The following is a 57144-nucleotide window of genomic DNA, read 5'->3' as shown; positions in this document are numbered from 1 at the left end:
GCGTCAGCCGTATCGAGCGAGGCAAACGCATACTGCTGAGCATCGCCTTGCACGCGCCCTGGCGCTGACCCGTCGTCAGGCGGCACGCAAGAGCCTTGAGGCAAGGCGGGTAATGACACAGATAACGGGTAGCGCCTGGTGACAAAAAACGCCAGTCAGCAATTGCTGACTGGCGTTTTTTGTCACCTGAATCCAGGCCAGTAACGACGTGCTCGACAATGAGCTGCCTCGGCTATTCCATCCGGTCCAGCCCGACGCGATAACGGGCAAAGCCCATCTCGTCCTGATCCACCAGCGTCATCGGGTAAACGGCCTGAGCATCAATGAACTGCTGCGCATCCTCGCCGGGGGCGGTGGTGAAGCGAATATCCAGCGGGGTGTCAGTGTCGATCGCGGCCAGCCGCCAGTTATGATCCGCCGCGGGGTCCACTGCGCCCTGCTGCTGCGTCTGGCGCGAGATGTACTGGGCCAGAATGCTGCGATTTTCATCCGGTGACGCGAAGGCGACATGTGACTCACCGGTGCCGGGGAAGTCCTCACCGTAGGCGCGGTAGTTGTTGGTCGCGAGCAGGAAGACATCGTCGTCCTTGACCGGCTCGCCCTGGTGGGTGAGGCCCTGGATACGGTGGGCATCGGCGTCGATCAGCGCGCAATTGCCGTCGTAACGCGCCGGCTGCGTGACATCCACCCTGTACTCGACGCCATCGATCACGTCGAAGTTGTAGCTGCGGAAACCTTCCCAGTTGATCAAGGGCTGGGGCGTGGCGAGCTCCGGATCAATGCGATGGAACTGGCCGGCGCTGCACTCGAGCCATTCCCGCACTTCCTTGCCGGTGACCTTGAGCGCCACCAGCGTATTCGGATAGAGATAGAGATCGGCGGCATTGCGGAAGCTCAGCTCGCCGGCCTCCATCTCGGTGAACTGAGTCGGGTCATTATGACGGCCACCGACCTTGAATGGCGCGGCCGCCGAGAGAATCGGCAAGCCTTCCAGGTCCGGGTCGCCTTCGACGAAGCGTTTGACGTAATCGGCCTGAGCGCGATTGACGATCTGGATCGTCGGGTCGTCCTGCACCAGCGCCAGATAGCTCTTCATCGCCGCACTAGCGCGGCCGATGCTGCGATTGACGTACTCCCGCGTGGCGTCGTGTTCATGATCGACCAGCGCTGCCAATTCGGCATCTTCCACCACCTGTGCCTCGCCACCCACCTGAATCGGGCGGGCTTCTGTCTGGCCGCTCACTACCCGCCACTGGCCCGAGGCATTGCTCAGTTCGAGATCCATCACGCCCACATGGCTGCCCCAATGCCCCGGCATCATCGCCGGCACGCCATTCAGGGTGCCCCTGGCGATATCGGCCCCCGGTACCTCGGCGAATTCCTCGCTGGGGAAGACGGCATGGGCATGCCCGAAGGCGATGCCATCGATGCCCTCGACCTGCGAGAGGTAATACACCGAATTCTCGGCCATCACCCGGTAGGGGTCAGTCGAGATGCCAGAGTGCGGGATGGCGATTACCACATCCGCGCCCGCCCGGCGCATCTCGGGCACCCAGCGTCTGGCGCTCTCTGTGATGTCCTCGGCTGTCAGGCGGCCCTGGAGGTGCTTGCGGTCCCAGGTCATCACCTGCGGCGGTGCAAAGCCGATATAGCCGATCTTCACTGTCTGAGCGTTGCCCTCGCTGTCGGTGAAGGCATGGGGGGTGATCTGGTAGGGCGTGAAGTACGGCTCGCCTGTCGTGGCGTCCAGCAGGTTGGCGTTCACATAGGGGAACTGTGCGCCGGAAAGCGCCCGTTCGAGATACTCGAGCCCGTAATTGAATTCATGATTGCCGATGTTGCCGACATCGTAATCCAGCTGATTCATGACCTTGTAGGCCGGGAAGACATCACCCTCCTCGAGACCTTCTGCCGCCATGTAATCGCCCATCGGGCTGCCCTGGATGAGGTCGCCATTGTCCAGCAGCACGCTGTTGGCCACCTCGGCACGCGCCTGCTTGATCAGACTCGCCGCGCGCACCAGGCCGATGCGCACGCTGGGGCGGTCCTTGTAGTAATCGTAATCCATCACGTTGGCGTGGATGTCGGTGGTCTCGATCACGCGCAGTGACAGCGTCGCGGCATTGGCTGGCTGAGCGATCATGAAGATACCGCCGAGACTGGCCAGGCCCAGGATGGCTGCCCGCAGATGCGGCTTGCGTTGACGCCCGGGGGGCTGCGCAACACCCGGCGCGTCAGACGCCCGTTGATCTTCGCTAGCCGATGAAGCATTCGCCATCTCTCACTTCCTTGTCATGGGGGGGGGTGCCAGTGCCCCATTATTCAGATACCGACGCCTCAGGCAACTGGCGGTCCCTGCCTGCCTGCCAGCCGACACCCGCCATCAGCACACTGAGAACGGCGCAGACCATCAGTGCCAGCTGCCAATTGCCCTGCATATCGTAGAGCGCGCCGATCAGCGGCGGCCCCATGGCCGCGAGCAGATAGCCCAACGTCTGCGCCATGCTGGACAGCGATGCCGACTGCATGGCATCGCGCGCCCGCAGCCCCATGAACGACAAGGCGAGAATGAAGCTGGCCCCGGAGCCCGCGCCCAGCAACAGCACCCACATCAGTGCCCACTCCGGCATCAGCCATAGCCCGATGAATCCCGCCAGCGACATGCAGGGCGTCGCGAAGGCGATCAGACGTTGATCCTTGAGGCGCGGCATCAGGGGCACCAGAACCAATCCCGGCAAGGCCGAAGCCAGCTGGAGTAGACCATGCAGCGAGCCCGCCTTCTCGGCAGAGAAGCCATTGTCCGCCAGCATGCTCGGCAGCCAGCTGTTGACGGTATAGAACAGCAGCGAATTGATGCCCATGAAGAGCGTCACCTGCCAGGCCAGTGGCGAGCGCCACACGGCTGCCTGACGCACCGGCCGCGCGGCACCCTTCTCGACATCCTTCTCGGTTTCCTTCGCCACCGGCAGGGAGCGACGTGACAACTGCGGCCACCACACCCCCATCGTCACCAATGGCAGGACGACCACTATGAGCATCGCGTACTGCCAGCCAGCGCTGCTGCCCTGGGCCAACGGCACCATCAGCGCCGAGGCGATGGCGGCCATGATGCCCATGGTCAGCACATAGCAGGAAGTGAGCAGCGCGACATGCTGCGCAAAGCTGCGTTTGACCAGACTGGGCAGCAGCACATTGCCCACGGCAATGCCCGCCCCGATCAGGCCAATACCCAGATAGAGAGCCAGCATGCTGCCCTGCACCCGCAATACGATGCCCGCGGCGATCGTCAGCAAGGCGAGGAAGAGGCTGCGCTCAAGCCCGAGGCCTCTGGCGAGGCGCGGCACCCAGGGCGAGACGACAACGAAGGCCAGCAGCGGCAGGATCATCAACAGGCCGGCCGCCGTGGCATTGAAGCCCAGCGCCGCCTGCAGGCGCTCCAGCAGTGGCGCGATACTGGTGAAGGGCGCACGCAGGTTCATGGCGATCAACAGGATACCGGCGATCAATACGGCCGGATGGCTCAGTCGCCGGACAGGAGACGAGTGGCAGAGTTCAGTCATGAGGCGCTCGCAGCGATCGTGAAACGGGGTAATGACGGGATGACACCTAAAGGTGAGTCCGCATACAGAGTGAGGCTAGCTTAATCCCCTCGCCCACTGCAGAATTGAGGCATCATGACATCAGATCACTGAAATCAGACAATCTGCGAGCCGCCATGTCAGTGACCACACCCGTCCTGCCGTCATCGCCCGGGGTCAGTACCCGTGGCCCCGATCAGGTGCCCTTCTCCAGCAGCGTCTGCGAGCACGACCCGGACATCTACGAGATCCCGGCCAGCGCCCTGCATGTCGAGACCGGCCAGCAGGTGATGGAGGTCCCGACCCACCAGCATCGCAAGGGACAGCTGGTCATCGTCCTGCATGGCGTGGTGACCAGTCGCGTGCCGGAAGGCTTGTGGATGGTGCCCCCGCACAGCGGGGTCTGGATTCCAGGCAACCTGCCCCACAGCAACCACCTGACCCGTGGCGGCCGGGTCTGCCACCTGTTCATCGAGCCCGGCGCGCTCGAGATGCCAAGCCACAGCTGCACGCTGTCAATCTCGCCTCTGCTGCGTGAGCTGGTGCTGCGTCTGGCGGAGCTACCCCAGCCATATCCTGAACAGGGGCCGACAGCGCGGCTGGTCGGTGTGCTGCTGGAAGAACTGGCCTGCATGCCCAGCGAACGTCTGCATCTGCCCTTGCCCGAAGACCCGCGGCTGACCCGGATCAGCGATGCCCTGATCAAGACCCCGGACGACCGCCGCACCCTGGCCGAGTGGGCGAGCGAACTGGCGATGAGCGAACGCACCCTCGCCCGACTCATCCAGCGTGACACCGGCCTGAGCTTCAGCCGCTGGCGTCAGCAACTGCACCTGGTGGTGGCGATTCGCCTGCTGGCCGAGGGCATGAGCGTGCAGCGCGTCTCGGAAGACGTCGGCTATCAGTCCGTCAACGCCTTCATCAGCATGTTCAAGAAGCTGCTCGGCACCACGCCCGCCCGCTACCTGCAGGAACGCGAGCAGCGCCGCTCGGGCAGTGGCATGGGCGGCAATAGTCGCGTCATGACACAACGGGAGTCCGGGGGACTGTAAAGGTTTGGCAACGTGATAAATAGTGGTAGCAGCGCGGCGACCGAGTCGCTGTGGCAACTGCTCAACGAGAGCCCGCCTTCGGTGTAGGCCCGGCTGGCGCTCACCTGTCTGCCGGGCACTGACTTGACCAGCACGCACCTGCCAACCGTTTCTTGAGGATCAGCATGAATCGCATCAACCCCGACAAGCTATTGCAAAGCAAATGGACCGCCGCGACTCCCAGGAATCGAGAGCGACATTTCATCGTCACGCGCCTGATTCGTGATGAGCAGGACGAACATGTGGTCGAGGTCGTGTTGCAGGCGGTACTGACCCGCAAGGATTACACCCTCGCCTGGCGTGAACTCAAGGAAGACAGCGTCTGGCAGATGGGCTGGAAATGACGCTGTGAATCACGCTTCGCTAGACGCAGACACGCCGTCCGAGGGCGGCGTGTCTGCGTCTAGGCGTCCAATCTACCCACGATCTCAGGCCACGACCTCGGCTTCCAGCTGGTCACACAACATGGCCATGCGCTGCACCGCTTCCAGCAGGCTGTCGTCCGGCACGGTCAGAGCGACACGTACCAGCGGCGTACCGCAATCGCCGAAGACGCTGCCGGGCATTACCGCCACCTGCTGCTGTTCCAGCAGCCGCCAGGCGAATTGCTCACCGTCCAGGCCGGTGCGTGAGACATCGACCATCAGGAACATGCCGCCCTGGGGCAGGCTGGAGGACAGCTGCGGGATGGCCGCCAGCGCCTCGTGGACCAGACGCGCGCGACGCCCAAGTGATTCGCGAAGACGCTCGGTAGTATCGAAATTCCCGCGCAGTGCGGCCTCGGTCATGTCGGCGATGAAGGGCTGATTGCCGAACAGCATGGTTTCCGAGACCGGCAACAGCCGACGACAGAACTCAGCGGAGCCGATGGCCCAGCCACTGCGAAAACCGGTGGCAGCGTGACTCTTGGAGATGGAAGACACCACCACGGTGCGCTCACGCAGTGCCTCGATTTCCAGCGGCGAGACGAATTCGCCCGTGAAGATCAGCGCTTCATAGACCTCATCGCAGACGATCCACAGATCATGCTCGCGACATAGTGCCCCGATGTGCTCGAGGGTCGCCCGGTCCATCACCGCACCGGTGGGGTTGTGCGGGGTATTGAGCAGCAACACACGGCTCTGCGGCGTGATGGCCGCGGCCAGATCTTCCGGCTGCAACACGAAGCCATGCTCCATGCGCAGCGGTACCGGCTGCAGGTCACCGCCGGCGCCGCGGATCACGCCCTCATAGGTGGCGTAGTAGGGGTCGCCGGTCAGCACGCCGGCCCCCTCCTCCACCAGCGCCAGCATCACCGCGAACAGCGCCGTCTGCGTACCGGGGAAACACAGTACGTTGTCTGCGCTGATCTCGGGCATGCGTGCTGCGTAGCGCTCGGCCAGCGCCGCGACCAGCCCCGGTTCGCCACGGCCATCGGAGTAGCGGGTACGACCAGCGCGCAGCGCCTCGACACAGTGCTCGACCAGGGCCGGATGCGTGGCGATATCCGGCTCCCCGATGGTCAGCTCGATGATCGGCTCGCCGGCCTGGATACGCTGGCGGGCAGCGCTGTGAACGGCCCATTTGTCACCGCCCAGATCACTCAGTCGTTCGGTAATGGTGGCGTAGCGCATGCTCAACTCCTCTGAGGTGGGGGTGATGTCGTGACAGCAACGTGCTCAAGCAAGGTGCCCTGTGGCAGCCGCAGAATGCCCTCTGCCGCCCGCATGGCGATCGCGGGCAGCCGCTCGACCGAATAGAGGCCGTGTTCCAGCCCGCCTTCCAGCCACAGGCCATCGATCAAGCCATTGAGGGCGATCGCCATCTCCTGACAATCGCTCTCGGTGGCGGGCAGCGCGTGGACATTCAGTACCGGCTGGACCAGCTGTGCGAGCAGGTCGAGAAACTCGCGATAGGTTTCCTGGTGCACCGCCGAATAGCTGGCATCGTGGCGCACCCGGCCGATGAAGGTCGCCCATAGGGAGATCTTGTGGGCGGCCAGGTTGGGCTGGGTGAGACTCGCCGCAATGAAGCGCGCCAGACGACACGCCGGGGGCTCATCGCTGGCTGGGCTGGCATCGGCGATATCGGAGGTCAGCTGGCCCATCATGTAGGCATAGGCGGCACGCACCATGTCGTCCTTGGTGCCGAAATGGTGGCGAATCAGGCCGGGCGAGACCCCGGCTGCCTCCGCCACGCGGCGCACGCTGGCACCGGCCAGACCGTGCTGTGCGACACAGCTCAAGGTGGCTTCCAGCAGGTCGCGACGACGCTGGTCCTGGGAAAGCCGCTGGAATGCCTTGCGACTCATCGTGTTATCTCCCGTCCGGTTGCTGCCCCGCGCATCAGACACTCAATGGCCTCTCGAACGACGATGCCTTCAACAACGATGCATTTAGCAACGATAGTCACAACCAAGGCTCTCCAACAGTCGCAGATGAGACTCCCACTCCAGCGCCAGATCTCCCTCCTCGTGAATGGCCACGTCGTACTGACCGACCACATGCTCACAGATCTCGGGTGAAAGGCGGCGCACCGGCTGGCCCATGGACAGGGTCGCGACCTGAATCTCGCAGCTGCGCTCGAGATAGAACATGTTGTTGAACATCTCGGCGGCAGAAGCACCGGTAGTCAGCAGGCCATGATTGCGCAGGATCAGTGCCGGATTGTCGCCAAGGCTTGCCACGATGCGTTCGCGCTCATCCAGATCCAGCGCGATGCCCTCGTAATCGTGATAGGAGACGCGACCATGGAACTGCAGGGCGATCTGATTCAGGGGCAAGAGCCCTTCTTCCAGACTCGACACCGCCACGCCGGCGCGCGTATGGGTATGCATGATCCAGCTGGCTGAATGACTTGCCGCGTGAATCGCCGAGTGAATGGTGAATCCGGCCGGATTGACCCGCGCGACGCTGTCATCGACCTTCTGGCCGTTGACGTCGATCTTGACCAGCGAGGACGCCGTAATCTCCTCCCAGCGCCAGCCGTAGGGATTGATCAGAAAATGCCCTTCCTCATCCGGCACCCGCGCCGTGATGTGGGTGTAGATCAGGTCGGTCATGCGATAGTGCGCTGCCAACCGGTAGCAAGCTGCCAGGTCCAGGCGTGCTTGCCACTCCCCGTCACTCATGGTCGATGCCGGCATGTTGCTGTCTCCTGTGGTCACAATGTCGCTGTCTGGGGTCGAGAAAGGCTCGACTGAGCCTTGAGAAGCATTGAAGCATCCACCTTCGGGCCTCAATCGCCGTGGGCCTCAATCGCTGTGAGCCTCAATAGCCGCGCTGGCGATCCACGCCCAGCGTGAGCGGCAAGCCATCACGCAACTCACGCGCCGTGGCCACCACCTGCTCGGCCACCACCTCGGGCAGCGAGTCACTGGCCACATGCGGCGTGATCCGCAGGCGCGCGTCCTGCCACCAGTGGTGAGTGGGCGCCAGAGGCTCCTCGCGGAAGACATCCAGTGTCGCGCCTGCCAATTGCCCGGTGTCGAGCGCGGCTTCAAGGTCCGCTTCCACCAGGTGCTCGCCGCGGCCGATCTGCACCAGCCAGGCGCCACGGCGCAGCCGGGCGAACAAGGCGGCGTTCAGCACGTTCTCGGTCTCCGGGGTCAGCGGCAGGATATTGATCAGATAATCGGCACCGTCGGCCGCCGCCATGATGGCAGTGTCACCGGTCAGGTAACGCACGCCCGACACCGGCGCGGCCGGTTCGCTGCGACAGGCGACCGTCACCGAGAACCCCAGGGTCGACAGCGAAGTGACCACGGCGCGCCCCATGCAGCCGTGGCCCAGCACGGCCACCGATGCCTTTTCTGGCGCACGCATTGCCAAGGGCTGCCATTCGCCACGCGTGGCATGGTCGGCCATGACGGCAAACTCGCGCTCGCGATGCAGAACCTCATGTGTGGCGAAACCGGCCATCAGATACGCCTGGTGCGGGTCGCGTACCCGTGCGATCTGTACCTCGTCCGAGAGCCCGGGATGACTCATCAGGGCGTCCACTCCCGCCGCGATCGACATGGCAAGCCGAAGATTCGGGTACGGCGTGAAGGCGTCCTCCCCCGGCTGCCAGCAGATAGCGAACCGCACCGCACTCGGGTCCTCGATCTCCTGCGGGTGATGCAGTACGACATCGTCGCCCAGCTGGCGCAGCGCTTCACCGTAGACGCTGTCCAGGTCCAGGGATTCACTCAGATAGACACCCAGAATCGGGGCTTGGCTTGGCATTGGCTCTCCTTGTGACACGACTGGCAGCGAGTGGGTTGCCATGGATTCATCCTCACTATTACACACTCGTATAACTACTGCCAACCGTCACGTGCTCCCCTGCTCCCTCATCGCCTTGCCAATGCCTTGATCGATGGGGTTTTGCCGTCACCGCACTGTTCTGGATGAAAACTGCGTCCCACAACGACAAAAGGAGAGGCGCAAGCGCCTCTCCTTTCACATGTGTCATCTGGTCGATGGTCCAAGCTGGCGTCAGCGGTGATGCTAGCCTGCCGCTGCCAGCCTGATGGCAGCGAGGGGATTCATAGCGAGGCCACCTTCGCCACTGGCGGGCGCCGCTTGCCCTGGGTGACGATGTAGATACCGCTTGCGACCACGATGGCGGCGCCCAGCAAGGTCATGGCATCGAGGCTTTCCCCCAGCACCATGACCCCGAACACCAAGGCAAACAGGACGCGGGTATAGCGAAATGGCGTGACCACCGAGACCTCGCCCTTGCGCATGGCAATCGTCAAGGCGTTGTAGGCGATGACCCCGAGTATCACGGCACCCACGATCAGCCAGGTCGCCTCGGGCGCATACGCAAGCGGGGTCTGCTGATAGAGAGCGATCAGCCCCCCTGCCGGAATCAGGGCGAGAAAGCCGTAGATGCCGAGCTGGACGTTGGACAACGACGCCGGCGCGCCGCGCGTCGCCAGATCCCGTCCGGCGAAGCCGATCGTGCTGATCACCGCAAACAATGAGGTCATGTTGAAGCTGTCGAGGCCGGGACGCACGATAAGCAGCACGCCAATGAAGCCGACACCGATTGCCAACCAGCGCTTGCGGCTGACGCGCTCCCCGAAGAACATTGCCGCCCCGGCCACCACGACCAGCGGCGTCGCCTGCAGGATGGTGGAGGCAGTGGAAAGCGGCATCAGGGTGATGGCGAGGGCGAAGCTGCTGCGGGCGATGATTTCACAGATGACACGCAACAGAATCGGTCGCGAGAAGATCGCCGCAGGCATGAGGGACTCACCGCGCAGGCAGGTCAACAGCATGAAGACCAGCATGCCGCCGAGGCCGAACAGCATCAGGGTGATACCGGTCGAGGTATGCCCCGCCGCCAACTTGAACAACAGATCCTCCACCGCGAATGCTGCCATCGCGATGACCATGAAAACACTGCCACGCATATTGTCCACTCAAGCCCCCTTGGTCTTTCAAGCCACATTCACCAGACGGTCTGGCGGCCAGGATCAAGCGCGTATCGCGCTACAACATCACCCCACGGCAGGTAGCGGCTCTGCTTGATCATCGGTGGCATCGTCTCACCATCACGCCATCAAGTCTTGCGCCCTGTGCTGAAGGTGAAACAGGCGCGATTGCCGCAAAGACGCGTTTCAGAAACCCTCAGGATGGCGCAAAGCCACGCTATCCGGCACTCGAGTGATGCGCTGGCACCGCTCTTGTCAGACGAAGGATATGGCGTCAGACGCTCGGCGCTCTCGAATCTGAACGTCAAGGAAAGCCCGAACTTCAAGCCAGGCCTCGCACAGCAAGACGCCCGCGATCAGCGAGCAGCAGCTCGTGACCGCGGGCGTCAGTCCTCAATATCTCTTCACACGGCTCAGTCCTGCTGATTCTCCAGCAGTGACTTCAGACCATGTGGCTGGCAACGCAGGTACTGGGGCGAGGCCTTGATGGTATCCCCCAGCGCGGCGGCCGCATGCCAGGGCCAGCGCGGGTCATAGAGAATGCCGCGCGCCAGCGCGATGGCATCGGCACGCTCGTCCGCCAACAGGTCTTCGGCCTGCTGCGGCTCGGTGATCAGGCCAACGGCAATCACCGGCATCTTCACCTGGGCCTTCAGGGCCTCGGCATGCGGCACCTGATAGTTCGGCTCTACCGGAATCTGCTGCTGCGCGCTGAGCCCGCCACTGGAGACATGCAGATAGTGGCAGCCACGACGGTCCAGTGCCCTGGCGAGTTCGATGCTCTGCTCGAGGTCCCAGCCGCCCTCGACCCAGTCTGTCGCGCTGATCCGGATGCCCAGCATCACATGCTCCGGGATCGCGGCCCGCACGGCGTCGAAGACCTCAAGCGTCAGACGCATGCGGTTCTCCAGCGAGCCACCGTAGTCATCGTCGCGCTGATTGCTGAGCGGCGACAGGAATTCATGCAGCAGATAGCCATGCGCCGCATGCAGCTCGATGCCATCCAGGCCGATGTCGACGACGCGCTGTGCCGCCGCCACGAAGTCCGCGATGGTGCGGCGGATCTGCTCGCCACTCATCGCCTCGGGCAACGGCCCGCCTTCGCTGAAGGGAATCGCGCTGGGGGCAAGCACCTGCCAGCCATTGTCCTTGCCTGGCGCGATGGCAGCACCGCCCTCCCAGGGCTTCTGGCAGGATGCCTTGCGTCCCGCATGGCCAATCTGCACCGCCAACGGCATCGGAGAATAGCGGCGGATACGCTCGACGACCCCCTGCATGGCTTGCTGGCAAGACTCATCGTAGAGTCCGACATCGCCGTGGGTGATGCGACCTTCCGGGGCGACGGCGCTGGCTTCGAAGATCAGAAGCCCGGCCCCTGACTGGGCGAGATTGCCAAGATGCTGATCATGCCAGGCCTGCATCTGGCCATTCTTGGCGGAGTACTGACACATCGGCGCGATGATGATGCGATTGTCCAGCGTGAGCGGGCCGAGGGTGAGCGGTGAAAACAGTGCGGACATGGAATTCCTCTGGATGCAGACGGGGCGGGTTGGCAAGGCGCAGGCGCGAACATGGCGAGAAGGCCCGTGCTGCCTATGCCGATGCAGTGCAAGCACAATGCGGGCACCGGGGAAGCACCACAAGCGCAAGTTGGCCATGGTGGCGGCAACGCTGAGTTGCCCATGTTTCACGCACGCTCTGCCAGCGCCTCACCATCAGCGCCCCACCATCAGCGAGTCGCCTCGCCCTCCAGCACTTCCTTGACCAACAGACGCCCGACATCGGCAATCGCGGCATTGCGCGCTGCCAGATCGGCCTCGCTTTCGGTCAGATAGACCGCCACGATCAACGGGGCACGCAACGGCGGCCACAGGATGGCAACGTCATTGTTGGTGCCATATCCCCCACCGCCGGTCTTGTCCGCGATCTGCCAGTCATCGGGCAAGGCCGCCCGCAGCTTGTCATCGCCGGTGATGTTGGCCAGCATCCAGCCCTGCAGGGCCAGGCGCGATGCCTCGCTCAACGCATCCCCCACCAGCAGTCGCTGCAGGGTGGCCGCCATCGCGTGCGGCGTGGTGGTATCGCGCGGGTCACCGGGAGTGGCCTCATTGAGCGTCGTTTCACGTCTGTCCAGCCGCGTGCTGTCATCGTCCAGGCGCCGCAGATAGGCCGTCAGTGCGGCAGGGCCTCCCAGGGCATCGAGAATCAGGTTGCCCGCGGTATTGTCGCTGGTCGTGATGGTGGCATGGCACAGCGCCTCAAGTGTCAGGCCACCATCCTGGGTGTGATGCTCGGTAATGGGGGAATAGGTCACGAGATCCGCCGAGCGAATCTCCACCTTGCGTGACAAGGATTCCTGGCCTTCGTCCACCCGGGAGAGCAGATGACCACAGGCCAGCACCTTGAAGGTGCTGCTCATGGGGAAGCGCTCATCCCCACGCCAGCTGAAACGGGTGCCATCGGCAGTATCCAGAACGGTGACACCGATTCGCGCGCCGACCTCTGATTCGATGGCCTGAATGGCTGACGCCGAGAGCGGCTTGTCAGCGTCCAAAGCATCGTCTGCGGCCTGAGCGCCCAGCGGCAGACAGGCAAGTGCGGCGGCCGCCAGCCACTGCTGCCAGCGTCTTGAGGGCATGACGGCAGGCTTTGCCGCGAGGCTGGCGGGGTGCAAGCGAAACGAGGGGTGATCAGCACCGCACCGGCGCTGAGGAGTTGAAGGCATCAATGACATGTCCTGATCATGGGGAGCGGCCGTGTCGCAAGACACGACCCAATATGCAGCATGCTACATGTACCATAGTCGCGTAAGCGCGAACATGTCGGCCATCGCGCCATAGGCCACGGACTGGCGGAGGCTTGATCTGGGTCAAGGCCAGCGCACGATGCCCTCATCCATCAAGCACCTTGAGCGTCTTGTTGCGCTTGGCGCCGGGCTTGGCATGCCAGGACAAGCGAATATCGAGACGATGATGATCATCCTCTCGTCGCGCCATGACCTTGAGGGTCATCAGGCCGCGCGGTGCCAGCCGAATCTCGCCATCCTCATCGCGAAATGACAGCAGGCCCTTGCCCAGCCCCTTGATGATGGCTTTGAGAATATCCTGAACACCATCGATGGATTGCAATGATTCATGTCGGAACAGCGACTTGTCCTGCTTCTCGTCTTTCACCTGCCTCTCCTGTGCGTGTTTCAGGGCACGTAGACCTTGACCTGGGGATAATCATTGCTGATGCCGACGATGCGTCCACAGGCTTCTATCAGCGTCGCTCCCATGCCCACGCCATCCAGCCCTTCCTTGCGGCGTGAATTGCGATCCAGGGTGACGTCGCCCTCGATATGCAGAAGCCCGTGGCGCCAGCCAAGTTGTTGGCCCGCCTGATGGTTGACATGGCCATGCATCACGGCACGAATGCCGACCTTGTGCAGGCGCTTGACGCCTGCGGCGCTCAGCTCCCTGTCGCTCTTGCGATATTTGGTGCGCAGTACATTGGCCAGCTCACCGTAATAGAAGGTGAAGGGGTCTTCGCGCAGGATGCGCCGGAATTCCTGGTTTACCTGCGAGATCTTCTGGCGGCCGAGTCGTCTGGCGAAGGCATCATCCACGCCTGCGTGAACATGCAGGAAGGCGCCACTGCGATAGGCTAGGCGCATCTCGTCGAAGAACCAGGCAAAGCGTCCGCCGGGCTTGAGAAACAGCTCGTGGGCCTTGAGCGCGGCGGCATAGGTCTGACGCAACGAGAGGCCATGTTTCTCACAGGCATGCTCGAAGCCATCGGCCTTGGCGCTCAGTCGCGTGATCTCCTTCTCCAGCGCCTCCCCCTTGAGCACATGGCCTGCCGATTTGCGAAACTGCTCCGCCCAGTCCGGCCCCGGGTACAGGCGGCGACGGCATTCACTTCGCGAGGGGATGCTCTTCATCGCCCGCGGTCTGTCCGCGAGATAGTGATCGAAGACTTCCTTGAGCAGCGCCAACCCCTTGGCGCCCATGCGCACGAACATATGATCGGTCCGCGCCGAATCATCATGACTCAGCCGCATCAGCGCCAGCATCAGCCGCATGTCGTGATTGCCCGCCAGCAACTTGAGACGCGCCCCGCTGCGCATCAAGGTGCGCAGCGCTTCCAGCAGCTCCAGATTGCTGGGCCCCTTGTCGAGGCAGTCACCGCCGATGACAAAGACACTGCGCTTGCCCCGCGCCGTCAACACCAGGTTGGCCCGCGAGGTCAGGCGCACACCGCCACTGGCCACCAGAGACGCGATGAAGGCTTCCGCGTCGGCATGCGCATCGGAGATGAAGATGACATCGCGGCGTGGCCAGTCCTTGCTGCCCAGCCTGCGAGCGCCACGGGACACCTTGTCACCGGCGCGCAGGTGCTGATGTGTCTCGGGCCACTGCGCCGCGTGACTGGGCAGCGCCTTCAGATAACGCGTCGGGCCTCGGTAACACGGTACGGCGTCGCCTATGGGTGGACTGAGGGTCATCGGGCTATCTCCTTGTGGCATCTGCTTGCCTCGTTGAACTCACCGGCTGTGGCAAGCAGGCGCCTTGCCGCTCCTTGGAGACCTTCCTGAGGTATGCGGAATGTGGGATGAGGTCACAAGCACAGGGCAACAAGCTTATGACCGTTCGATCACAGAAAGATGACAGGCTCGCATCGCGCGGGGGCGTAGGCCTGCTTCTTGGCTTTGCATGACTACGCCCATACTCCTGACTCTGCTCTGCAGCACTCCGCCGGCTGGGCCGCCCACTCAGTCCTGCGTAGGCTCGTGCCGCTGGCGCACCTTCCACTCGCCAGCCACATGCCGCCATGATCCGGACGGGGCTTGCTCGATGACCACCGGCCGCGCATGGTGCATGCTCAACCCGGCAATCTGGTCGAAGTCCAGCACCCCCAGCAGATACGCCGCATGCCGCAGCGCAGCGCCATGGCCGACGATCAGCGTCAGCGTGGCACTCGATGTGAGGGTTGATATGGAGGTTGATGTGGGAGCCGGGGCAGGAGCTGATGGGAAAGCCGACAACGAAGCAATGAAATCGGCCACGCGCTGGCCAGCCTGCATCAGGGATTCAGCCCCCGGCAGCGGCAGGCGAAAGTGGCTGTTGGATTTCCAGTCGGCCGGCAGGAAATCCACACGCGGGTCATGACGCACCGCTTCGGCGATCTGTGCCGTCGTCAGATTGGCGGCACTGCCCAGACTTCGCTCCCACAGAGCATCGTGTGCCATGAGCGAGAACTCACGCCTTGTCCTGTCACCCATAACCTCGTTCATCACCTGCGCCGTCTGCCAGGCACGCAACAGGCTGGAGGCGTGAACCGTGCTGGCCGGTTGCCAGCCATGTGCCTGACACAGCGCAAGCACTTCCTCGGCTCCCTCACGCGCCTGTCGCTCACCGCGACGGGTCAAGGGAAACGGCTGCAACGCGCTCGGGGTATCAATCTGCTGGTGGTAGTCGGCATGACGAATCAATGCCACACGTCGAATTGTCGGTTCATCAGTCATCGGCCGTCGCTCTTCCCGTCTTCACTCGGAATTGAGTCATGCTGGCGGTCCTCGCCATGCGTCGACACGTACGGTGCCAGTGGCGCTAGTGGAGCCAATGGCGCCGGCCTCCCGCGCTCACGTCGCCTGGCGTGACTGCTCAAGCCGTGCCAGCAGTGCCATGGCAGCGTGCCCCATCCCGTGGTTCTTCAACAGGCTCGGCACGATCTCTGCCGCCACCCAGCGCCGACTGCGATGCGGTTCCTCCCGCTCGCTCTCTTCCTGCTCATGCACGACTCTCACGGCGTGCAGACTGGCCGCGACAGGAGCACCCCACTTCTCATAAGTGAATTCCAGTGCTGCGTGGTCCAGCGCCTCCGCCTCGATGCCCGCTTCCTCGCGGGCTTCCTTGAGCGCGGACTCAAGCGGACTCAGCCCCGGCTCGACGATCCCCTTGGGCAGGCTCCAGTGACGGTTGGAGGAAGAACCGATCAGCAGCACCTCCCACTGGGCATTGTCGTCCTCCCCCTGCAGACGACAGGGCAGGACGGCCGATTGGCGGTAGTAATAGGCGGGACGTGCGCGGCGCTCCTCACCGGCCGGGAATGGCCAGGGGAAGCCCTCCGTCAAGGCACGCACGCGCTGGATCAGCTCCAGGCTCATCTGGCCGGAGCGCAGGTCTTCCCAGCGCCCCTCGAAGGTCAGCTTGACCACCGCCGCCGTCGGCAGCAGCTTGGTCTCCTTGGGCGGGCGCGGCCGCTTGCCGGTCAGCCACACCAGCGCATCTTCCAATGCCGGGTTATGGCCGATGATCATCAACCGCTGCACGCTGTCCGGGCAGGCGCGCACCGTCTTGAGCAGCGGCGCCTCGTCCTCGCAGTAAAGCGCAGGCTTAAGCTCGATCATGTCGATGCCGAGGCCCATCGACTTCGCGCACTTTTCCGCCGTGGCGCGCGCCCGCAGAGCCGGCGAACTCAGAATGGCATCCGGTACCAGCGCTTTCTGGGCAAGCCAGGCCCCCATGCGCTGGGCGCCCCGCTTGCCGCGCTCCTTGAGGAGGCGATGGAAGTCGTCAGCTGCCACTGACCAGTCCGATTTTCCATGGCGCATCAACAGCAGTTCACGACGCATGGTCAAGCCTCCAGCAAGGGGGTCAGGTGGTTCTCGACCAGCGCGGCGAAGTCCACGCGCCCGGTCACCTCCAGCACTCGCGTCCGCGACAGGCGCTCAAGATACGGCGCGGGATCAAGGCTCGCGCCATTGGGCACGAATCGGCCATCCCGCCCTTGATGAAAGGGGCCAGGCGTCTTCATCACCGCACGTATCAGAGGCTCATTGCTGCCGACCTCTACCTCGCGCACCTCGAGCGGCGCCTCGCTGCCACGCGTCCAGTTGAGTATCACCATGGCCGCAAGCTCTCCGCTGGCGCGGATACGCCCGGGGCCGTAGACGTCCTCGATGATCAGGTCGTGCTTCTCTTCCAGGTCCCACAGCGCTTCTTGCGGCATCGCTTCATAGCCTGCGATACGCGCGGGGTCCAGCAGCGTACGCAGACGCGGATTGTTGAGCATGGTGCCGGGATTGATGCGTGGCAACTTGGCGACGCCGCGAGCACGCAGCGTCCCCTCACGCCCGGGCCGGTCAAGAAACAGCCGATCATTGCTGATGAAGTCGAACTCGGGATTGTCGAGCGCCTTCACCATGGTGGTGGATTTGCCGCCGCCCGAGAAGGCGGCGATGGCCACCGCGCGATCGCCCTTCGATAGCGCCGAGGCGTGACAGATCAAGCCGTCATTCTGCTGCAGATGCGACATGTGCAGATTAAGCAGGAAGTTGATCACCTGGCTTTCGTTGTCTTCACAGGGCCCGAACGCCAAGTTGTGGTTGTTGCTGCGCAGAAAAGCCATGCCCGTGCGCACCTTGTGGATCAGGCGCCCATCGGCCAAATCGATGATGGCATCCTTGCGGCGTGTCTTGCCGGGCTCCGGTATCCAATCAACGAAGGCTTCGGGCACGATGCCGAGTCTCGCTGCCGCTGGCGTGTCCTTGAGGGCCGGCGCCTCCAGCACATGCACGAGCCTGGCTCCCCCCGGCACATTGTCGAGCGCCACGATGCGCGAGCAATGGCGAAAATATGTCGCCAGTCGTTGCAGCAGCCCAGGCATGTCCGTCATCACGCACAGACGAAAGTCATCCACCTCGAACAGCAGCGCCTCGCTCAGCCACTGACGCGACGGCGTCAGCGCCGTGAAGCAGGCATAGGCCGTCCACTCTGCAAAGGGCAGCGTGGCAAGGCTGCCCGGGCTGTCACAGGTTGTCGCGCTCATGCCAGACACTCCATCACGTGGTCGAGATAGGCGGCCGCCGCATCGACACCGGCACCTTCCAGCGCCCCACGGAAGCCACCGAAGGCCGAGACTTCGAAGATGATCGGGCCATCATCGGTCAGCGCGACATCGACGGTGGTGAAGTCGAGCTTGAACGGTGCCTGGGCACGCTGGGCCAGGGCAATCAGCTCCTCGGAGGGCTCGAAGGGCGCGTACTTGCCCCCGGCGTGGATGGTGGTATTCCAGGCATCACCCCCACTGACACGGGCGTAGCTGCACAGATAACGGCCACCGACGAAGACCATGCCGTAATCCTGCCCCGGTAGATCGAGGCGCTGCTGCAGATACATCATCGGATGCTCGGCGGCGAACTCACGCACGGCAGCTTCCAGCGCGGCATCGTCGCCGGCGTCCTCGATGATGCACATGCCCCGCGCCTTGGTGGAGAAAAGCGGCTTGAAGACGGCGGCCTTGAAGCGCTTGACGGCCTCGCAGGCCGCCGCCACCTCTTCGGTGATCAGCGTGGCCGGCATCGGGATATCGGCATTGGCCAACGTGACGGTGCAGCTCAGGCGATCGATCAGGCGAATCATGCTCTCCGCGCTGCTGAAGACGCGCACGCCCCTGGCTTCGGCGACGCGCAGCAGCTCCAGGCGGTCCAGGCTACCCGGGGAATATTCCGCGCTGATCTTCTTGACGATCAGGGCATCCAGCTCGGTCAGGTCATGACGCACCCCGGCAGAGTCACGGAATTCGAGGCAGTTGCGGGTCAGGTCCAGCGAAACGGCCGCCATGTCGATCACGAGACGAAAGCCCGTCCGTGCTTCGATAACATCCGCCAGCACTTCGGTCGACCACTTGCCGGGAATACCCACGATGCCAATCTTGAAATCAGTCAACGAACAACTCCTCCAGGGGAATACGGTAATCGGCAGGCCGTTCAGGGTCGGCGTCAAGCACATGCTCGAGTATAAAGCGTGCACGGTTGAACATGCGCCCTGCCAGCCCGGCATCGAGGATGAAACGTGTCGAGGTGGCAAAGGAGCGCACCAGGCCAAGTGCCAGTCGCCATTCAAAGGTGGTATCGCCCTGCTCATGGGCAAGGCGACGCATCTGCTGACCGAAGCTCAGGGCCAGCGCCAGAATACGGGCCCGCAGCGCTGCATCCGTCAATTGAAGACGGTAGTGAGACACCATGTGCACGGACACGTCCTGCACATAGTCCTGATAGGCCGAGCGGTGAAGATCGATGAAACGAATGCTCTGCTGCGAGGGATCGAACAGGATGTTGTCGACATTGAAGTCGCCATGGATATGAACGGAAAACGGTGCCGGGAGCGAGCCCTCAAGCACCGTAGCCTGCGCGATGAGATCCTCGAGTGATGCCAGTTTCCGTCCACACAGCGATGCACCACAGTGACGGAATTCCGGATGGATCTGGTAGACATCGGGCAGCCGCTTGCTCAACTGCCCCATATACCCGGCCACCACGGGTTCCGCGCGACGGGTGGTGGACCATACCGAGCGCAGTGTCTCGACCAGCGCCTGCTGAGCGGTACGATTGAGGCATGAGGATTCGTTGATCAACAGATGTTCGAGGGTCATGCCCGGCAGATGCTCGATCAAGAGTGCCGCGCTGCCGCCTTGCTGATGATGCGAGAGGATGCGGGGTGCGATGCCGGGATAGATGTCATGCCAGCGCTCGACCCCCCGACGCTCCTCCTCGACCTTGCGTTCCAGGCCATCCTTGAAGATGGCCAGATACTCCGGCGAGCTCAGCGACAGATCGCCGGTTGGCTTGCGGGCCTTTGGCTTGCTCGTCTTTGTCTTGCCTCCCTTTGACTTGCTCGCCTTTTGCTTGTCGTTGGCCGGTTCGCCCTTCGTCTTGCCCTTCTCATCGACCTTCTCGACAGCCCCCTCACTGAGCTTATCGCTGACGATCCCCGAGATCCGACTGCCGGAGCGTGTCTCGGCCAGGGTGTCGACGCGCATCTCGTCCGCCATCTGATCGCCATCGCCCAGTTCATTGACCAGGTGTGTCAGAGAGGCATAGCGTTCGAAGTTGAGTGACTGACCGAGAGTTGCCGAGATGACCGCCTCACCCAGCTGCCCCAGTACCTCGCCCATCTGGCTGATTTCACGGGCCACGAACAACAGATGTGTCAGATCTTCGGCGGGAGCGCGCTTCTTCTTGAGCTGGCCAGTGAGTGCCCGAATGCGGCCTTCACTATCCCGCTTAAGCTTCTCGCGGCTGCGCGCAAGCTTCAGGGCCAGGGACAGGGAGCCGTTCTCCAATGACATCTCGCTGCGCAGAATGCCGCGACGCACTCGGCGCAGCGACTTGACCAGCACGACGTCATCGACCAGCTGGACATCATCGACGCGAATCAGCTGCTCCAGGCAACTGCGCGCCAGCTCACTGAGCCGCGCCAGACCACTGGCGACCTCGACCAGGCTCTGCTGGAAGCGGGCCCGCGCGTGCGAGCGCTTGCAGCTTCGGGCTTCAGGGCATGCCTGCTCGATACGCTGGCAGAGGTTCTCGGCATATCCCTGGCGCTCCAACAGCTTGCGCGCCATGGCCGCCGTCGGCGCGGACACGAAGGCCTGCAGCCAGCCATATTGACTATCCACTTCCGAACACAGAAATCGAAGATTGTCGCGCGTGCTTTCAGGCCAGGCCTGATCCATGCCATCTCTCCATCCACTCGGAAATCATCCCAATGCCACAGTATTCCACGCAAAGATGACAATCCGTGACATGCACTGGAGGAATCGACTGCCATGTTGATTGTCTGCCGGGGGCTGGGGAGCATTTTTTCATTGGATTCCACCACCCTATCGCTTCCCACTAGACGTATCGCCTATAGCTGGACAAGACCGGATTCGGTGACAGTAGCGCAAGCGCCCCTGCCAGCCCCTGCGCGACCCACCATGGATGGAGACCCGCATGACCATCACCTGTATCAATGACCTGCAACGCCTGGCGAAACGCCGCGTGCCGAAGATGTTCTACGACTATGCCGATTCTGGCTCGTGGACGGAATCCACCTACCGCGCCAACGAGGCCGACTTCGCCGCGATCGGGCTGCGCCAACGGGTGATGGTCGACATGGACAATCGCACCCTGCGTACGACGATGCTGGGCGAGGAGGTGGCCATGCCGGTAGCGATCGCACCGACTGGCCTGACCGGCATGCAGCATGCCGATGGTGAGATGCTGGCCGCGCGCGCAGCGAGTGACTTCGGTATCCCCTTCACGCTCTCGACCATGAGCATCTGTTCCATCGAGGACGTCGCATCCGTCAGCTCACGCCCCTTCTGGTTCCAGCTTTATGTGATGCGCGACAAGGATTACATCGGACGGCTCATCGATCGCGCCAAGGCCGCGGAGTGTTCCGCGCTGGTACTCACCGCTGACCTGCAGATCATCGGCCAGCGTCACAAGGACCTGATCAATGGCCTGAGCGTGCCCCCTCGCCCCACCGTAGCGACCGTGCTGGACCTGGCAACCAAGTGGCGCTGGTGCGCCGGCATGCTCAAGACCCGGCGCCACACCTTCGGCAACATCGCCGGCCACGTGAAGGATGCCGAGAATCTGAGTTCCCTCTCGAAGTGGACCGCCAGCCAGTTCGATCCGAGCCTGAGCTGGGACGACATCAAGTGGATCAAGGATCGATGGGGCGGCAAGCTGATCATCAAGGGCATCATGGAGCCGGAAGATGCCGAGCTGGCCGTGCAGGCAGGTGCCGATGCGGTGATCGTTTCCAACCACGGCGGACGTCAGCTGGATGGTGCCGCCTCCTCCATCTCCGCCCTGCCGGACATTCTCGCCGCTGTCGGCGACAGGACAGAGGTCCACATGGACGGCGGCATCCGCTCCGGACAGGATGTGCTCAAGGCGGTGGCGATGGGCGCCAAGGGCGTCTATCTGGGACGCGCCTTCCTCTATGGACTCGGCGCCATGGGCGAGCAAGGCGTGACCAAGTCCCTGGAGATCATCCACAAGGAGCTCGACACCACACTGGCCCTGTGCGGACTGCGTGATATCCACGACGTGGACACGCGAATTCTCAGGCCCGGCACCTATCCGGTGGCCAGCTCGCAGAGCGAAGCAGCGCGAGAATCACGCCGCCAGGAACCTCATGACGTGCTGGGAAGTCATCCTGAACATGACCTCCTGAACACGACGGCGGGGCAATGACGCCCTGAAAAAGCACAAGGCCGACATGCGCCAGTGATATCCACCACGGCACATGTCGGCCTGTCATCCCGGGATGGCGAATCTCTCAAGGCTCACTCAAGAGCCTCTCTAGAATCGCTCAAGATCCGCTCAAGACTCAGTGCACCTTGAGTCGCGGCCCCATGCTTCGGCGCAGCACATCACTGACCACCTCGGCGGAGCCCTTGAACGGCCCCAGCAGCAGGAACTGGTGCTGGCGCTGCAGTCCCTGATAGGCGGCGCGCGCGAAGCGTCCTCTCACCTGCAGATCATCATTGCCCTTGCGACCCTGGGCATTGCCCAGCTTGTCACTCAACTTGCCGCTGAGCTCACCGACGCTGCCGGCACTGGAGAGTGACAGCAAGGTACCCCGGTCCTTGAACTCGAAGGCCTGAGCCGGCTCTCCCTGCTGGCGACGCGGCAGTTCAGCAGCAAGAAACTCGGCCTGCTCGCTGGCCACCTGGGCGGTGGGCGGCAGCGGCGCCTCATCGATGTTGGCACAATCGCCCAGCGCGAAGATGCTGTCGTGCCCGAGGCACTGCAGCCCGGGCGTCACCTTGAATTGACGCTTCTTGTTGCTTTCCAGGGCGTCGATCTCCTCGACGATGGCAGGCCCGACGCGCCCTGCCGCCCAGACCACCAGGTCCGCCTCCCGCGTCACCGATTCGTCGCCTTCACTGATCTCGACACTGCTGGGGGACACCTTGGCGACCTGACGAGACAGCTCGATATTGATGCCCTGCTCCTCGAGTCGCTGATGGATCGACTCGCGCAGTTCCTGTGAGACACCGGGCATGAAGGTCTCGGTGGCCTCGAGAATCGTGATCTCGACCTTCGCGCCCTTGGGGGCAGGAGCATCATGCATGCCGCGCGCCTCATGCAGGTAGGCGGCCAGTTCGACACCGGTGGCGCCAGAACCGACTATCACCACCTGATATGGCCGCCCGGAGGAATCCTTGGCGCCACCCTCGACGCTACCCTGGTTGGCTGACAGACCAGCATCGCCTGTCGGTGCTGTTTCCATCGCCACATGGTTGGCCAGCAGGCCACGCGAGAACTGCTGGGCGATGCGCTCGGCGTCGTCGGGGGAATCCAGCAGACAGGCATGCTCCAGCACGCCCTCGACACCCATGTCCGGCGTCACACCGCCCAAGGCCAGTACCAGCTGACGATAGCCCCTGACACGCGTCGGCACCTCGGCACTCGCTTGATCTTCCCTGCCCGGAATCGCGGCCAGGGTGATCTGTTGCTGTTCAGGGTCGACGCTCTCGAGCGTGCCGCATTCATAGCGGAACCCCCACTGCTCGGCCAGGCCGGCATACCCCAGCTCATCGACCTGTCGCCGCCCGAGGCCCGCCGCAATCTCATGCAGTCGTGGCTTCCATACATGACTGGTGTCGCGGTCTATCAGCAAGACGTCCTTGTGGCCTTCCTTGGCAAGACGAACCGCCAGCTCCAGTCCGCCGGCGCCGCCACCGACGATGATGATATCGGCATCGCGTGTTCGCTGAGGATCATGCGTTTCCATAGGGCCTCCTTTAGCGGGGTCGAATATGGAAACCTTATGTCAGGCCAGGCGCTTTTCAAGACTGGCACGCAGGACTACGTCAATGCACGGCCTTTGATGCGACGCGTCATGGGCGTGATCGCCTGCGCAACGCTTGAAGCCACCTTGGGGTTTGACAGCGCTCGAGTCCGCGACTAAAGCTTATTTATACGAATAAATATAACTGACTCGCTGCCGCTCAGGACATCGCATGCCGACATCGCCCTCCCCCTCGGACACTTCACGCACCAGCGCCAACGCCTCTGGCACTCCCCTGCCCAGGCGGCAGAAGCTGGCCGAGCTGATCAGTGATGATCTGAGGCGCAGCATCGTGCGAGACGGGTTGAGCGAAGGCGACCGACTGCCCAACGAGAAGGCGCTGATGGCCCAGTACGGCTGCGCCAAGGGCACCCTGCGTGAAGCCCTCAAGATTCTCGAGGTCGAGGGCTTGATCACCCTGAAGACGGGGCCCAATGGCGGCGCCGTGCTCAATGCGCCGAGCATGGAACCGGCCAGCCGCATGCTGAGAAGCTTCCTGCATTTCAAGACGCTCAATGGCGCCCAGGTCTATCAGTTGCGTCGGCTGCTGGAAGTCGAGATGGCGGTCTCGGTGGTGGGCCTGCTCAGCGAAGAAGACCTGGAGGCGCTTGAGAACAATGTCCATGACTGCAGTTGCCATCAACCGCAGGACGAGGACCAGCGGCGCCAGCGCTTTCTGGAAATCGAATTCCATCAGGTGCTGGCCCGCGCCTGTCCCAACCCGCTGCTCAGCTTCATGTGCCAGTTCCTCAACGACATGCTGCATGAGCTGGTCGTCATCAAGAAGGCTTACCTGCCGGAACGCAAGCAGTTCGACCAGGCCAATCAGCATTACCACACCGGCCTGATCACGGCGTTCCGCCAGCAGGATCACGAACAGGTCCGTCAGCTCATGACGGAGCACATGCAGGATGCCGAGCACCATATGACGGCACTCGAGGTGGAAATGGCCGATCAGTTGCTCGTCACTCCGGCGCAACTGATGGCTGACAGCAGAACCTGACCCGAAGCCGTAATCCAGACCGAAACCGGGGCCAGGACCGAGACCGGGGCCGAAACCGGAGCCGAAAGCACAACAACAATATCCACGAAAGGAACAAGCCGATGACCACTGCCCAGATGGACACATCGCCAGCGAATACCTTGAACGAGCTGCGCACCGACAGCGATCGCCTGTGGCAATCATTGATGACCCTGGCCGAGTTGGGCGCCACCCCCAAGGGTGGCGTCAACCGCCAGGCGCTGACCGAACTGGACCGCCAGGCGCGCGACCTCTTCATTCAATGGTGCAAGGCCGAGGGTTGCACGATCCGTATCGATGCCATCGGCAACATCTTCGCGCGCCGCGCCGGCACCGACCCGGATGCGCCGGCGGTGATGACCGGCAGCCACATCGACACCCAGCCGACCGGTGGCAAGTTCGATGGCTGTTTCGGAGTGATGGCCGGGCTCGAGGTCCTGCGCAGCCTCAACCAGCACGACATCAAGACCCGCTGCCCGGTGGAGGTGGTGGTCTGGACCAATGAAGAAGGCTGCCGCTTCGCGCCCTGCATGATGGGGTCCGGCGTGCATACCGGCCAGTTGTCACTGCATGAGATGCTCGCCCAGAAGGACAGCGACGGCGTGACCGCCGGTGAGGCACTGGACGCCATCGGCTATCGCGGCAGCGATGAGATCCCCCGCGAGAACGTGCGCGCCTTCTTCGAGAGCCATATCGAGCAGGGCCCGATTCTGGAAGATGAAGAGATCACCATCGGCGTGGTGATGGGCGCGCTGGGCCAGCGCTGGTTCGATCTGACCCTGACCGGTCAGGAGGCGCACGCGGGACCCACGCCCATGTCACTGCGCCAGGACGCCATGCTCGGCGCGGCTGAGATCACCGTCGCCGTCAATCGCATCGCCATCGATCACGCGCCGCATGGCCGCGGTACCGTAGGCGTGATGCAGGTCCATCCCGGCTCACGCAACGTCATTCCGGGACAGGTCAACATGACCATCGACCTGCGCTCGCTGGAACCCGACTCCCTCACCGCGATGGTCGCGGAGCTGAAAGAGGTCGTCGAGGCCGTCAGCCAGCGGCATCGTCTGACCTTCGAGCTCACCCCCACTGCCGACTTCGTGCCAGAACACTTCGCCGACAACTGCGTGAACGCGGTGCGCAATGCCGCCAGCCAGCTCGGCTACTCGCATCTCGATATCGTCAGCGGCGCCGGCCATGACGCCATCTTCATGGGCCGTATCGCCCCCGCCGGCATGATCTTCGTGCCCTGCGAAGGCGGCATCAGCCACAACGAGATCGAGAACGCGGCGCCAAAGGACCTGCACGCCGGCTGCAACGTGCTCTTCCACGCCATGCTCGATCAGGCCGAGATCGTCAGCTGAGCCAACAGGCACGGCTCGCTGATCCTTGATCACGCACATTGCTGAAAAGAAAGCCCCGCTCGAGTCGTCATCGAGCGGGGCTTTCGTGTCTTGCAGGCTAGCGGCTGTCAGGCATTTTCAGACACCTTCACGCCAGTGAGCGTTTCCATAGACTCTCGATGCTGTCCATCTCCGCCGGACCGAACAGCGCCTCGGGTTCGCCGCGGTACCAGGCCCAGAGCTGATCACCGTAATCAAAGTGCCACCATTCGCTGGGCAGATTGGTGAAACCGGCCTCGGACATGACGTGATAGAGCAGACGCCGGTTGTCGCGTGCCTCGGCCTGGGGCGTATCGCCGGCAGGCGGATGGCGCTCGAAATGATCCGCATGGGACTCGGGTGTCGCCTCGTCGAACAGCGTTCCCATCTCGAGCAGCAAGCCATCGGCGTCACACAGGGTGACATCGACGGCGCCGCCGGTGAGATGTGGGCTCGGCGCATCCGGGTCACGGCTGGGCAGAGAGACGAATTCGCGCGTACGCGCCAGCAGCTGCCCCTCATCCAGCTCAGGATCATGCGTCTTGAGCGACTGGTATAGCGTCTCGAACAGGTACTGCTGCACCCGCCAGGGGCGCCAACCATCCATCACCACCAACGACAGCCCTTCCGGCAATGCGCGCGCGGCCTGCAACAGGCGCTGATACACCGCGCGCCGTACCAGACATTCATTGACTGCCCCGGGGATACCGAGGCGCGCGTAGGCGGGATAGACCTTCAGACATGACGGCCCGAGGCTGGTCGGCACCAGAGTACTGTCACAGCTCTTGACGGGGATTCGGGTGACCTGTGTCCAGTCCGGCTCGTCATGACTCGGGATGGGAGGGATTGGGCGGTTCAATGTTGACGTCATGAGTTGTTATCCAGACAGGGTCGGCAACCACAGGGTAAGAGGCGGGAAGATGATCAGCATCAGCAGCACCGCGACCGCCACCAGCACGAACGGCCAGATGGTACGAAACAGTGAGGTGATCTCGAGCTTGCTGACCGCGGCGGCCACGAACACGCATGCGCCCATCGGCGGCGTGATCAACGCGATGGTGATATTGAGCGTGATGATGCCCCCCAGGTGCACGGGGTCGATGCCGGCGGCCATGGCCACGGGCACGAAGATCGGCGTCAGCAACATCAAGGCCGAGACTTCCTCCATGAACATGCCAGTGACGAAGGTGATGGCGCTGAGCAGCAACAGGATCAGGATCGGGCTGTCGATATAGGGTGTCAGCAATGCCACGAACTGATTGGGCACCTGGGCATAGGACAGCAGCCAGCTGACGATGGATGACACCGCCATGATCACGAAGATGGCACTGGTCAGACGCGCTGTATCCTTGATGGCACCCCACACCTCGACAAGCTTGAGCGGCCCCTGGCACAACCCGCAGAGCAGCACGTAAGCGACGATCAAGGCGCCAGATTCGGTCGGGGTCACGATGCCCAGCACGATGCCGGAGACGATGATCACTGGTGCCACCAGCGCAGGCAGCGCACCGATGACCGCCGCAATCACTTCACTGCGTGCCGGTGCCTGACCGCGTGCCTGCAGGCCATGACGTCGGGCATACCAGGCATTCATCGCCATGAACGCCACCGCCAGTACCAGACCCGGTACGACACCGGCCAGAAACAGGCTGCCCACGGAGGTATTGGTCAGCGAGGCGTAGAGGATCATGAAGATGCTGGGCGGGATGATCGGCCCGATCAACGAGCTACCTGCTGTCAGGCCTGCGGCAAAGGAAGTCGAATACCCCTCCTTGCGCATGGCCGGCACGAGCAGCGAGCCCAGCGCGGAGGTATCGGCGACCGCCGAACCATTCACACCCGCGAAGAACACGCTGGAAACGACGTTGACATGGCCCATGCCACCGCGAAGATGCCCGACCATCAGGCGTGCCAGGCGCATGAGGCGTTCGGTCAGGCCACTGATGTTCATCAGGTTGCCAGCGAGGATGAACAGCGGAATCGCCATCAGCGAGAAGGCATTGATGCCACCGAAGAACTGTTGTGGCCCGAGGCGCTCCAGCATCGAGAGGTCGATGAACAGGAAGCCGGTCACGGCGGTGGCGAGCAAGGAGAGAAACAGCGGCAGGCCCAGCAGGACATGCACGACGAAGATGGCCAACATTGCCCAGATCATGTGCGCGGTCCTCCTGTCTTTTCATCATGCGCCGGAAGGCCGGCAGCCTCCTCGTCCGGTGCGATCTCCAGTGTCTGGGATCTCAACGGCCGTGGGCCATGCAGCAGGACCTGCAGCGTGATCAACGCGAAGCCGATCGGCATCGAGAGCATCGGCACGCTGCGACTGATACCCAGCCCCATGGTGCGGAACATGCTTGCCGACATGGCGTAGTGCCAGGTCATCCAGGTCGCGCCGGCCATCAGCACCAGCGTCAGCCACCATTGGTAATGGATCAGTACCTTGGCCATGCGCGTAGGCAGACGCCGCTCCAGCAGCGCCACACGCATATGCGCCCCTTCTGCCCAGACGACGCCGATCGCCAGCATGACACTGGCGATGATGAGATAGCGGGTCAGCTCATCGACCCAGATGGGGGCGCCGCCCAATACATAGCGCATCACCACGCCGTAAAGCATGATCAGCACCGTGGAAGCCAGCAGTACTGCCGCTATCGCCAGTGTCACGCGGCCACAGGCAAGCAGCAGGCCTTCCCGCAGGGAAAGCTGTCGTGAAGGAGTCATGGAAGTCATTTACCGCAATCCACCAGCAAGGAGGGAAATTCAGAGCCTCGATGCCCGGACTATCCTTGCCCGGGCACCGGGTACCGCAGCGAGAGGTTCACTGATGCTGAGCGTCACTCGCCTTTCACCGAGTCAACGTGTCAGTTCATCGCAACAGACCATCGCGACAGGTCATCGCAAAGGGCCATCACGAGGACAGGCCAGCATCCTTCATCGCGGTGTCGATCAGCTCTGGGGCGATGTCCTGGCTCTTGAGCCATTCCAGATAGGCCGGCTGGCCCTTGCTGCGAAATGCCTCGAGGTCCGCCTCACTCGGGCGGATCACTTGCATGCCCTGCTCTTCCAGCGAGGCGATGCGTGACTCGACCTGATTCTGGTTGTCCTGACGGGCCTGGGCATTGGCTTCCTTGACTGACTCGAGCAGTGCCGTGCGCTCCTCGTCCGACAGACCCTCCAACAGCTGACCATTGGCGACCAGGAACTGATCGGAGTACTGGATGTTGGCCAGCGTCAGGTACTTCTGCACTTCCTGCAGACTGCCCAGCAGGATGTACATCGGCGGGTTCATCTGGCCATCCGCCACCCCGGTGCGCAGCGCCATGTAGACCTCCGTCCACGGAATCGGCGTGCCCGAGGCACCGAAGGCCTCATAGAGCGCTACCTGGCTTGGGTCCATCGCACGGAAGCGAAGCCCTTCGAAGTCATCGGGGCTGGTGATCGGGCGCTTGTCATTGGTGAAGGCCAGAAAGCCCCCTTCCTCCACGACAGCCAGAATCTCGGCGCCATTGGTGCGCTCGCTGAATAGCTGCTGCACCTGCTGCCAGTACTGACCTTCATCGAAGAAACGGCGGGCATCCTCAAAGCCGTCGAACATGAACGGTGTCGCGCTGACATAGACTTCCGGCACGATGGGTGCCATGCCCGCGAAGGAGGCGATGTTGAGGCCCGGTGAGCTGATCACCTGCTCCATGCGCTCCTGCTCCTCACCCAGCATGCTGTTGGGATAGAGCTTGAGTTCCAGCTCGCCATCGGTCTTCTCTTCCACCAGTGTCTTCAGATTGCTGGCGAAGACATGCACCGCGTTCTTGTCGGCATCCGGTGCGCCGTTGTAGCTGAGATTGATGGTCTGGGCCTGCACGCTGGCCGCCAGCAGGCTGAGCACCAGAGTGGAACCGGTAAGCGTCTTGCGCAGCAGAGATGTCTTGGACAAGGACATGTGGATTCCCTTTTGTTGTTGTAAATATTCGTTGTATGCGGCGGGAGTGGCGCCGCCTTTGGCAGTACGGCCCTGCGGCCTGTCAAGGTGAGAGACTTCCGCCTTCACACCTCGAAAGTAGCGTTGTCGCTGTAGACTAATCAATCGCCTAGGTGTTGTTTTTTCGTCTACACCTAATAGACCTGACAAGCCCAACTCTGGCTTGGCGTTCTCACAGACCTGACATATCCAAAGACCTGACGTACCCAAAGACCAAGACGGCCCCGAAAATCGGAGCTTTCGGGGCCATTTCAATGACACGGCGGGGCTGTGCTGAACGAAGCAGTGTTGAGCGAAGCAGGGCTGAACGAGGCGCTACATCGTCAGTGGGTATGCTCCCCCTTGAGATCACCGCGCCAACCCATGCCGGACTCTTCCATCAGGCGCTCATGCACGCCTTCGATGTTGAGGCCGACCCATTGCTCATACTGGGCCAGATCACTGTACTCGGAGAGATCGACCTCCTGCTGGATCTGCTCGAGTGACTTGCCGGCGAGAATGCCTTCCGTCACTTGGGAATACAGTGACTCCAGATAGGCCAGGTAGCGTTCGACATCGGCGTGATCACCGATCTCGGCATGCCCGCCAACGAAGGTATCGAAGTCGTATTCCAGCACTTCACGCGTCGAGTTGATCATGCCCTGGATATCGTAGCTCCAGAGCTTCTGCCACGGCATGCGTCCGATGACGATCCAGTCCACCACGAACATCGTGGCGTGGTTCTTGAAGTACATGCTGATCGACCCGCGCCCGTCATTCGGTCCGTGATACCGCAGCTGGACTTCCTTGCCGCCCAGGCGCAAGGTCATTTCATCATCGAAGACGAGATCCGGCGGCACGGCCTTCGCCCGGGTATTGGCGATATCCTGAGCTGCCAGCCGGTGCGCGATGAAGGTGGTCTCCGGGGTGTTGAAGGCCTCGCCTCCATAGATGTGATCACTGTGGTTGTGGCTATACACCACATAGCGAACCGGAGTGTCGAAGCGTTCCTTGATCTCGTTGTTCAACCAGCTCGCCGCAGCGTGATTCATCGGGTCCGTCACCAGCGCGCCGTGATCGGTGATCATGAATACTGAGCGATGCCTGTCATCAATGAAGCGATAGAGCCCCTCTCCGAGAGGTTCTATCTCATAGGCCTGGGCCTGCAGGCTGAAAGGAAGCGCTGCCAGCGCCAGTGCTTTCTTGAGGGGGCTCAGCATCGGAGGAAGTCCTCGTATCAGAAATTGTCGTCATGAGATATCACCCTGCCCAACTTCTGATACGAGACTCCCGAATGACTGGACGCAACAATTATCACTTGCCCAGCAGGCGTGGCGCATCCGCGGTAAAGAATCGCAGACCCTGCTGAAGATGAGTGACGCAGGCCTCGACGGCCACCGTCATCTCACGTCCTCGCCGCGTACACATCTGCGCGCGGGTCTGTGCCAGCGCAGGGTGCTGCATCGGCAGCAGGCAGATATCGCCACGCCGCAGCTCTTCCACCACGCTCAACTCCGGCATGAAGGTCACGCCGATTCCCGAACGCACGAAATTCTTGAGCACCGACACGGAGTTGGTGCGCAACTGTGCACGCAGCGAGACGCGCTCCTGCTGCGCCGCCTGATTGACCATCTGGCGCATGCCGGTGCACTCATCGATCAACGCCAGCGGCCATTGCGCTACCTGCGAAAGCGTCAACGGCTCTGCGATCTCGAGTAGCGGATGCTCCGTCGGCACGATCAGATCAAGCGGCTGGCAGGTCTCCACATGACAGCAGAGAATCGGATCGACGGGCGGGGCGTAGAGCAGCGCGATATCCACCTCGAAGTCGCGCAGCAGCTCGGTCGCCTCATTCACCCCCGCCATGCGCACTACCACCTCGATACCCGGATGACGCGCCATGAAGCTCTGCAAGGGCAGCGAGATCAGGTCGGCAATGAAGCCTTCGCCCACCGCGATTCTTACCTCACCGCTGCGAAGACCCTGCAAGGCGCTCAGCTGCGAGAGCGCTGCCGCCTCCGCCGCCTGCTGGCGATGAAAGTGATCCAGCAGCAACACCCCTGCCTGGGTGGCGCGCATGCCCGTCTCACTGCGCTCGCACAGCGCGACACCCACCTCTTCTTCCAGCTGCTTGATCTGGCGGCTCACCGCGGAAGGGTCGAGATTCAAATGCCGCGCCGCTCGGCGCAGTGAGCCCCGGCGGATGATTTCATTCAGCGCTGTCAGCGCCTTGGGATTGAGCATGGAATACGGTACCCGCCAGCAGCAGTGGAGGAAGAGGCAAGACTCGGATCACTCAGGATATCCTTGCAGATCAAACGACTCCAGAGGCCCATATCAGATAGCGATCGACAACGAAAAAGGAGCCGCATGAGCGGCTCCTTCTGGTTCGACGTGATCAGCAGTTACCTTTCTTGGCCTGCCCCGGCGGGCAGAAGTCACCGCCTCCACGCTTGTGGTCGTGGTGTCCATCACCGATCTCGATGATTGGCTCGGCATCGATCCGCGCCGGTGTATAACTGCAACCTGCCACGAAAAGGGCACTCAGCATCACCAGGCTGACAACTCGCACGCTAGACTTCATCATCATTCCTTTTCCTGAAAATACACATTTCTCGATGCTCCATATCGTACCGGAATGTACGTCACCGAGAACGCAATTTCTCAACGAGTGGTAATGTGAGCCTCAAGCTTGCGGCATCAATCACGACAGGATCTGGCCATGTTCGATTTCAAGGAAGTGGAAGCCTTCGTGTGGATCACGCGCCTGGGGTCGTTCCGGCTGGCCGCCCAGCACCTGCATCTGACCCAGCCCTCGATTTCCGAACGCATCAACAAGCTGGAAACCACACTGGAAACCCGCCTGCTGGAGCGCACTCGCCGGCCGGTACAGCCGACGCTCAAGGGGCGTGAATTCTATCGCCACGCCGAGGCGCTTCTGGAAGCGCGCCAGAAAGCGCTATCCATGATGGAGCTGAATACGCCCTTCCAGGGCGTGCTGCGACTGGGTGTCGTCGAGACCGTCGCACATAGCTGGCTACCCGGCTTTCTGGCCGAACTGGCACGCCGCTATCCGGATCTCACGCTGGAGCTCGAGGTCGATAGCTCCCCGGGGCTTGCCGCCATGCTCACCGCCGGCGATATTGACCTCGCCTTTCTGATGGGGCCGGTGACGGCAGAGAGCGTGCTCAATCGTTTTCTCTGCAACTACACCATGGGCTTCGTGATCAGTCCCGCGCTGGGCTTCACAGAAGACAACTTTTCGTTGCGACGCCTGAATCACCTGCCGCTGATCTCGTTTGCCCGCAACAGCCGGCCTCACCATGAACTTGGCTCCATGCTCCATCAGATGGGGCTGGATGACGTGAAGCTGCATTGCTCAAGTTCCTTGTGGACCATCGTGCGCATGACGCTGGATGGCCTGGGCGTCGGCGCCATCCCGCCTCGCATCGTCGCCGAGGAAATCCGCCAGGGCACCCTGCTCAGTCTGCCTTGCGACCTCCCCGAACTGACCTTCACCGCCTCCTGGCCGACCCATATGGAAAGTGCCCTCGCCGAAGGCGTCTGCGAGCTTGCCATCGAGATCGCCCGCCAGGATCAGGAGGCGCATATCCATCAAGGGTAATATCCCAATTGCAGGGGGGGGGTCGAGGCATTCAAAAGCTACTCTGGTGCGCTTCCAACGTAACCATTATCACCTTCGAGGCATTACGGAAGCTGCCCTGAAAATCCTCCTCGGGGGCCATGCGCGGTAAGAAAATCACTACTACCCAAAAAAAAGCCCCGCACTGCGGGGCTTCTTGAATCAAGCTTGTCCGATGAGGACCATTTCATCTCGCAACCGGCTTGGAACATCTTCCAGCAACACGACATTGAGAACTTTTCCCCCATCTTCAGCTCGTGCAACACTCTCATCAAGAGAGGCGTTGATGTCGTTTGGTGAGAGGTTGTACATAGCACCAGTCAGAGGATCCACTATCAAATAGCCAATCAAACCACCAAAGAGAAGGTTTCCGGCGATATACCAGCCATTGGCCGACGATTCGATAGTGATCGTACGCGAATCATAGCCAGCTTTTGTAACTTCCACGGTGTAGGTCTTGCCACCGAAATAGGAACCATCCGACTTCTTAAGCTGAACAGTCGAGGGGGTTGTAGCCGAGAGAACTTCCTGTCCCTTTTCATCGGTAATGAGTATATCAGCATTGCTGGGAGAGCTATTCAATGTAATTGACTCATCCCTTTCGCCGACTATTGTGGCGCAGCCTGACAAGCTCAACACGCTGATCATTGCGCCCACGATATATTTGGTTTTCATTGCTTCCCCTTGCGTATTGGGATATCCCTAACCTGCATTCAGAACATGTACCTGGTCAATTGCATTATTATTGAGCGCGAAAGATACTTTTTAACCATCATACCGTCAATACTAATTTCAGGATTTGTTTGACATTAAAATGGCTTACATTGTCTTTGAGTAACCGCCGATGGTCATTTCTTGGACAATTTTTATATTTGAGGATAGGAATATCTAACTTTCATCGCTATCTGCTTTACAGGCTAACGCCGTTCCACACATGAAAGGAATTTCCGATGTGTTAACTCGATAAAAATCGATTGGATTTATCCGAATGCGCTTCTTATGGTGAAGACAGACAACAACAACTTCACAAGAAGCCCCTACGATGCCCCAGACACTTCTCAGTGCCGCGTCGTCCCCCCGCGAGGCACGCGAACAGATCCGCAGCGGTCATTGGGCCAGCCACACCAGCGGTATCGCTGCCGGTTACGCCCAGACCAACCTGATCATCCTGCCAGCCGAGGCTGCTGGCGAATTTCTGCAATTCTGCCAAGCCAATCCCAAGGCCTGCCCGTTGCTGGATGTCACGGCCGTCGGTTCTCCCGCCCCGACAGGGCTAGGTGAGAACATCGACCTGCGCCATGATCTGCCGGCCTATCACATCTACCGCCACGGCAAGCTTGAGGAAACGCGTGAGAATATCGCCGCCCTGTGGCAGAGCGATTTCGTGGCGTTTTCCATCGGCTGCTCGTTCTCGTTCGAAGAGGCGCTGCTCAACGAGGGTGTTGAGGTTCGCCATGCGCGCCTGAAGCGCAACGTGCCGATGTATCGCACCAATATCCCGCTGATCAGTGCCGGTCGCTTCCATGGCAACCTGGTGGTGTCCCTGCGCCCGATGTCGGCGGCACACGCCATTCGCGCGATCCAGATCACTACCGACATGCCTCGAGTGCACGGTGCGCCCGTCCATCTGGGCGACCCCGCCTTGATCGGTATTTCCGATATCGAAAGCCCCGACTTCGGCGATGCGCCTACGCTTGAGACAGGTGACCTCCCGGTGTTCTGGGCCTGTGGCGTCACACCACAACTGGCGCTGGAGAATGCCCGCCTGCCGTTGGCCATCGCACACTGCCCAGGCCACATGCTGATCACCGATATCCCCAATCATCGCCTCAAATACGGATGACCGCTTGTGGGAGCCACGGACCTGCTCCGCAACAGACAAGACCGTCAGATTCTTTCGATAACACCAGATGCACAACAACAATGGTGATTCCCATGAAGACACGTTTTGCCCTCTCCGCCCTTGGTCTCGCACTCGCCGCCGGTAGCGCCAATGCTGCCGACACCCTCAACGTGGTAGGCAGCTGGAGCAGCCTGGAGCTCAACCGTCAGTTCGAGAAGCCGTTCTGGAGCGAAACCCTCCCGGCCGCCAGCAATGGCGATCTCAGCACCCAGGTGACCACCTTCGATCAGATGGGCATCCCCGGCTCTGACGTCTATCGCTATCTGGGCGATGGTGTCTTCGATGTCGGCATGACCGTGGCCGACTACACCGTGTCCGATGCGCCGGAACTGGAAGGGCTGGATCTGCCGATGATGGCCCCCACTGCCGAGGAAGCACAGCAGGTCGCCGAGGCCTTCCGCCCTCTGGCGGAGTCCACCATGAACAAGCGCTTCAACAGCCACGTGCTGGCCATCGTGCCGTATCCGGCTCAGGTGCTGTTCTGCAATACGCCGATCGAAGGGCTCGATGACCTGCAGGACAAGAAGGTACGTGCCAGCGGCCGCTCCACCGGTGAGTTCATCGAGGCGTTGGGGGCACAGAGCCTCAACATCGCCTTCAACGAGGTGCCCGGCTCCCTGGAGCGTGGCGTCATCGACTGCGCCGTCACCGGTTCACTCTCTGGCTACAGCGCCGGCTGGCATGAAGTGTCCAGCCACCTGATGCCGCTGCCACTGGGGGGTTGGGATTACGTGATCACCGCCATCAATCAGGACAAGTGGCAGGGCCTGGGCGCCGAGACCCAGACGCTTATCCAGCAACAGGTGGACAGCGAGTTCACCGCGCCGGTGTGGGAAAACGCGCGTGGCGAGACCGCGCGTGGCGTGGCCTGCCTGACCGGCGAAGGCGATTGTCCGCTGGGCAAGAGCGCCGACATGACGCTGGTCGACTTCAGCGATGACGATGCCAAGCGTGCTCGTGCGGCGCTCGAAGACACCGTCCTGCCAGCCTGGGCGGCGCGTGTCGATGCCGAGACGCGCAAGACCTGGAACGAGAGTGTCGGCAAGGTCGTCGGCCTGACCGCCACCGCGGAGTGATCCACCGGCCCCTGCACGCGTAAATTCGCTCGTGGGCAGGGGCTGATAGCCCCGCCCTGCCCGAATACGGCAGACATGCTCCCCAGAGACACGGCGCTGAACGCCCCGGACCTCGCCTCATTGGCACGGATCATCCTCGTTCAGCCCCCAGCAGGACCCGACTCATGAACTCCTTCCTTCACGCACTCGATGTCCTCGTGTCGCTGACACGCGCGATATCACGCCACGCCGCACGCCTGATGGGGCTGTTGCTGCTGGCCGTCGTGGTCTTCATCGGCGCCGAGATCCTGATGCGCCAACTGTTCAATCATCCGCTGCCCGGCGTGCACGAATATGCCGGGTACGTGCTGGCGATGCTCTCGGCGTGGGGCCTTTCCCACACCCTGATGGAGCGCGCCCACATCCGTATCGATGTCGTGCACGGCAAGCTGCCGGCCTTCTCGCGCCATACCCTGGATATCCTCGCGATGCTGGCACTGAACTTGGTGGCCTGGGTGATTCTGATCAATGCCTGGCCGGTGCTCGGCAAGTCGTTGAGCAACGGCTCCACTGCCAACACCCCGCTGGCCACACCGCTGTGGATTCCGCAGCTGCTGTGGCTGTCCGGCTATGCCTGGTTCGCGATCACCACCAGCGTGCTGGGACTGCGCGTTCTCGTTGCCGCCTGTCTGCGTGACACCACCACGCTCGAGACGCTGGCCGGCCCCGATCACGGAGAAAGCGAAGGGGCTCTGGCCCAGGCTGCCTCCACGACCAAGGAGACTCGCTGATGTTGGGCTTTCTTTCGGTGGGTATCCTCACCCTGCTGCTGGCCGGCATTCCCGTTGCGGTCACGCTCTTCCTGCTCGCCTTCGGGATCGACCAGTTCTACTCCTTCTTCCCGCTGACCAAGGCGCTGGGCCAGAACCTGTGGTCTGCCGCGGACTCCTTCCTGCTGATCGCGATTCCGCTGTTCGTGCTGATGGGCGAGATCATCGTACGTGCCGGCATCGCCGAGAAGGCCTACCGCGCCATGGACCACTGGCTGTCTTGGCTGCCGGGCGGCCTGCTGCACGCCAACATCACCACCTCTGCGCTGTTCTCGGCGACCTCCGGCTCCTCGGTGGCCACGGCGGCGACGGTCTCGACCGTGGCCTTGCCCCAGGGCAAGAAGCTCGGCTATGACGCCAAGCTGTTCTGCGGCAGCATCGCCGCGGGCGGCACCCTGGGCATCCTGATTCCACCGTCGATCAACCTGATCGTCTATGGCTTCCTGACCGAGACGTCCATCCCGAAGCTGTTCATGGCCGGTCTGGTGCCGGGCCTCGGCCTGGCGGCACTTTTCATGCTGGCTTCGCTGCTGCTGTGTGTCTGGAAGCCGTCACTGGGCGGCCCGCGCCAGAGCGCGAGCTGGAGCACCCGCATCAAGAGCCTGTCGTTCCTGCTGCCGTTGCTGGTGCTGTTCATCGTCATCGTCGGCTCCATCTATCTGGGCTGGGCGACCCCGACCGAAGCCGCCGCCATCGGCGTGCTGGCCTCGCTGGGCCTCGCCGCCATCAACCGCACGCTGAATATGGCGATGATCAGCCGCGCACTGGACGGCACCGTCAAGACCACCTCGATGATCCTGTTCATCATCATGGCGGCCTCCTTCCTCAACTTCGCGCTGGCCTCCTCCGGCATGGTCCAGCAGGTCACCGGCCTGCTCGAAGCCTACGACCTGGGGCCCTTCGCGCTGCTGATGGCGGTGATCGCGCTGTTCATCGTGCTCGGTTTCTTCATCGAGACCCTGTCCTTGATGGTCATCACCATCCCCATCGTCACCCCGCTGATCGCCGCGGCCGGTTACGACAAGGTGTGGTTCGGCATCGTGATGATCCTGTTCGTCGAGCTGGCACTGATCACCCCACCCGTCGGGCTGAACCTCTACATCGTGCAGGCTTCACGGCGTGGCGAAGCCTTCGCCGACGTCATCATCGGTACCCTGCCATATCTGGGTGCGATGCTGGTGATGGCAGCGTTGCTGGTGGCCTTCCCGCAGATCGCGCTGTGGCTGCCTTCAGCGCTGTAAAGCCGCTTTTGCCTGACACCTGCTGGCAAGCCGGCAGGTGTCATTGACGCAACACCGTTCACTCAGACTTCTTGCACAGAACAACGACAACCCCCGATAACGGAGCGATCCCCATGCTGACCTTTACCCATGACAACGGCGAATTCACCCTTGATGTCCAGCGAGTCGCGATTGCCGGCTGGGCCGGACGCGACCAGGCGGGCGTGCAGCACCATATCGACGAGCTCAAGCTGCTGGGCGTGGCGCCGCCCTCCCAGACCCCGCTGTTCTACCGCGTGACCCGCGAGACCCTGACCCAGGCCTCTCAGGTCGCGATGCTCGGCGGCGAAGGCTCCGGTGAAGTCGAGACCTGTCTGGTCAGCGACGCCGAAGGCACCCTGTGGGTGACGATCGCCTCGGACCACACCGACCGCAAACTCGAAGCCGTCGGCGTCGCCGAATCCAAGCAGCTGTGCGCCAAGCCGATTGCCCGCCATGCCTGGAAGCTCAGTGAGGTCATCGACCACTGGGACAGCCTCGAGATCGAAAGCGAGATCGAAGACGCCGGCAAGACCGTGCGCTATCAGCAGGGAACCCTCGCCGAGCTGCTGCCGGTCGCCACCCTGATGGAGCGCCTGCCGGCCGGCATCGCCAAGGACGGCAGCCTGGCCCCCAACAGCGTGCTGCTGTGCGGCACCGTACCGGCGATCGGTGGCATCCGCCCCAGCCCGAGCTTTACCATGCGTCTGATCGACCCGCAGACCGGTCGTCGCATCGAGCACCGTTATGAGGTGGAAGAACTTGAGGTGGTGGCATGAGTGATGAGAGCAAGCGTCTTGAGCAGGCGCGTGAATTCTGGGCACGCCCGCCCCGCCAGCGCACGCTGACGCAGTTGCTGGAGGCCTACCAGACAGGCAGTTTCGGCCCCGAGCAGACTGCCACGGTGCTTGCCGAGCGCCATCAGGCCCTGGGTGAGAGTGCAAGCCACAGCATCATCAGCCGCGACGATGCGGCCATGAACGTACAGGCCACCGCTCAGCAGCAACTCAAGGCGACTGCGACGTCGTTGCCGCTGGGGGGGGTTCCGGTCTCGATCAAGGACCTCTTCGACGAGACCGGCATGACGACGTTGGCAGGCTCGCGGGCACTGGCCGGAAATCACCCAGCCGATCAGGACGCTGTGGCACTGAGCCGCCTGAAAGCCGCCGGCATCCTGCATGCCGGCCGCACCAGCATGAGCGAATTCGCGTTCTCTGGTCTGGGCCTCAACCCCCACATCGGCACGCCGCCCAACCCCTTCGACGCCGAGCGCATCACCGGCGGTTCGACTTCCGGCGGTGCCGCCTCCGTCGCCTTCGGGCTGGCCGCGGCGACCCTGGGCAGCGATACCGGCGGCTCGCTGCGGATTCCGGCGGCCTTCTGTGGCCTCACGGGTTTCAAGCCGTCACAGGCCAGCGTGCCGGGAGATGGCGCCTTCCCGCTGTCACCGAGCCTGGACTGCATCGGCCCCATCGCGCCCAGCGTCGCCTGCTGTCGCACGCTGTGGGAAGTCCTGAGCGGTGAGATCGCTGACGTGACGCCGCTCACTCGCCCGCTGACGCTGCTGGTGCCGGAGAGCGAGCTGGTCAATGAAGTGGACGCCGATGTGGCCGCCGACTTCGCCGCCCTGCTGGAACGGCTCGAGGGGCTGGGGGTTCGCCTCCAGCGTGCGCCGGTCGAGGCCATCGAGGCCGCTTACGCCATCAATCAGCGCGGCGGGCTGGTCATTCCGGAAGCAGCAGCCGTGCACCACGAACTACTGGCTGCCCATGAAGCCCAGTATGATCCGCTGATCGCCGAACGCCTGAACGGCGGGCGCGACATCACCTCCAGCGAGTATCTGGCGCGCCTGTGGCCGCGTACCGCCATCCAGCAACGCTTCGCTCAGCAGGTACAGGATGTCGATGCGGTGCTGATGCCGACCGTTGCCATGCGTGCCCCACGTCGTGACCTGCTGGAGCAGGATGGCGCGCTCTTCGCCCAGCTCAACAAGCGCGCGCTGCGCAACACCAGTGTCTTCAACTACCTGGATGCCAGCTCGATCTCGATTCCGGCGCCAGCACCACAGAACGAAGAACCGCTGGGCCTGATGTTGTCACGCCCTCAGGGCCAGGATGTGGCGCTGCTGCGCGTCGCCGAGACATTGGAGGCGCTGCTAGCGCGATAGTGACGTGCTGGATCATTGCAACAGCGCGCAGAGGATGAACGGCTGTTGGCAATACGCAGAAGGGCCTCCCTGCGGGAGGCCCTTCTTGTCTCTTCTGCTGGATATGCCAGCGAATCGTACTGTATCGGATCACTGGTCGAGAATGATCGAGGTAATCACGCCGGTCGCGACCGCTGTCAGAACGTAGCGGCCATCCACCTTCAACCAGCGGTGCCCTTCCGGCGGCCGGGACAGGTGATGGGCCTTCCAGTCGCTGACCCAGTAACGCTTGTCGTTGTAGTAAGCGCGCGAGACGTGGTCACCGCGTTTCCAGTTCTTGGGGCCACTGGAATGGCGTGCAGCTTGGGACTGGCCATGCCCTTGTTTGGCGTGTTGCTGTTTGGCGTGTTTCTTCTGTCCTTGCTGATTGCCTTGCTGATTGCCTTGCGGCTGCTTTCGCTGTTGCTGGTGTTGCTGATCGTGTCCACGATTACCACGATCGTCAGGTGCCGCCTGAACCACGGAAGCGCTCATCAGCGCAATGACCATGCCGAGGGCTGTCAGAGTACGGTGTCGCATGTTCGTTCTCCTTGTCATGCCGGGACACGGGGGGTGTCAAGAATTACAAAACACTGTTCCATAATTCTGTGGGCTGCAAGGGAAAACTGCAAGCTCCACGCGTCCTCTTCACTTTTTCTGACGATATGCCCGCGCATGTCGCAAGAAAGGCAGCCGATGTTGGCAGAAAGCGACATCCTCGGCCTCGCGCGTAGGCATCGGGCCAGTGTCACAGCGTCACGGCCCCAGAAGAATCTCTTCGATGATGCCACTTTGGATATCCGTCAACACATAACCGCTCTTGAGCTGGATCCAGCGCTGCCCTTCGCCAGGTTCGGGCAGTCGGGATTGCTGCCAGTCCTTCACCCGCAGACTCTCATCGGAGGCCAGTGCATCAGGCAGCTGGTCACCCCGTCTGAGCAGAGGCTCACGCTCCGCCGAGCTGGCGTCGGACCTTTCTGCCTGTGGCCCCTTGTGCTTCTCCTGAGCCCCCTGCTGCTTCTCACTCTCCAGAGCTTCCTGTCCGCCCTGCTGCTGGTTCTTCTCCTGAGCCTCCTGCTGCTCCTGAGCTTCCTGAGCCTGTTGCTGCTTCTGGATCTGCTTGAGGTCACGCATCTGCTCGGCCTGGACACGCTGAGCCTTGGCCTGCCCTTCCAGTGCTTCATGCTTCTTCTTGAGATGATCGTCGCTGTCCTTGCCGTCTTCCGCGGCCTGCACCGCTGAAGCGCACAACACAGCCAACGCCAGAGTCAGCCCTCGCAAAGCCCCTTTATTCATGTCTTGCCTCCTCATCAGGCTGGATGCCTCTGGCGTGCCAAGTCTGGTTCAGGCAACGATGATTGCCATCAACAAGCAGCGAGACGGGTTGATCGCCATTCACGCTACCAGCATAACGTGTCAGCAACGCAATTTGCGGTCAGATACGCCTCCCGTTTAGAGACTTTCGCTTCAATGACAAGCACTTGACGCCAGATATCGCTCATCTGGCCAAGATGGCAGAAGATCGGAGAACACTCGGTAGCAGACTGACTGCCGCTCATGAAAGAACCCTGGCCGCTCTTGATCACAAAAAAAGTGCGACCGGGTAACCGGCCGCACTCCTTTCACATCACCGCCTCAACAGTGGCTTCGATCAGAAGCCTTCGAGGACGATCTTGCCCCTGGCCTTGCCACTTTCCAGCAAGGCATGCGCGCGCTTGAGGTTCTCGGCGTTGATGGTGCCGAAGGTTTCCGTCGCGGTGGAGGTGATTCTGCCAGTGTCCAGCAGACCCGCCACCTTGGTGAGGATCTCGCCCTGACGCGTGATATCGGCGGTGGTGAACAATGAGCGAGTGAACATCAGCTCCCAATGGATGGACACGGCCTTGGGCTTGAACGGCACCACATCGAGGGTCTCCGGGTCATCTATCATGCCGAAACGGCCCTGCGGCGCGATCAATTCGGCGACCTGCGGCGCGTAGTGCTCGGAGAAGTTGGTCGAGAACACGAAGGCCGGTGCACCGATGCCCAATGCCTCGATCTGAGCCGGCAGCGGCTGGCTGTGGTCGATGACGTGATGCGCGCCCAGTGACTTCACCCACTCACGGGTCTGCGGGCGTGACGCCGTGGCGATGATGGTCAGGTCGGTCAGCTCACGCAGCAGCTGGATGGTGATGGAGCCCACGCCTCCGGCCCCGCCGATGATCAGGATGGCCCGTGCAGCACCCGGCACCGGCTCTGTGACACGCAGACGATCGAACAGCATCTCGAAGCCGGTCAGCGTGGTCAGCGGCAGTGCAGCCGCCTCATGGGCCGCCACGGATCTGGGCGCATGACCGACGATGCGCTCATCCACCAGGTGGAATTCGCTGTTGGTGCCGGCGCGGGTGAGATCTCCGGCATACCAGACCTTGTCGCCCGGGGCGAAGGCAGTGACCTTGTCACCGATGGCGACGACTTCGCCCACGGCATCCCAGCCGATGACAGCAGCTTCGCCGGCGGCCGGCTCGCGGCTCTCACGAATCTTGTAATCCACCGGATTCACCGAGACCGCAGCAACCTTGACCAGCAGGTCGTGACCGGTGGCGACCGGCGTCTCGAGTTCGATATCGACCAGGGCGTCGTCACGATCAACGGAACCGGCAGCGTAGTAACCAATGGCTTTCATCAGAGTCTCTCCTGAGGATCATGTCAGTCACGGCAGCGCTGAATGGCCTTGCCGTGATGCGATGACAGCATGTTAACTCTCTGGACTTGGCGTAAAAACAGCCCTAACCCGCAAGGTTAATCCGGACAAACCGGATAATGCATGACGAGTTTGCGTGTTGCGTGCAAGCAGCCGCCGACGGGTCATCGGCTTCAGGCGCGAGCTGCCCCGACGGGTCATCGTCGCCAGGCACAAAAACGACAACGCAGGACGCTCGTGAGACACGTCCTGCGCAGATCAAAGGCTAGCGAGGCCCCCAGGGCGACAGGGCAATGAGTTGCCCAAGGCCCAAGGGAGTAAGGGAGCAAGGGAGCAAGGGAGCAAGGGTCAGTTGGCGGGTGTCAGCTTGAGCAGGTAGTAATGCCTGTCACTGCCATCCACGCCCTGATTGAGTGCCGGATGGGTGTTCAGCTGGTTGGTGGTGAGGTAGAGACTGCCATCCGGCGCGAAGGCGAAGCCATCCGGCCAGCGCAGACGCTCGTCATCCTGAGCGATCACCGACATGCCCTCCGGCGATGAGAAGGTCAGTGCATTGTGCTCTGCGTCACCGGCGATGATGCCGCCGCGGCGGCCATCGAAGATGAAGCCATCATTGGGGCGCTTGGGGGCGTAAGGCGTGATGGCGCGAGCCAGTTCCGCCGCCGTGGCAGTATCATCGGCCAGCTCAGCCGCCGGCAGGCGATAGATCTCGCTGCCGTTCACGCCACCGAAATAGACGACGTCATCCGCCGGATCGAAGGCGATGGCATTCAAGCCCAGGTACCAGGGCTTCGCCTCACCATTATTGTCGCCCTTGGCCGCCATCAGATGGCCATTGATGACCATGTCGTGTTCCACCGGCATCAGCCTTTCATCGCTCTGCAGCACGCGACGCGTCTTGCCGCTGACGATATCCACCACCACGAAGGCCGGTTTCATGCTGGAAGCCGGCGCGGTAAATGTCATGTCAGCGATATAGATCTTGCCGCGCTGCTCATCAATGACGAAATCCTGCAGGAAGGAGATCGGCAGCACGCTGTCACCGGCAAGCGAAATCACCTTCTTGAGCGAATCACTGCGGGTATCCCAGCCCACCAGCCTGGGCGCACTGCCCTGGCTGCCCATGTCGAGCATCCACACCACGCCCTGACTGTCGGAGTGCACACCGATGATCGAGGCGATGCCGACCTCGCCCTTTTCCGGGCCATCGGCCCAGTCCAGATTCGGGAACGGCACACGCTTGCCGTCCTGGGTGATCTCGACCACGCGCAGTGCCGGTGCATCGAGTGGCTGCTGGGACATGATCAAGCGGCCATCCGGCGTGAAGGTGATGTTGCCGGGTCGGGTGTCCGAATATTCGGCGACGGTGGTCAGCATGCCGTCGCGCAGGGAGGCGGCTTGCGCATTCCGAGGTTTCACGGCCGTGCTGTCAGCGCCCGCCTGAGTGGCGCTGGCGACAGTGGCAACGCCCAGCGAGGCGACGAGAATAGTAGTCTTGAGGCGAGAAAACGGCATGGGGACTCCTTGCCCGCCGATTGGCGCTGTGCGCTGCACCGGCAGGGTCGATGTAGGTGAGATAGAGAGACTGGGCGGTGACGTGGCCAGCGCCCGGAATTTGTCGAGATTCAGGTGTGAAGATTCAGGTGCGATGAATCAGATGCGACGCATCAGGCGCGGCGACGCAGGTCGTCTTCCAGTTCGCTCAAGCGAGGATTGCCAATATAGAGCTGAGAGAGGTCCTTGAGGGCCGCGGCGCCGATGCGCAGGCGGGCCTCCTTGCGCACCACCAGCGTGGCGTCATCCCGGGTACCCAGCAGCCCCTTGGGCTCCTTGAGGGCGCGAATCCGGTAGCGGTGATGCAGAAACTGCGGATGCCACAGCGGCACCACGACCCAACGTCCCTGCGCCACCGCCGCTTCGTAACGATCGAAACAGTCCGCTTCGCTGCCGGTGCGGAAGACATACCCGGCGGCGTCCAGACCATATTGCTTGATCATCTCGGCCGAGAAGCGACTGATGCCGGCCCCCGGATTGATGCCCTGGATGATCAGCTCCAGCTTGCTGAGCGCCGGTTCCCGCAGCAGGTCCGTGACGCTTGCCACCGCGCTTTGTGGCACGTAATCCGGCACTCCCCAGATGCAATACGGCTCATAGATGACGGCGAGCTTGTCGACGTCATCCAGCATGGGGGCCAGGTAGGCCTCATGACTCGACGGCAACCAGGCGGAGGCCAGAATGTCGACCTCCCCTCGCCCCAGCATCGCGAAGGCCTCTTCGTGGGGAGCAGAGGCGAAGGTCACCTCATGGCCGTGGCTCTCCAGAACACGCGCCACTTCCCGAGCACTGGCCTCATGGAAGGACAACGCGATATGGCCGATACGGATGGGGTCTGTCATGACTGCCTCGAGTGGGTTGTTGAAGGAGAAAGAAAGCGAGCAGGCCTGCATGGCCGCAGTGGTAAGCCAGGGCCCATATCCAGGGCCATATCCAAGGCCCAGGCCCGCCCTCAGTCGAAGGCCGTCATTTCATGCAGGGTGAATTCGCTGACCGCGCCTTCGGTCGCTGCCACATACTCTTCCAGGTGCGGGGCCTGCATGTGCTGCTGCCAGAGCTCCCGCGAGGCCCAATTCTCATGAAAGGTGAAGTGCGCCGGGTTATCGTTGTTCTGGTGCAGGGTGTAGCCAAGGCAGCCTTCCTCGGCACGGGTGATCGGCACCAGTGCCAGAAGCGCTGCTTTGACCTGCTCGATCTGGTCCGGCTTGGCATGGATATTGGCGATGATGGTCAGCTGGGTCATGAAAGGCACTCCGTGGCGTGATCGGGAAGCTTGAGTTGCGCAAGCGATGTGGTCATCCTAGCCACAAGCCTCATCCGTATAAACATCCAACTTACGCAAAGATAATTCGGAAAAACCGTACAATGCTGCTGGATAATATCGCCCTGTTCCTGACCATCATCGAGAAAGGCAGTCTGACCGCCGCAGGACGCGAGACGGGGCTGTCGCCCACCACCGTGTCCGAGCGCCTCGCCGCGCTGGAAGCCCATTACGGGGTGGTGCTGCTCAACCGCACCACGCGCGCCATCAGCCTGACCGAAGAAGGCCGGACACTGATGGAAGAAGCTCGCGGCCTGCTCGACAGCGTCTCGGAACTGGAGACCCGCATCCGCCTGGGCGCCCAGACTCTCACCGGCCGCATTCGCGTCAGTGCGCCGAGCGACCTGGGCCGCAATGCCCTGTCACGCGCCATCACCGAATTCCAGCATCTGCACCCCACCATCGAGATAGAACTGCTGCTGTCAGACAGCTACGTGGATATCGTCGGCCAGGGGATCGATCTTGCCCTGCGCTTCGGCACCATCATGGACAGTACGCTGCGCGTGCGGCATCTGGGCCAGAAACGCCGCCTGCTATGCGCCTCCCCCGCCTATCTGGCGCAGCATCCTGCGCCGCTGACGCCGGTGGACCTCAAGCACCACAACTGCCTGGTGATGCGCTTCGGCAAGAGCCTCGACAACGAGTGGCGCTTCGGCAGCCACAAGGTGCCGCAGATCGTCACCGTCAGTGGCAACCGGATCGCCAATGACGGCGAACTGGTGCGCCAGTGGTGCCTGGAAGGGTTGGGCATCGCCCTGAAATCGGAAGTCGATGTGAAGGAGGATCTGCGTGCGGGTCGCCTGATCGAACTGCTGCCGGAACATGCCGCGCCGCCCTCGCCGCTGCAGCTGCTGTTTCCGCCGGCGCGCGCCCAACCTCGTCGCGTGCAGGCATTTGCCCAGCACCTGGTCGAGACCTTCAGCGAATCACTATCGCATCCGCAATAGCCTGAAACGCAAAAGCCCCCGGCAACCAAAGGCTGCGGGGGGAGCTTTCATCATCCGGCACCCTACACTAGCCACCGTCTCCTTAAGAGCGTATAGCTGCTTCCACCCGCCAGCTGGGCGACTTCTCTGACCCCGACACGCTTGGACTTGTTCGTAGCTTACTCTCCCTCGCCGACTACACTCTTCGAGCTGGTTTCGCTTGGCGCAGGGTATCCAGCTCCTTCAGATAACGCTCCAGCACCAGATTGGGTGGGCGGCTCTTGCGCGTGATGGCGCTGTAATAGGTGACATAGGAGTTGGCCACCGGGCTGAGCGCCTGCATCTGGCCATCGCGCACCCAGCGCTCGGCATAGTGGGTGGGCAGATAGCCGAGATAGCGCCCGGAAAGCACCAGGAAGGCGATGCCCTCGCGGTCAGTCGCGGAGGCGGCGGCCTTGAGCGGCTCATGCAGCGCCTTGATCGCAGGCGTCTGGGCGTAGGCCGGCAGCACCGCATCATGCTGGCGAATCTCTTCCTCGCCCACCGGACGTCCCCGCGCGAGGGTATCGCCCGCGCGGGGTTCACGAAACAGCACATGGCCCCGTGCGCAGTAAAGGCAGGAGGTTTCCTCGTAGAGCGAGCGATACTCGAGCCCCGGCAGCGTCTTGAGCGTCGGGATCACCCCGGTATGCAGACGGCCATCCAGCACGGCGCGCTCGATCTCGTTGGGGGGAATCATGCGGATGTTGATCATCACCTCCGGGCCGTGACCCTTCAGCGCACTCAGCGCATCCGTGATGTGCATCTCGGGCATGGTGACCAGATTGTCGGTGATGCCGATGTTCAGCTCACCCTTGAGCCAGGCATGCAGACCATTGATGCGTGTGCGAAAGCCCTCTGCCGCCGCCAGCATCTGCATCGCGGCCTCGTGGACTTCCCGCCCCTCATTGGTGAGAGCAAACCCGCTGCGCCCGCGCTGACAGAGCTTGAGGCCCAGCCGCGTCTCCAGGTCACTCATCGCCATGCTGATGGCGGAGCGACTGATGTTGAGCTCGATCTCGGCCGCTGAGAAGCCACCACACTCCACCACCTTGCGAAAGATACGCAGCAGACGCAGGTCGGTATCGCCGAGCTGCCCCCGCATGACCTCGCCTCGCATAGGCCCGCGCCTCCTGTTATTGAACGGTTCCGCGACAGACGGCGCCTGACTGCGCCGAGATGGCGTAGCGAACGCCAGCGGAAAGTTAAGTAAATGCTTTCCTGAAGGTAAAGACAATGGCATTTATCTTACCAAAAGGACTTCCTAATCTAGTTGGACAGGAGCCGAGAACCAACAACAACACTCTGTGGGAGACATCATGACCGCCTTCGATACATCCCCTTCCGCCCAGGCAGGCTTGAGCCAGGAGCAGCTCGATGCCTACTGGATGCCCTACACGGCCAACCGCCAGTTCAAGCAGGACCCGCGCATCATCACCAAGGCGCAGGGGGCCTACTTCACGGACTCCCAGGGCCGTCAGATCTTCGATGGCCTGTCGGGTCTCTGGACCTGCGGTGCCGGCCATTGCCGCCCGGAAATCGCCGAGGCGGTCAGTGCGCAGCTGCGCGAGCTGGATTACGCGCCCGCCTTCCAGTACGGCCATCCCAAGGCCTTCGAGCTGGCGCATCGCATCAAGACGCTGATGCCTGAGGGGCTGGATCACGTCTTCTTCACCGGCTCCGGCTCCGAGAGTGCCGACACCTCACTGAAAATCGCGCGTGCCTACTGGCGCAAGAAAGGCAAGCCGACCAAGACCAAGCTGATCGGACGCAGCAAGGGCTATCACGGCGTCAACTTCGGGGGCTTCAGTGTCGGTGGCATCGGGGCCAACCGCTCGCTCTACGGTCAGGGGGTCGATGCCGATCACCTGCCGCATACCCTGCTCAAGGAAAATGTCTTCACGCCCGGCATGCCCAGGACCGGTGCCGAGCGCGCCGATGAGCTGCTGGAGCTGATCGCGCTGCATGATGCCTCCAATATCGCCGCCGTCATCGTCGAGCCGATGGCAGGCTCCGCCGGCGTGCTGCCACCGCCAGTAGGCTATCTCAAGCGCCTTCGCGAGATATGCGACCAGCACGACATCCTGTTGATCTTCGATGAGGTCATCACCGGCTTCGGACGCATGGGCGCCATGAGTGGCGCCGAGGAATTCGGGGTCACGCCGGACATCCTCAACGTCGCCAAGCAGATCACCAATGGCGCGGTGCCGATGGGCGCCGTGGTCGTCAAGGGCGACATCTACCAGACCTTCATGGACAACGGCGGCCCCGACTACATGATGGAGATTCCCCACGGCTACACCTACTCCGGTCACCCGGTGGCGTGTGCCGCGGCGCTGGCAGCCCTCGACGTGCTCGAGAACGACCAGCTCATCTCCCGTGTCCGCGAGCTGAGTCCGGTGTTCGAGAAGAAGCTGCACGAGCTCAAGGGCACGCGCTACATCAGCGACATCCGCAACTACGGTCTGGCCGGTGCCCTGCAGGTCGAGGCCTATCCCGGCGAGCCGGCGCGGCGCCCGTATGAGATTGCCATGCACTGCTGGAAGGCCGGTTTCTATGTCCGTTACGGCGGCGACACCATCCAGCTGGGCCTGCCGTTCATCACCGAACACGACGAGCTGGACCGTCTGATCAATGCCCTCGGCGATGCCTTCGCCGCCCAGGACTGACGCTCGAAGCTCAAGGCTGACGGTCGACGCTCAAGGCTGACCATCGACGTTCAAGACTGACCATCAACATTCAGAACTGACGATCAACACCACTTCATTCATCGCCATTCATTTCACAAGTCATCTCAGGGAGACCCACCCAATGAAGACGCTCGGACACCTCATCAACGGCAACATCGATCACAGCGAAGGCCGTACCCAGGACATCTTCAATCCCTCCACCGGCGAAGTCGGCGGTCAGGTGCGCCTGGCCAGCAAGGCGACGGTCGAGGAAGCCATCGCGGCCGCCGAGGCCGCCTTCCCGGAGTGGCGCAACACGCCGCCGATCAAGCGCGCCCGAGTGATGTTCCGCTTCAAGCAGCTGCTGGAAGAACATGCCGACGAGATCGCCCGCCTGATCGGTCAGGAGCACGGCAAGATCTGTCACGATGCGCTGGGCGAATTGCAGCGCGGCATCGAGAATGTCGAATATGCCTGCAGCGCCCCGGAACTGCTCAAGGGCGAGCACAGCCGCAATACCGGCCCGGGCATCGATTCCTGGAGTGAATTCCAGCCGCTGGGCGTGGTTGCCGGCATCACGCCGTTCAACTTCCCGGCCATGGTGCCGCTGTGGATGTACCCGATGGCGATCGCCTGCGGCAATACCTTCGTCCTCAAGCCCTCCGAGCGCGACCCGACCTCCACGCTGTTCATCGCCGAGCTGCTGATGGAGGCCGGTCTGCCGGCCGGCGTCATGAATGTCGTCAATGGCGACAAGGAAGCCGTCGATACGCTGCTGGACGACCCGCGCATTCAGGCGGTCAGCTTCGTCGGCTCCACCCCGATCGCTGAATACATCTACAGCCGCGCCGCAGCCAACGGCAAGCGCTGTCAGGCCCTCGGTGGCGCCAAGAACCACGCCATCGTGATGCCGGACGCCGACATGGAATACGTGGCCAACTCACTGAATGGCGCCGCCTTCGGCTCCTCCGGTGAGCGCTGCATGGCACTGTCCGTCGCGGTGGCCGTGGGCGATGACGCCGCCGACAAGCTGATCGCGCAGATGAAGCAGCAGATGGAAGGCCTCAAGGTCGGCATCTACAGCGACAAGGGCAATGATTTCGGCCCGCTGATCACCGCGGCCCATCGTGACAAGGTGGTCGGCTACATCGACAGCGCCGAGCAGCAAGGCGCGACGGTGGTGGTCGATGGCCGCAATCCGCAGGTCGAAGGCGGCGAGAACGGCTTCTTCGTCGGCGGCACCCTGATCGATGGCGTCACCCCGGAGATGACCTGCTACCAGGAAGAGATCTTCGGCCCGGTGCTGCTGGTCGTGCGCGCCGATTCGATGGAAGCCGCCATGCAGCTGATCAATGATCACGAATACGGCAACGGCACCTGCATCTACACCCGTGATGGCGAAGCCGCCCGCTACTTCAGTGATCACATCCAGGTCGGCATGGTCGGCATCAACGTGCCGCTGCCGGTACCGGTTGCCTATCACAGCTTCGGCGGCTGGAAGCGCTCGCTGTTCGGCGATCTGTCCGCCTACGGCCCGGATGCGGTGCGCTTCTACACTCGCCGCAAGACCATCACCCAGCGCTGGCCTTCCGCCGGTCTGCGTGAAGGCGCCCAGTTCGCCTTCCCGTCCTGATCCATCGCCTTCGCTTTCTGATCCATCACGAACGCGGATCATCGTCTGATGACAACTGCGCCGGACAGCCCTGCTGTCCGGCGCTTTCATGTGCTAATCATGCAGGGTCATGCCGGCAGTCAGCCCCTGCCCCTTGCAGTGGCCAGAAACGGCTCCACATAGTCAGGACATCTCATCACGAGAATCCCGACAACATCGGCGGTCAGCACCGTCACAAGGAGCCAAGATGATCTGGGTAATCGCCACCGTTACCGCCAAGGAAGGCCACGTTCAGGATGTCTTCAATGAACTCTGCGCCGTCGCGCCCACCGTGCGCGAGGAAGATGGCTGCCACGCCTACCACCCGTGCCTGGACTCCGAACGCGCCGCCGACAAGGACAACGACCCACGCCCCGACACCATCACCGTGGTGGAAGCCTGGGAATCCCACGATGCGCTGCAGGCCCACCGTGAGACCGAACACATGCAGCGCTTCCGCGACAACGCCGGTGACTGGATCGCCGATGGCGATATCCGCATCCTGAGCCCGGCGGGCTGATAGACAGAACAGCATTGGGAAAGACCCAAAAAAGCCCGACCTCCAGGAGGCCGGGCTTTTTTATCGGGCTTGCTGTCATGACGGCATATCATTTACCGCTACAACCCCGGTTTCACTCCTGCGGCTGATCCTCGGACAATTGCATGATCATGCGCGTCGTCAGGTAAAGGCGTGGCACGACGCTATCGACCAGCACGAACTCCTGATCGCTGTGATAGCCGCCGCCGACGAGACCCAGGGATTCGAGCACTGCCGGTTTATCGGAATCTGCATGATAGGCGTAGGCTGCATCGGTGCCGCCACCGATCTCGACCGCTTGCAGTGTCTGCCCCAACTCTTGATAGATCTTCTGGGCCTGCTCGGCCAGCTGCTGACTCTGCGGATTGTCAGGCAGCGGCGGACGCCCCTTCTCGAGGTGGAACTCCACTTCGGTATCATCGATCAACTGGTTCTTCGTGATGGCCTGCGCTTCTTCCAGGACACGCTGATACTCGCTGCTATCGAAGTAGCGCATATCACCTTCCGCCCTGGCATGCTCCGGAATCACGTTGCGCTTGACGCCGCCCTCGACGATCGTCCAGTTGAGCGTCGTCTCCTTGTCCGCATCATCAAGCTCATTCAACTGCAGCAGCTGATGAGACAGCTCCATGATGGCGTTGCGCCCTTCCTCTGGTGCGCCACCGGCATGGGAGGCACGGCCCTTCACCTCGAGAAACGCATAGTTGATGCCCTTGGTGACGACGGTGACGGCATCAACTCCCGGGTCAGCGAAGGTAGGCTCGAATACCAGCACGGCATCCTGATCTGCCGATAGCTCATGAATCAGGTCATGCGAGCCAGGCGAGCCCTTCTCCTCATCAGGATTGAAGACAACCGTCACCTGGCCATAGTCATCAAACCCGAGCGACTTCAGCGCCTCGAGACTGTGCAGAATAACGGCTGCGCCACCCTTGGCATCGCCCACGCCCGGGCCATAGGCACGCCCATCCTCGATACGGAAGGCACGCTCCGTGGCGGCGCCTTCATCGAAGACGGTGTCGTAGTGAATCATCAACATTATCTTGCGACTGCCATCTCCCTGCAGGCGACCGACAATCGTATTGCCGCCATAGGTCTTGGCAGGGTGCGTTTCCACCTGTGCGCCAAGCGCTTCGAGATGCTGGGTCAGCATTGCCTCAACGTCATTCAAGCCTTCACGGTAGCCCGTTCCCGAATCCAAGTTGACCAGTGATTCCAGCGTCTCCAGCAGAGGTGCTCGCTGTTGCTCGACGGCATCCTGCACATCCTGATAGTCCGCCGCTTGCGCACTGGCACTGCACATACCGCATGCCAAACCCACCGCCAACATCGGAAGCCGCATTTTCCACCTCTAATATTTTTATATAAGGAATAACGAAGGTAAGGCGGATATCAGGCAAACGCAAACGCGAGGCCTACCGGGAAATTTTTTCTGCTAGCAGCTTTACCTGCCGTCCACCATTGAACACAGGTGCACTTCATCTGATCTGCGTCTCGTGAATGTGCAGCACTCGCAGGGATTATCGGTTGCCTGAGGGCTTCTCAGCGCCGATACTGTATATGAATACAGTATCGAAAGGAGACCCCACCCATGACCGTATCTGCCGCTCAACCGTCCCACGCCTCGCTGGCTCGCCCTCATCCAGCGCCGGAGCCCTGTGCGCTGCCGCACCCTCACATCACGGGGCGCGCTGGCATTTCCGGCTTCCCCTCGCCGGCCGAGGATTACGCGGGGCGCACGCTGGACCTCAACGAGCGGCTGATCAAGCGCCCGGCAGCGACCTTCTTCATGACGGTGGCGGGTGACAGCATGGAAGGCTTCGGCATCTATGAGGGTGACACCCTGGTGGTAGACCGCTCCATCGATGCCCGCCCCGGGCATATCGTGGTGGCACTGGTCGAGGGTGAGGTGGTGGTCAAGCGTTATGAGCTGATCGGTCAGCGCCCCTATCTGAGCTCCGGCAATGCTCTGTATCCGCCGGTCGCGATCTTCGACCTCGAATGCCAGGTCTGGGGGGTGGTGCGTTCCGTCATCCACGAATACGCGGTATGAAGACGCCGATGATCGGACTGGTCGACTGCAACAACTTCTACGCCAGCTGCGAGCGAGTGTTCGACCCGCGCCTGGAGGGCCGCCCTGTCGGCGTGATGTCCAACAATGACGGCTGCGTGATCGCGCGCTCCAACGAACTCAAGGCGCTGGGCGTGGAGATGGGCACCCCCGCCTTCCAGCTACAGTCACTCGTCCGTGAGGGGCGCATCCACCTGCTCTCCTCCAACTATGAGCTGTATGGCGACATGTCGGCGCGCGTGCGTGAGGTGCTGGAGGAATATTCCGCCGGGGTCGAGCCCTACTCCATCGATGAGATGTTCGTGCGTTTCGATGGCTTTGATCGCAACTCGATGCTGACATTGAGCCGCACCCTGCACCGTAATGTCCGCAAGTTCACCGGCATTCCCGTATGTGTCGGGGTCGCGCCAACTCGAACGCTGGCCAAGTTGGCCAATCGCGCTGCCAAGAAACGTCCGGAATTCGGCGGTGTCTGCGTGCTGGAACCCGATGAAGTCGGCACCCAGCGCCTGCTGGCCGATACGCCACTGGGCGATGTCTGGGGCGTGGGCCGACGACTGGTCGAACGCTTGGCACTGCAAGGCCTGCACACTGCCTGGGACCTGCGCTGCGCCGACCCGCGCGCCATCGGCCAGCGGTATTCCGTGGTACTGGAACGCACCGCGCGCGAACTGCAAGGCACGCTCTGCTTCGAGATGAATGATGCCGATGACGCCCGCCAGCGCATCATGACCTCGCGCTCCTTCGGGCGCATGACCGGTGACTTGAATGAACTCAGGGATGCCATCCGCCAACATGCCCAGCGCGGCGCCGAGAAGCTGCGCCATCAAGGCAGCCTGACACGCGCCGTACTGGTCTTCCTCAAGAGCAATCGTCACCGACCCGACCTGCCGCAATACTCACCCAGCACCATCGTCGAGCTGCCCGCCCCCACCAATGACAGCCGCGAGATACTCGCCGCCGCGCAACAGGCGCTGGAGCATATATACCTGCGCGGCTATCGCTTCATGAAGGCTGGCGTGATGCTGCTCGACCTCATCGACCAGCCACGCGAGCAACTCTCGCTGCTGGAAAGCGAAGATGACATCGCCAGGCGTGAACGCAGTCAGCAGCTGATGGCGACACTGGACGCCATGAATCAGAAGATGGGCCGCGGCACCGTGCGTCTGGGCGTCGCACGCCCCGACGCCGCCTGGCAACTGCGCTGCGCCCACCGCAGCGCCCGCTACACCACCAACTGGCAGGAATTGAAGCGGTTGCGTTAGTGGATATGAACTGACTTCTCCACTGCAGGAACAGAAACGATGGAAGTGCCTGAGCCTAAACCCAGGTACAAAGAGGCAGCCCAAGAACAAGCTCAATAACAATAGCCCCCATAACCCGTCTGGATATAGCCAAGGGTCATGAGGGCTTGGGTAAAGCTAGCATCTAGGAGTTGCTTGAAAGGTTATACCAGCTTAAGCAGCGACCTGCTCTCTCAAGCGTTGAGACTCAAAGTATTCTTCAGCCGCAATAGTGGTCTTGAAATCAGCATCACCATGACCTATTTCAATCACCGCCTCTCGAATTGAAGAGAGTTCAACATGGAAGAACTCTTTGCGCAGATTCACGGCATTCACTCGATGATGTGAAAACTTGCGGTGAAGTGCTGTTTCCATCGCCGGAGCATCATCTGAGAAGATCAAAGCATGAACGTCAAATGAGAACGGTACGCTGGCATCACCTAGCTCTTTCACACGATCCATAGGATCGAGGCGACGAGTCATACCAATCTTGTAGACATTTTCGCCAAAAGAACCAATATTACTGATGATATAGACGTAACCACGACGTGTCTGCTCTGCCAGACTCTTGGTACGTTCCTTGGCTGCTTCCGCTTCCTGTAGACGCTGCTCGAGATCAGCCACTTTGGCTTCAGCCAATGCTCGCTCCTCTGCTGACGCCTGCTCAAGCTCATTCTTGGCGCGTGCAAGAATATCTTGATACATCTCTTCCTCACGCTGCGCAGCTTCGATAGCAGTTCTGTATTCCTTTTCAGCCCTGGCCTCTTCTCGCATTTGCTCACGAATGATTCGCTGCTCTTCAACCTCTTCTTTCTTCTTCAGCGTGTATTGATATTGAACCCCACACTCCTCGTATTTGAGAGCGACATAATCAGTATTCAGCCCACAACGGAGTGATGCAACCAGCTTCTCAAGGTCACTCGCAATTTTTTCGAACTGACTCAATGTTCGCTCGAAATTAGAAGGACTATGTAGTGGTCAAGTGCTTTTGGCCACCGAGCTTTGAGCATTCCAGTAGTTCTTTTCTGCCAAATTCGGCGGTATCCCATCGTTATGCTTGTGCGGTCGGAGGCTGCTGTAGTAACCGATCATATAATCAGTGACAGATCGCTTCGCCGCAGCAACATCGGGATAGCCGATCTCTGGTATCCATTCCGTTTTCAGGCTTCTGAAGAAGCGCTCTGTTGGGGCATTGTCCCAGCAATTGCCACGGCGACTGAGACTCAGTGTCATTCGGTAGCGCCAGAGCATCTGCCGGAATGCCCGGCTGGTGTACTGGCAACCCTGATCCGAATGAAACAGGATATTCCGTGGCTCTCCACGCGATTCGTAGGCCATGGTCAGCGCTTTCTTTACCAGCTCCGTGTTCGGCGATAGGGACAATGCCCACCCCACGGGTTTACGAGCATACAAGTCGATGACCACTGCCAGATAAGCCCAGCGTGCCCCTGTCCAAATATAGGTAATGTCGCCGGTCCATACCTGATTGGGCTTCT

At 61.9% G+C, this 57144-nt stretch carries 54 protein-coding genes and 1 pseudogene (1 of these 55 only partly in view); 19 read left to right on the top strand and 36 right to left on the bottom strand.

What is annotated here, in order from left to right; all coding sequences use genetic code 11:
• Positions 1 to 68: the 3' end of a hypothetical protein gene (locus QQF40_RS10840; protein ID WP_285461318.1), read on the top strand. It extends 238 nt beyond the left edge of the window; 68 of the gene's 306 nt are visible here — the last part of the coding sequence; its start codon lies off the left edge, out of view; it ends in the stop codon at positions 66 to 68.
• A 164-nt stretch (positions 69 to 232) separates the two neighbouring features.
• Here the strand turns inward: QQF40_RS10840 and QQF40_RS10835 are convergent, their stop codons facing one another.
• Together QQF40_RS10835 and QQF40_RS10830 are read right to left on the bottom strand one after the other, a co-directional pair.
• Positions 233 to 2278 carry a bifunctional 2',3'-cyclic-nucleotide 2'-phosphodiesterase/3'-nucleotidase gene (locus QQF40_RS10835; RefSeq protein ID WP_285461317.1) on the bottom strand — a complete coding sequence of 682 codons (2046 nt, stop codon included), beginning with the start codon at positions 2276 to 2278 and terminating at the stop codon, positions 233 to 235.
• A 40-nt stretch (positions 2279 to 2318) separates the two neighbouring features.
• On the bottom strand, positions 2319 to 3560 hold the full coding sequence (locus QQF40_RS10830; protein ID WP_285461316.1) for an MFS transporter: 1242 nt from the start codon (positions 3558 to 3560) through the stop codon (positions 2319 to 2321).
• 155 nt (positions 3561 to 3715) lie between these two features.
• Here QQF40_RS10830 and QQF40_RS10825 point away from each other — a divergent pair, with 155 nt between their 5' ends.
• Positions 3716 to 4630: a helix-turn-helix domain-containing protein gene (locus QQF40_RS10825; RefSeq protein ID WP_285461315.1), complete on the top strand. Its 915-nt coding sequence runs from the start codon at positions 3716 to 3718 to the stop codon at positions 4628 to 4630.
• A 164-nt stretch (positions 4631 to 4794) separates the two neighbouring features.
• Positions 4795 to 5013 carry a TIGR02450 family Trp-rich protein gene (locus tag QQF40_RS10820; protein WP_285461314.1) on the top strand — a complete coding sequence of 73 codons (219 nt, stop codon included), beginning with the start codon at positions 4795 to 4797 and terminating at the stop codon, positions 5011 to 5013.
• 84 nt (positions 5014 to 5097) lie between these two features.
• Here the strand turns inward: QQF40_RS10820 and QQF40_RS10815 are convergent, their stop codons facing one another.
• From QQF40_RS10815 to QQF40_RS10750, 14 genes are all read right to left on the bottom strand, one after another.
• Entirely contained in the window at positions 5098 to 6282 is a 1185-nt protein-coding gene (locus tag QQF40_RS10815) for a pyridoxal phosphate-dependent aminotransferase (protein ID WP_285461313.1), read from the bottom strand.
• A 2-nt stretch (positions 6283 to 6284) separates the two neighbouring features.
• On the bottom strand, positions 6285 to 6959 hold the full coding sequence (locus QQF40_RS10810) for a TetR/AcrR family transcriptional regulator (protein ID WP_285461312.1): 675 nt from the start codon (positions 6957 to 6959) through the stop codon (positions 6285 to 6287).
• Between the two features lie 84 nt (positions 6960 to 7043).
• Complete coding sequence (locus tag QQF40_RS10805; RefSeq protein ID WP_285461311.1) at positions 7044 to 7793, bottom strand: class II aldolase/adducin family protein; 750 nt, start codon at positions 7791 to 7793, stop codon at positions 7044 to 7046.
• A gap of 124 nt (positions 7794 to 7917) precedes the next feature.
• Entirely contained in the window at positions 7918 to 8874 is a 957-nt protein-coding gene (locus QQF40_RS10800) for an NAD(P)-dependent oxidoreductase (protein ID WP_285461310.1), read from the bottom strand.
• Between the two features lie 302 nt (positions 8875 to 9176).
• Complete coding sequence (locus QQF40_RS10795; protein ID WP_285461404.1) at positions 9177 to 10049, bottom strand: DMT family transporter; 873 nt, start codon at positions 10047 to 10049, stop codon at positions 9177 to 9179.
• Positions 10050 to 10483: 434 nt separating this feature from the next.
• On the bottom strand, positions 10484 to 11590 hold the full coding sequence (locus tag QQF40_RS10790) for an NADH:flavin oxidoreductase/NADH oxidase (RefSeq protein ID WP_285461309.1): 1107 nt from the start codon (positions 11588 to 11590) through the stop codon (positions 10484 to 10486).
• 209 nt (positions 11591 to 11799) lie between these two features.
• Entirely contained in the window at positions 11800 to 12708 is a 909-nt protein-coding gene (gene bla / locus QQF40_RS10785; RefSeq protein WP_285461308.1) for a class A beta-lactamase, read from the bottom strand.
• A gap of 253 nt (positions 12709 to 12961) precedes the next feature.
• Positions 12962 to 13243 (bottom strand): amphi-Trp domain-containing protein, encoded by a 282-nt coding sequence (locus QQF40_RS10780; RefSeq protein WP_285461307.1) that lies wholly within the window; start codon positions 13241 to 13243, stop codon positions 12962 to 12964.
• Between the two features lie 20 nt (positions 13244 to 13263).
• Positions 13264 to 14556 carry a metallophosphoesterase gene (locus QQF40_RS10775; RefSeq protein WP_285461306.1) on the bottom strand — a complete coding sequence of 431 codons (1293 nt, stop codon included), beginning with the start codon at positions 14554 to 14556 and terminating at the stop codon, positions 13264 to 13266.
• 267 nt (positions 14557 to 14823) lie between these two features.
• Positions 14824 to 15576 (bottom strand): histidine phosphatase family protein, encoded by a 753-nt coding sequence (locus QQF40_RS10770; RefSeq protein ID WP_285461305.1) that lies wholly within the window; start codon positions 15574 to 15576, stop codon positions 14824 to 14826.
• A gap of 117 nt (positions 15577 to 15693) precedes the next feature.
• Positions 15694 to 16686: an NUDIX domain-containing protein gene (locus tag QQF40_RS10765; RefSeq protein WP_285461304.1), complete on the bottom strand. Its 993-nt coding sequence runs from the start codon at positions 16684 to 16686 to the stop codon at positions 15694 to 15696.
• Positions 16687 to 16688: 2 nt separating this feature from the next.
• Positions 16689 to 17882, bottom strand: coding sequence for an HprK-related kinase B (locus tag QQF40_RS10760; RefSeq protein WP_285461303.1), 1194 nt, complete (start codon positions 17880 to 17882; stop codon positions 16689 to 16691).
• The gene (locus QQF40_RS10755) at positions 17879 to 18781 is read right to left on the bottom strand and encodes a GAK system ATP-grasp enzyme (RefSeq protein ID WP_285461302.1); all 903 of its coding nucleotides are present in this window, start codon (positions 18779 to 18781) and stop codon (positions 17879 to 17881) included. The genes QQF40_RS10760 and QQF40_RS10755 overlap by 4 nt, the downstream gene beginning before the upstream one ends.
• Positions 18774 to 20570 carry an aminoglycoside phosphotransferase family protein gene (locus tag QQF40_RS10750; RefSeq protein WP_285461301.1) on the bottom strand — a complete coding sequence of 599 codons (1797 nt, stop codon included), beginning with the start codon at positions 20568 to 20570 and terminating at the stop codon, positions 18774 to 18776. Before QQF40_RS10750 ends, QQF40_RS10755 begins: the two co-directional genes overlap by 8 nt.
• Positions 20571 to 20829: 259 nt before the next feature.
• On the opposite strand from QQF40_RS10750, the gene QQF40_RS10745 reads away from it, so the two are divergent.
• Positions 20830 to 22083, top strand: coding sequence for an alpha-hydroxy acid oxidase (locus tag QQF40_RS10745; protein ID WP_285461300.1), 1254 nt, complete (start codon positions 20830 to 20832; stop codon positions 22081 to 22083).
• Positions 22084 to 22219: 136 nt separating this feature from the next.
• Here the strand turns inward: QQF40_RS10745 and QQF40_RS10740 are convergent, their stop codons facing one another.
• Positions 22220 to 23629: an NAD(P)/FAD-dependent oxidoreductase gene (locus QQF40_RS10740; protein WP_285461299.1), complete on the bottom strand. Its 1410-nt coding sequence runs from the start codon at positions 23627 to 23629 to the stop codon at positions 22220 to 22222.
• A 229-nt stretch (positions 23630 to 23858) separates the two neighbouring features.
• Between QQF40_RS10740 and QQF40_RS10735 the strand changes: the two genes are divergently transcribed.
• Positions 23859 to 24689, top strand: coding sequence for a FadR/GntR family transcriptional regulator (locus QQF40_RS10735; RefSeq protein ID WP_285461298.1), 831 nt, complete (start codon positions 23859 to 23861; stop codon positions 24687 to 24689).
• Positions 24690 to 24790: 101 nt separating this feature from the next.
• On the top strand, positions 24791 to 26068 hold the full coding sequence (locus tag QQF40_RS10730; protein WP_285461297.1) for a Zn-dependent hydrolase: 1278 nt from the start codon (positions 24791 to 24793) through the stop codon (positions 26066 to 26068).
• A 127-nt stretch (positions 26069 to 26195) separates the two neighbouring features.
• Here QQF40_RS10730 and QQF40_RS10725 read toward each other — a convergent pair whose 3' ends face one another.
• The 7 genes from QQF40_RS10725 to QQF40_RS10695 all read right to left on the bottom strand — a co-directional run bounded on the left by QQF40_RS10725 (position 26196) and on the right by QQF40_RS10695 (position 32628).
• Positions 26196 to 26945, bottom strand: coding sequence for a M15 family metallopeptidase (locus QQF40_RS10725; RefSeq protein ID WP_285461296.1), 750 nt, complete (start codon positions 26943 to 26945; stop codon positions 26196 to 26198).
• Positions 26946 to 26963: 18 nt separating this feature from the next.
• On the bottom strand, positions 26964 to 28241 hold the full coding sequence (locus QQF40_RS10720) for a TRAP transporter large permease (RefSeq protein ID WP_285461295.1): 1278 nt from the start codon (positions 28239 to 28241) through the stop codon (positions 26964 to 26966).
• Positions 28238 to 28804, bottom strand: a complete 567-nt coding sequence (locus QQF40_RS10715) for a TRAP transporter small permease (protein WP_285461294.1) — start codon at positions 28802 to 28804, stop codon at positions 28238 to 28240. Before QQF40_RS10715 ends, QQF40_RS10720 begins: the two co-directional genes overlap by 4 nt.
• Before the next feature lie 187 nt (positions 28805 to 28991).
• Positions 28992 to 30020 carry a TRAP transporter substrate-binding protein DctP gene (dctP, locus tag QQF40_RS10710; protein ID WP_285461293.1) on the bottom strand — a complete coding sequence of 343 codons (1029 nt, stop codon included), beginning with the start codon at positions 30018 to 30020 and terminating at the stop codon, positions 28992 to 28994.
• A 362-nt stretch (positions 30021 to 30382) separates the two neighbouring features.
• Positions 30383 to 31258 carry an MBL fold metallo-hydrolase gene (locus QQF40_RS10705; protein WP_285461292.1) on the bottom strand — a complete coding sequence of 292 codons (876 nt, stop codon included), beginning with the start codon at positions 31256 to 31258 and terminating at the stop codon, positions 30383 to 30385.
• 94 nt (positions 31259 to 31352) lie between these two features.
• On the bottom strand, positions 31353 to 32282 hold the full coding sequence (locus QQF40_RS10700; protein WP_285461291.1) for a LysR family transcriptional regulator: 930 nt from the start codon (positions 32280 to 32282) through the stop codon (positions 31353 to 31355).
• 154 nt (positions 32283 to 32436) lie between these two features.
• Complete coding sequence (locus QQF40_RS10695) at positions 32437 to 32628, bottom strand: hypothetical protein (protein ID WP_043332127.1); 192 nt, start codon at positions 32626 to 32628, stop codon at positions 32437 to 32439.
• A gap of 132 nt (positions 32629 to 32760) precedes the next feature.
• Between QQF40_RS10695 and QQF40_RS10690 the strand changes: the two genes are divergently transcribed.
• The gene (locus QQF40_RS10690) at positions 32761 to 33663 is read left to right on the top strand and encodes a LysR family transcriptional regulator (protein WP_285461290.1); all 903 of its coding nucleotides are present in this window, start codon (positions 32761 to 32763) and stop codon (positions 33661 to 33663) included.
• A 180-nt stretch (positions 33664 to 33843) separates the two neighbouring features.
• Here QQF40_RS10690 and QQF40_RS10685 read toward each other — a convergent pair whose 3' ends face one another.
• The gene (locus QQF40_RS10685; RefSeq protein WP_285461289.1) at positions 33844 to 34356 is read right to left on the bottom strand and encodes a hypothetical protein; all 513 of its coding nucleotides are present in this window, start codon (positions 34354 to 34356) and stop codon (positions 33844 to 33846) included.
• A 367-nt stretch (positions 34357 to 34723) separates the two neighbouring features.
• Here QQF40_RS10685 and QQF40_RS10680 point away from each other — a divergent pair, with 367 nt between their 5' ends.
• The 6 genes from QQF40_RS10680 to QQF40_RS10655 all read left to right on the top strand — a co-directional run bounded on the left by QQF40_RS10680 (position 34724) and on the right by QQF40_RS10655 (position 40895).
• Complete coding sequence (locus QQF40_RS10680; protein ID WP_285461288.1) at positions 34724 to 35524, top strand: putative hydro-lyase; 801 nt, start codon at positions 34724 to 34726, stop codon at positions 35522 to 35524.
• A gap of 92 nt (positions 35525 to 35616) precedes the next feature.
• Entirely contained in the window at positions 35617 to 36660 is a 1044-nt protein-coding gene (locus QQF40_RS10675) for a TRAP transporter substrate-binding protein (protein ID WP_285461287.1), read from the top strand.
• A 164-nt stretch (positions 36661 to 36824) separates the two neighbouring features.
• A complete protein-coding gene (locus QQF40_RS10670) occupies positions 36825 to 37430 on the top strand; it encodes a TRAP transporter small permease subunit (RefSeq protein WP_054555982.1) in 606 nt (201 codons plus the stop codon).
• Positions 37430 to 38710, top strand: coding sequence for a TRAP transporter large permease (locus QQF40_RS10665; RefSeq protein WP_285461285.1), 1281 nt, complete (start codon positions 37430 to 37432; stop codon positions 38708 to 38710). Before QQF40_RS10670 ends, QQF40_RS10665 begins: the two co-directional genes overlap by 1 nt.
• Positions 38711 to 38823: 113 nt before the next feature.
• The gene (locus QQF40_RS10660; protein ID WP_052384353.1) at positions 38824 to 39507 is read left to right on the top strand and encodes a DUF2848 domain-containing protein; all 684 of its coding nucleotides are present in this window, start codon (positions 38824 to 38826) and stop codon (positions 39505 to 39507) included.
• Positions 39504 to 40895 (top strand): amidase family protein, encoded by a 1392-nt coding sequence (locus tag QQF40_RS10655; protein WP_285461284.1) that lies wholly within the window; start codon positions 39504 to 39506, stop codon positions 40893 to 40895. The genes QQF40_RS10660 and QQF40_RS10655 overlap by 4 nt, the downstream gene beginning before the upstream one ends.
• A 129-nt stretch (positions 40896 to 41024) precedes the next feature.
• On the opposite strand, the gene QQF40_RS10650 is transcribed toward QQF40_RS10655, so the two are convergent.
• The 6 genes from QQF40_RS10650 to QQF40_RS10625 all read right to left on the bottom strand — a co-directional run bounded on the left by QQF40_RS10650 (position 41025) and on the right by QQF40_RS10625 (position 46393).
• Positions 41025 to 41453 (bottom strand): RcnB family protein, encoded by a 429-nt coding sequence (locus tag QQF40_RS10650; RefSeq protein ID WP_285461283.1) that lies wholly within the window; start codon positions 41451 to 41453, stop codon positions 41025 to 41027.
• 216 nt (positions 41454 to 41669) lie between these two features.
• Positions 41670 to 42209 (bottom strand): RcnB family protein, encoded by a 540-nt coding sequence (locus tag QQF40_RS10645; RefSeq protein ID WP_285461282.1) that lies wholly within the window; start codon positions 42207 to 42209, stop codon positions 41670 to 41672.
• A gap of 355 nt (positions 42210 to 42564) precedes the next feature.
• Positions 42565 to 43578 carry a zinc-binding alcohol dehydrogenase family protein gene (locus QQF40_RS10640; protein ID WP_285461281.1) on the bottom strand — a complete coding sequence of 338 codons (1014 nt, stop codon included), beginning with the start codon at positions 43576 to 43578 and terminating at the stop codon, positions 42565 to 42567.
• 366 nt (positions 43579 to 43944) lie between these two features.
• Complete coding sequence (locus QQF40_RS10635) at positions 43945 to 45111, bottom strand: L-dopachrome tautomerase-related protein (RefSeq protein WP_285461279.1); 1167 nt, start codon at positions 45109 to 45111, stop codon at positions 43945 to 43947.
• A gap of 152 nt (positions 45112 to 45263) precedes the next feature.
• A complete protein-coding gene (locus QQF40_RS10630) occupies positions 45264 to 45992 on the bottom strand; it encodes a glycine betaine ABC transporter substrate-binding protein (protein ID WP_043332337.1) in 729 nt (242 codons plus the stop codon).
• A 110-nt stretch (positions 45993 to 46102) separates the two neighbouring features.
• Positions 46103 to 46393, bottom strand: a complete 291-nt coding sequence (locus QQF40_RS10625; protein ID WP_043332148.1) for a putative quinol monooxygenase — start codon at positions 46391 to 46393, stop codon at positions 46103 to 46105.
• A gap of 122 nt (positions 46394 to 46515) precedes the next feature.
• Here QQF40_RS10625 and QQF40_RS10620 point away from each other — a divergent pair, with 122 nt between their 5' ends.
• Positions 46516 to 47418, top strand: coding sequence for a LysR family transcriptional regulator (locus tag QQF40_RS10620; protein ID WP_043332149.1), 903 nt, complete (start codon positions 46516 to 46518; stop codon positions 47416 to 47418).
• A gap of 175 nt (positions 47419 to 47593) precedes the next feature.
• On the opposite strand, the gene QQF40_RS10615 is transcribed toward QQF40_RS10620, so the two are convergent.
• The gene (locus QQF40_RS10615) at positions 47594 to 48556 is read right to left on the bottom strand and encodes a LysR family transcriptional regulator (protein ID WP_043332151.1); all 963 of its coding nucleotides are present in this window, start codon (positions 48554 to 48556) and stop codon (positions 47594 to 47596) included.
• A gap of 199 nt (positions 48557 to 48755) precedes the next feature.
• On the opposite strand from QQF40_RS10615, the gene aptA reads away from it, so the two are divergent.
• The 3 genes from aptA (at position 48756) to QQF40_RS10600 (ending at position 52276) form a co-directional block, all read left to right on the top strand.
• The gene (gene aptA, locus QQF40_RS10610) at positions 48756 to 50105 is read left to right on the top strand and encodes an omega-aminotransferase AptA (protein WP_043332339.1); all 1350 of its coding nucleotides are present in this window, start codon (positions 48756 to 48758) and stop codon (positions 50103 to 50105) included.
• A 142-nt stretch (positions 50106 to 50247) separates the two neighbouring features.
• Positions 50248 to 51738, top strand: coding sequence for a CoA-acylating methylmalonate-semialdehyde dehydrogenase (locus tag QQF40_RS10605; protein ID WP_043332153.1), 1491 nt, complete (start codon positions 50248 to 50250; stop codon positions 51736 to 51738).
• 226 nt (positions 51739 to 51964) lie between these two features.
• Positions 51965 to 52276: a putative quinol monooxygenase gene (locus QQF40_RS10600; RefSeq protein WP_043332154.1), complete on the top strand. Its 312-nt coding sequence runs from the start codon at positions 51965 to 51967 to the stop codon at positions 52274 to 52276.
• Between the two features lie 112 nt (positions 52277 to 52388).
• On the opposite strand, the gene QQF40_RS10595 is transcribed toward QQF40_RS10600, so the two are convergent.
• Entirely contained in the window at positions 52389 to 53597 is a 1209-nt protein-coding gene (locus QQF40_RS10595) for a glutamate carboxypeptidase (protein WP_240548749.1), read from the bottom strand.
• A gap of 288 nt (positions 53598 to 53885) precedes the next feature.
• On the opposite strand from QQF40_RS10595, the gene QQF40_RS10590 reads away from it, so the two are divergent.
• Positions 53886 to 54347, top strand: a complete 462-nt coding sequence (locus QQF40_RS10590) for a LexA family protein (RefSeq protein ID WP_043332158.1) — start codon at positions 53886 to 53888, stop codon at positions 54345 to 54347.
• A gap of 8 nt (positions 54348 to 54355) precedes the next feature.
• Positions 54356 to 55630, top strand: a complete 1275-nt coding sequence (locus QQF40_RS10585; protein WP_285461403.1) for a Y-family DNA polymerase — start codon at positions 54356 to 54358, stop codon at positions 55628 to 55630.
• Between the two features lie 192 nt (positions 55631 to 55822).
• On the opposite strand, the gene QQF40_RS10580 is transcribed toward QQF40_RS10585, so the two are convergent.
• The 3 genes and pseudogenes from QQF40_RS10580 to QQF40_RS10575 all read right to left on the bottom strand — a co-directional run.
• A complete protein-coding gene (locus QQF40_RS10580; protein WP_502871432.1) occupies positions 55823 to 56422 on the bottom strand; it encodes a GIY-YIG nuclease family protein in 600 nt (199 codons plus the stop codon).
• A gap of 48 nt (positions 56423 to 56470) precedes the next feature.
• A pseudogene (locus QQF40_RS17150) lies at positions 56471 to 56602 on the bottom strand (hypothetical protein); the annotation flags it as partial.
• A gap of 24 nt (positions 56603 to 56626) precedes the next feature.
• Positions 56627 to 57144, bottom strand: a 518-nt coding sequence (locus QQF40_RS10575) for an IS3 family transposase (RefSeq protein WP_285461276.1), incomplete at its 5' end; no start/stop codon positions are given.

It is taken from the genome of Cobetia sp. LC6 (assembly GCF_030264805.1).
Lineage (GTDB): Bacteria > Pseudomonadota > Gammaproteobacteria > Pseudomonadales > Halomonadaceae > Cobetia.
The sequence above is the reverse complement of the archived record's forward strand: the minus strand, read 5'-3'. Positions and strand labels throughout refer to the sequence as shown.

Bases quoted from the DNA above. Each gene is read 5' to 3' on its own strand.
- QQF40_RS10835 (WP_285461317.1), bottom strand. From the start codon at position 2,278: ATGGCGAATGCTTCATCGGCTAGCGAAGATCAACGGGCGTCTGACGCG.
- QQF40_RS10830 (WP_285461316.1), bottom strand. From the start codon at position 3,560: ATGACTGAACTCTGCCACTCGTCTCCTGTCCGGCGACTGAGCCATCCG.
- QQF40_RS10825 (WP_285461315.1), top strand. From the start codon at position 3,716: ATGTCAGTGACCACACCCGTCCTGCCGTCATCGCCCGGGGTCAGTACC.
- QQF40_RS10820 (WP_285461314.1), top strand. From the start codon at position 4,795: ATGAATCGCATCAACCCCGACAAGCTATTGCAAAGCAAATGGACCGCC.
- QQF40_RS10815 (WP_285461313.1), bottom strand. From the start codon at position 6,282: ATGCGCTACGCCACCATTACCGAACGACTGAGTGATCTGGGCGGTGAC.
- QQF40_RS10810 (WP_285461312.1), bottom strand. From the start codon at position 6,959: ATGAGTCGCAAGGCATTCCAGCGGCTTTCCCAGGACCAGCGTCGTCGC.
- QQF40_RS10805 (WP_285461311.1), bottom strand. From the start codon at position 7,793: ATGCCGGCATCGACCATGAGTGACGGGGAGTGGCAAGCACGCCTGGAC.
- QQF40_RS10800 (WP_285461310.1), bottom strand. From the start codon at position 8,874: ATGCCAAGCCAAGCCCCGATTCTGGGTGTCTATCTGAGTGAATCCCTG.
- QQF40_RS10795 (WP_285461404.1), bottom strand. From the start codon at position 10,049: ATGCGTGGCAGTGTTTTCATGGTCATCGCGATGGCAGCATTCGCGGTG.
- QQF40_RS10790 (WP_285461309.1), bottom strand. From the start codon at position 11,590: ATGTCCGCACTGTTTTCACCGCTCACCCTCGGCCCGCTCACGCTGGAC.
- bla (WP_285461308.1), bottom strand. From the start codon at position 12,708: ATGCCCTCAAGACGCTGGCAGCAGTGGCTGGCGGCCGCCGCACTTGCC.
- QQF40_RS10775 (WP_285461306.1), bottom strand. From the start codon at position 14,556: ATGACCCTCAGTCCACCCATAGGCGACGCCGTACCGTGTTACCGAGGC.
- QQF40_RS10770 (WP_285461305.1), bottom strand. From the start codon at position 15,576: ATGACTGATGAACCGACAATTCGACGTGTGGCATTGATTCGTCATGCC.
- QQF40_RS10765 (WP_285461304.1), bottom strand. From the start codon at position 16,686: ATGCGTCGTGAACTGCTGTTGATGCGCCATGGAAAATCGGACTGGTCA.
- QQF40_RS10760 (WP_285461303.1), bottom strand. From the start codon at position 17,882: ATGAGCGCGACAACCTGTGACAGCCCGGGCAGCCTTGCCACGCTGCCC.
- QQF40_RS10750 (WP_285461301.1), bottom strand. From the start codon at position 20,570: ATGGATCAGGCCTGGCCTGAAAGCACGCGCGACAATCTTCGATTTCTG.
- QQF40_RS10745 (WP_285461300.1), top strand. From the start codon at position 20,830: ATGACCATCACCTGTATCAATGACCTGCAACGCCTGGCGAAACGCCGC.
- QQF40_RS10740 (WP_285461299.1), bottom strand. From the start codon at position 23,629: ATGGAAACGCATGATCCTCAGCGAACACGCGATGCCGATATCATCATC.
- QQF40_RS10735 (WP_285461298.1), top strand. From the start codon at position 23,859: ATGCCGACATCGCCCTCCCCCTCGGACACTTCACGCACCAGCGCCAAC.
- QQF40_RS10730 (WP_285461297.1), top strand. From the start codon at position 24,791: ATGACCACTGCCCAGATGGACACATCGCCAGCGAATACCTTGAACGAG.
- QQF40_RS10720 (WP_285461295.1), bottom strand. From the start codon at position 28,241: ATGATCTGGGCAATGTTGGCCATCTTCGTCGTGCATGTCCTGCTGGGC.
- QQF40_RS10715 (WP_285461294.1), bottom strand. From the start codon at position 28,804: ATGACTCCTTCACGACAGCTTTCCCTGCGGGAAGGCCTGCTGCTTGCC.
- dctP (WP_285461293.1), bottom strand. From the start codon at position 30,020: ATGTCCTTGTCCAAGACATCTCTGCTGCGCAAGACGCTTACCGGTTCC.
- QQF40_RS10705 (WP_285461292.1), bottom strand. From the start codon at position 31,258: ATGCTGAGCCCCCTCAAGAAAGCACTGGCGCTGGCAGCGCTTCCTTTC.
- QQF40_RS10700 (WP_285461291.1), bottom strand. From the start codon at position 32,282: ATGCTCAATCCCAAGGCGCTGACAGCGCTGAATGAAATCATCCGCCGG.
- QQF40_RS10695 (WP_043332127.1), bottom strand. From the start codon at position 32,628: ATGATGATGAAGTCTAGCGTGCGAGTTGTCAGCCTGGTGATGCTGAGT.
- QQF40_RS10690 (WP_285461290.1), top strand. From the start codon at position 32,761: ATGTTCGATTTCAAGGAAGTGGAAGCCTTCGTGTGGATCACGCGCCTG.
- QQF40_RS10685 (WP_285461289.1), bottom strand. From the start codon at position 34,356: ATGAAAACCAAATATATCGTGGGCGCAATGATCAGCGTGTTGAGCTTG.
- QQF40_RS10680 (WP_285461288.1), top strand. From the start codon at position 34,724: ATGCCCCAGACACTTCTCAGTGCCGCGTCGTCCCCCCGCGAGGCACGC.
- QQF40_RS10675 (WP_285461287.1), top strand. From the start codon at position 35,617: ATGAAGACACGTTTTGCCCTCTCCGCCCTTGGTCTCGCACTCGCCGCC.
- QQF40_RS10670 (WP_054555982.1), top strand. From the start codon at position 36,825: ATGAACTCCTTCCTTCACGCACTCGATGTCCTCGTGTCGCTGACACGC.
- QQF40_RS10665 (WP_285461285.1), top strand. From the start codon at position 37,430: ATGTTGGGCTTTCTTTCGGTGGGTATCCTCACCCTGCTGCTGGCCGGC.
- QQF40_RS10660 (WP_052384353.1), top strand. From the start codon at position 38,824: ATGCTGACCTTTACCCATGACAACGGCGAATTCACCCTTGATGTCCAG.
- QQF40_RS10655 (WP_285461284.1), top strand. From the start codon at position 39,504: ATGAGTGATGAGAGCAAGCGTCTTGAGCAGGCGCGTGAATTCTGGGCA.
- QQF40_RS10650 (WP_285461283.1), bottom strand. From the start codon at position 41,453: ATGCGACACCGTACTCTGACAGCCCTCGGCATGGTCATTGCGCTGATG.
- QQF40_RS10645 (WP_285461282.1), bottom strand. From the start codon at position 42,209: ATGAATAAAGGGGCTTTGCGAGGGCTGACTCTGGCGTTGGCTGTGTTG.
- QQF40_RS10640 (WP_285461281.1), bottom strand. From the start codon at position 43,578: ATGAAAGCCATTGGTTACTACGCTGCCGGTTCCGTTGATCGTGACGAC.
- QQF40_RS10635 (WP_285461279.1), bottom strand. From the start codon at position 45,111: ATGCCGTTTTCTCGCCTCAAGACTACTATTCTCGTCGCCTCGCTGGGC.
- QQF40_RS10630 (WP_043332337.1), bottom strand. From the start codon at position 45,992: ATGACAGACCCCATCCGTATCGGCCATATCGCGTTGTCCTTCCATGAG.
- QQF40_RS10625 (WP_043332148.1), bottom strand. From the start codon at position 46,393: ATGACCCAGCTGACCATCATCGCCAATATCCATGCCAAGCCGGACCAG.
- QQF40_RS10620 (WP_043332149.1), top strand. From the start codon at position 46,516: ATGCTGCTGGATAATATCGCCCTGTTCCTGACCATCATCGAGAAAGGC.
- QQF40_RS10615 (WP_043332151.1), bottom strand. From the start codon at position 48,556: ATGCGAGGCGAGGTCATGCGGGGGCAGCTCGGCGATACCGACCTGCGT.
- aptA (WP_043332339.1), top strand. From the start codon at position 48,756: ATGACCGCCTTCGATACATCCCCTTCCGCCCAGGCAGGCTTGAGCCAG.
- QQF40_RS10605 (WP_043332153.1), top strand. From the start codon at position 50,248: ATGAAGACGCTCGGACACCTCATCAACGGCAACATCGATCACAGCGAA.
- QQF40_RS10600 (WP_043332154.1), top strand. From the start codon at position 51,965: ATGATCTGGGTAATCGCCACCGTTACCGCCAAGGAAGGCCACGTTCAG.
- QQF40_RS10595 (WP_240548749.1), bottom strand. From the start codon at position 53,597: ATGTGCAGTGCCAGTGCGCAAGCGGCGGACTATCAGGATGTGCAGGAT.
- QQF40_RS10590 (WP_043332158.1), top strand. From the start codon at position 53,886: ATGACCGTATCTGCCGCTCAACCGTCCCACGCCTCGCTGGCTCGCCCT.
- QQF40_RS10585 (WP_285461403.1), top strand. From the start codon at position 54,356: ATGATCGGACTGGTCGACTGCAACAACTTCTACGCCAGCTGCGAGCGA.
- QQF40_RS10580 (WP_502871432.1), bottom strand. From the start codon at position 56,422: ATGCGAGAAGAGGCCAGGGCTGAAAAGGAATACAGAACTGCTATCGAA.